General features: G+C 59.6%; 55 protein-coding genes and 1 pseudogene (1 of these 56 running past the window's edge). 19 read left to right on the top strand and 37 right to left on the bottom strand.

Features of this window, described 5'->3' with window-relative positions; translation table 11 throughout:
• Positions 1-120 precede the first annotated feature (120 nt).
• Positions 121-1,227: a calcium:proton antiporter gene (locus RDL77_RS16580; protein ID WP_374042737.1), complete on the top strand. Its 1,107-nt coding sequence runs from the start codon at positions 121-123 to the stop codon at positions 1,225-1,227.
• Here RDL77_RS16580 and RDL77_RS16585 read toward each other — a convergent pair.
• Complete coding sequence (locus tag RDL77_RS16585; protein ID WP_223611511.1) at positions 1,217-2,116, bottom strand: LysR family transcriptional regulator; 900 nt, start codon at positions 2,114-2,116, stop codon at positions 1,217-1,219. The two genes, RDL77_RS16580 and RDL77_RS16585, sit on opposite strands and share 11 nt — an antisense overlap.
• A gap of 175 nt (positions 2,117-2,291) precedes the next feature.
• Between RDL77_RS16585 and RDL77_RS16590 the strand changes: the two genes are divergently transcribed.
• Entirely contained in the window at positions 2,292-3,500 is a 1,209-nt protein-coding gene (locus tag RDL77_RS16590) for an MFS transporter (RefSeq protein WP_288193809.1), read from the top strand.
• Between the two features lie 51 nt (positions 3,501-3,551).
• On the opposite strand, the gene RDL77_RS16595 is transcribed toward RDL77_RS16590, so the two are convergent.
• From RDL77_RS16595 to RDL77_RS16625, 7 genes and pseudogenes are all read right to left on the bottom strand, one after another.
• Positions 3,552-4,304: a polysaccharide deacetylase family protein gene (locus tag RDL77_RS16595; protein WP_374042736.1), complete on the bottom strand. Its 753-nt coding sequence runs from the start codon at positions 4,302-4,304 to the stop codon at positions 3,552-3,554.
• A gap of 89 nt (positions 4,305-4,393) precedes the next feature.
• Positions 4,394-7,057 (bottom strand): pyruvate, phosphate dikinase, encoded by a 2,664-nt coding sequence (gene ppdK, locus RDL77_RS16600; protein WP_223611513.1) that lies wholly within the window; start codon positions 7,055-7,057, stop codon positions 4,394-4,396.
• A 174-nt stretch (positions 7,058-7,231) separates the two neighbouring features.
• Positions 7,232-10,697, bottom strand: a pseudogene (smc, locus tag RDL77_RS16605) (chromosome segregation protein SMC).
• A 72-nt stretch (positions 10,698-10,769) separates the two neighbouring features.
• A complete protein-coding gene (locus RDL77_RS16610) occupies positions 10,770-11,483 on the bottom strand; it encodes a DsbA family protein (RefSeq protein WP_223611515.1) in 714 nt (237 codons plus the stop codon).
• A gap of 136 nt (positions 11,484-11,619) precedes the next feature.
• Entirely contained in the window at positions 11,620-12,120 is a 501-nt protein-coding gene (locus RDL77_RS16615) for a DUF721 domain-containing protein (protein ID WP_223611516.1), read from the bottom strand.
• A gap of 33 nt (positions 12,121-12,153) precedes the next feature.
• Positions 12,154-13,128 carry an SDR family NAD(P)-dependent oxidoreductase gene (locus tag RDL77_RS16620; protein WP_223611517.1) on the bottom strand — a complete coding sequence of 325 codons (975 nt, stop codon included), beginning with the start codon at positions 13,126-13,128 and terminating at the stop codon, positions 12,154-12,156.
• 36 nt (positions 13,129-13,164) lie between these two features.
• Positions 13,165-14,475, bottom strand: coding sequence for an O-antigen ligase (locus tag RDL77_RS16625; protein WP_288193810.1), 1,311 nt, complete (start codon positions 14,473-14,475; stop codon positions 13,165-13,167).
• Between the two features lie 87 nt (positions 14,476-14,562).
• Between RDL77_RS16625 and mutY the strand changes: the two genes are divergently transcribed.
• Positions 14,563-15,642: an A/G-specific adenine glycosylase gene (gene mutY, locus RDL77_RS16630; protein ID WP_288193811.1), complete on the top strand. Its 1,080-nt coding sequence runs from the start codon at positions 14,563-14,565 to the stop codon at positions 15,640-15,642.
• A complete protein-coding gene (locus tag RDL77_RS16635) occupies positions 15,639-16,250 on the top strand; it encodes an HAD family phosphatase (protein ID WP_223611520.1) in 612 nt (203 codons plus the stop codon). Before mutY ends, RDL77_RS16635 begins: the two co-directional genes overlap by 4 nt.
• A gap of 89 nt (positions 16,251-16,339) precedes the next feature.
• On the opposite strand, the gene RDL77_RS16640 is transcribed toward RDL77_RS16635, so the two are convergent.
• Complete coding sequence (locus RDL77_RS16640) at positions 16,340-17,473, bottom strand: site-specific DNA-methyltransferase (protein ID WP_288193812.1); 1,134 nt, start codon at positions 17,471-17,473, stop codon at positions 16,340-16,342.
• A gap of 213 nt (positions 17,474-17,686) precedes the next feature.
• Here RDL77_RS16640 and RDL77_RS16645 point away from each other — a divergent pair, with 213 nt between their 5' ends.
• Entirely contained in the window at positions 17,687-18,373 is a 687-nt protein-coding gene (locus tag RDL77_RS16645; protein ID WP_223611522.1) for an HAD family phosphatase, read from the top strand.
• Between the two features lie 236 nt (positions 18,374-18,609).
• Here the strand turns inward: RDL77_RS16645 and RDL77_RS16650 are convergent, their stop codons facing one another.
• Positions 18,610-19,203 carry a hypothetical protein gene (locus tag RDL77_RS16650; protein WP_288193813.1) on the bottom strand — a complete coding sequence of 198 codons (594 nt, stop codon included), beginning with the start codon at positions 19,201-19,203 and terminating at the stop codon, positions 18,610-18,612.
• A gap of 127 nt (positions 19,204-19,330) precedes the next feature.
• On the opposite strand from RDL77_RS16650, the gene thrC reads away from it, so the two are divergent.
• From thrC to RDL77_RS16670, 4 genes are read left to right on the top strand one after another with little or no spacing between them, the layout of a single operon-like run.
• Positions 19,331-20,728: a threonine synthase gene (thrC, locus tag RDL77_RS16655; RefSeq protein WP_288193814.1), complete on the top strand. Its 1,398-nt coding sequence runs from the start codon at positions 19,331-19,333 to the stop codon at positions 20,726-20,728.
• A 10-nt stretch (positions 20,729-20,738) separates the two neighbouring features.
• A complete protein-coding gene (locus RDL77_RS16660; RefSeq protein ID WP_223611525.1) occupies positions 20,739-22,034 on the top strand; it encodes a pitrilysin family protein in 1,296 nt (431 codons plus the stop codon).
• A gap of 20 nt (positions 22,035-22,054) precedes the next feature.
• Positions 22,055-22,639 carry a GNAT family N-acetyltransferase gene (locus RDL77_RS16665; protein ID WP_223611526.1) on the top strand — a complete coding sequence of 195 codons (585 nt, stop codon included), beginning with the start codon at positions 22,055-22,057 and terminating at the stop codon, positions 22,637-22,639.
• A gap of 35 nt (positions 22,640-22,674) precedes the next feature.
• Positions 22,675-25,554, top strand: coding sequence for an EAL domain-containing protein (locus RDL77_RS16670; protein WP_223612378.1), 2,880 nt, complete (start codon positions 22,675-22,677; stop codon positions 25,552-25,554).
• A 2-nt stretch (positions 25,555-25,556) separates the two neighbouring features.
• On the opposite strand, the gene RDL77_RS16675 is transcribed toward RDL77_RS16670, so the two are convergent.
• Positions 25,557-26,159, bottom strand: a complete 603-nt coding sequence (locus tag RDL77_RS16675; protein ID WP_223611527.1) for a YqgE/AlgH family protein — start codon at positions 26,157-26,159, stop codon at positions 25,557-25,559.
• A gap of 116 nt (positions 26,160-26,275) precedes the next feature.
• On the opposite strand from RDL77_RS16675, the gene RDL77_RS16680 reads away from it, so the two are divergent.
• Positions 26,276-27,142 carry a protein-disulfide reductase DsbD domain-containing protein gene (locus RDL77_RS16680; protein ID WP_288193816.1) on the top strand — a complete coding sequence of 289 codons (867 nt, stop codon included), beginning with the start codon at positions 26,276-26,278 and terminating at the stop codon, positions 27,140-27,142.
• A gap of 76 nt (positions 27,143-27,218) precedes the next feature.
• On the top strand, positions 27,219-27,704 hold the full coding sequence (locus RDL77_RS16685) for a peroxiredoxin (RefSeq protein WP_223611529.1): 486 nt from the start codon (positions 27,219-27,221) through the stop codon (positions 27,702-27,704).
• A 55-nt stretch (positions 27,705-27,759) separates the two neighbouring features.
• On the opposite strand, the gene rnhA is transcribed toward RDL77_RS16685, so the two are convergent.
• The 11 genes from rnhA to coxB form a co-directional block, all read right to left on the bottom strand.
• Positions 27,760-28,203: a ribonuclease HI gene (rnhA, locus tag RDL77_RS16690; RefSeq protein ID WP_223611530.1), complete on the bottom strand. Its 444-nt coding sequence runs from the start codon at positions 28,201-28,203 to the stop codon at positions 27,760-27,762.
• Positions 28,200-29,180: a homoserine kinase gene (locus RDL77_RS16695; RefSeq protein WP_223611531.1), complete on the bottom strand. Its 981-nt coding sequence runs from the start codon at positions 29,178-29,180 to the stop codon at positions 28,200-28,202. The genes rnhA and RDL77_RS16695 overlap by 4 nt, the downstream gene beginning before the upstream one ends.
• A gap of 2 nt (positions 29,181-29,182) precedes the next feature.
• The gene (gene ispH / locus RDL77_RS16700; protein ID WP_223611532.1) at positions 29,183-30,190 is read right to left on the bottom strand and encodes a 4-hydroxy-3-methylbut-2-enyl diphosphate reductase; all 1,008 of its coding nucleotides are present in this window, start codon (positions 30,188-30,190) and stop codon (positions 29,183-29,185) included.
• Positions 30,191-30,241: 51 nt separating this feature from the next.
• A complete protein-coding gene (locus RDL77_RS16705) occupies positions 30,242-31,009 on the bottom strand; it encodes an SURF1 family protein (RefSeq protein ID WP_223611533.1) in 768 nt (255 codons plus the stop codon).
• Between the two features lie 7 nt (positions 31,010-31,016).
• Positions 31,017-31,412 (bottom strand): DUF983 domain-containing protein, encoded by a 396-nt coding sequence (locus RDL77_RS16710; RefSeq protein ID WP_223611534.1) that lies wholly within the window; start codon positions 31,410-31,412, stop codon positions 31,017-31,019.
• A 193-nt stretch (positions 31,413-31,605) separates the two neighbouring features.
• Positions 31,606-32,484 carry a cytochrome c oxidase subunit 3 gene (locus RDL77_RS16715; RefSeq protein WP_223611535.1) on the bottom strand — a complete coding sequence of 293 codons (879 nt, stop codon included), beginning with the start codon at positions 32,482-32,484 and terminating at the stop codon, positions 31,606-31,608.
• Positions 32,485-32,542: 58 nt separating this feature from the next.
• Positions 32,543-33,184 carry a cytochrome c oxidase assembly protein gene (locus RDL77_RS16720; RefSeq protein WP_223611536.1) on the bottom strand — a complete coding sequence of 214 codons (642 nt, stop codon included), beginning with the start codon at positions 33,182-33,184 and terminating at the stop codon, positions 32,543-32,545.
• A complete protein-coding gene (locus tag RDL77_RS16725; protein ID WP_165401776.1) occupies positions 33,184-33,339 on the bottom strand; it encodes a hypothetical protein in 156 nt (51 codons plus the stop codon). Before RDL77_RS16725 ends, RDL77_RS16720 begins: the two co-directional genes overlap by 1 nt.
• Position 33,340: 1 nt before the next feature.
• Positions 33,341-34,285, bottom strand: coding sequence for a heme o synthase (gene cyoE / locus RDL77_RS16730; RefSeq protein ID WP_223611537.1), 945 nt, complete (start codon positions 34,283-34,285; stop codon positions 33,341-33,343).
• Positions 34,286-34,361: 76 nt separating this feature from the next.
• Positions 34,362-36,014: a cytochrome c oxidase subunit I gene (gene ctaD, locus RDL77_RS16735; protein WP_223611538.1), complete on the bottom strand. Its 1,653-nt coding sequence runs from the start codon at positions 36,012-36,014 to the stop codon at positions 34,362-34,364.
• Between the two features lie 39 nt (positions 36,015-36,053).
• Positions 36,054-36,899, bottom strand: coding sequence for a cytochrome c oxidase subunit II (coxB, locus tag RDL77_RS16740; RefSeq protein ID WP_223612379.1), 846 nt, complete (start codon positions 36,897-36,899; stop codon positions 36,054-36,056).
• 384 nt (positions 36,900-37,283) lie between these two features.
• Between coxB and RDL77_RS16745 the strand changes: the two genes are divergently transcribed.
• Positions 37,284-37,802 carry an invasion associated locus B family protein gene (locus tag RDL77_RS16745; RefSeq protein ID WP_223611539.1) on the top strand — a complete coding sequence of 173 codons (519 nt, stop codon included), beginning with the start codon at positions 37,284-37,286 and terminating at the stop codon, positions 37,800-37,802.
• 80 nt (positions 37,803-37,882) lie between these two features.
• Positions 37,883-39,295 (top strand): metalloprotease TldD, encoded by a 1,413-nt coding sequence (gene tldD, locus RDL77_RS16750; protein ID WP_288193818.1) that lies wholly within the window; start codon positions 37,883-37,885, stop codon positions 39,293-39,295.
• Positions 39,296-39,311: 16 nt separating this feature from the next.
• Here the strand turns inward: tldD and RDL77_RS16755 are convergent, their stop codons facing one another.
• The 6 genes from RDL77_RS16755 to RDL77_RS16780 all read right to left on the bottom strand — a co-directional run bounded on the left by RDL77_RS16755 (position 39,312) and on the right by RDL77_RS16780 (position 45,489).
• Positions 39,312-40,541 carry a class I SAM-dependent RNA methyltransferase gene (locus RDL77_RS16755; protein ID WP_223611541.1) on the bottom strand — a complete coding sequence of 410 codons (1,230 nt, stop codon included), beginning with the start codon at positions 40,539-40,541 and terminating at the stop codon, positions 39,312-39,314.
• Positions 40,542-40,548: 7 nt separating this feature from the next.
• Entirely contained in the window at positions 40,549-41,286 is a 738-nt protein-coding gene (locus tag RDL77_RS16760) for a TlyA family RNA methyltransferase (RefSeq protein ID WP_288193819.1), read from the bottom strand.
• 6 nt (positions 41,287-41,292) lie between these two features.
• Positions 41,293-43,212: a 1-deoxy-D-xylulose-5-phosphate synthase gene (gene dxs, locus RDL77_RS16765; RefSeq protein WP_288193820.1), complete on the bottom strand. Its 1,920-nt coding sequence runs from the start codon at positions 43,210-43,212 to the stop codon at positions 41,293-41,295.
• 102 nt (positions 43,213-43,314) lie between these two features.
• Positions 43,315-44,238 (bottom strand): pirin family protein, encoded by a 924-nt coding sequence (locus RDL77_RS16770; protein ID WP_288193821.1) that lies wholly within the window; start codon positions 44,236-44,238, stop codon positions 43,315-43,317.
• 65 nt (positions 44,239-44,303) lie between these two features.
• A complete protein-coding gene (locus RDL77_RS16775) occupies positions 44,304-44,558 on the bottom strand; it encodes an exodeoxyribonuclease VII small subunit (protein WP_288193823.1) in 255 nt (84 codons plus the stop codon).
• Between the two features lie 4 nt (positions 44,559-44,562).
• Positions 44,563-45,489 (bottom strand): histone deacetylase family protein, encoded by a 927-nt coding sequence (locus RDL77_RS16780; RefSeq protein WP_288193824.1) that lies wholly within the window; start codon positions 45,487-45,489, stop codon positions 44,563-44,565.
• A gap of 249 nt (positions 45,490-45,738) precedes the next feature.
• On the opposite strand from RDL77_RS16780, the gene RDL77_RS16785 reads away from it, so the two are divergent.
• Together RDL77_RS16785 and RDL77_RS16790 are read left to right on the top strand one after the other, a co-directional pair.
• The gene (locus RDL77_RS16785; protein ID WP_288193825.1) at positions 45,739-46,689 is read left to right on the top strand and encodes a hypothetical protein; all 951 of its coding nucleotides are present in this window, start codon (positions 45,739-45,741) and stop codon (positions 46,687-46,689) included.
• Positions 46,686-47,363, top strand: a complete 678-nt coding sequence (locus RDL77_RS16790; protein WP_288193826.1) for a hypothetical protein — start codon at positions 46,686-46,688, stop codon at positions 47,361-47,363. Before RDL77_RS16785 ends, RDL77_RS16790 begins: the two co-directional genes overlap by 4 nt.
• On the opposite strand, the gene RDL77_RS16795 is transcribed toward RDL77_RS16790, so the two are convergent.
• A complete protein-coding gene (locus RDL77_RS16795; RefSeq protein ID WP_288193827.1) occupies positions 47,338-48,621 on the bottom strand; it encodes a cystathionine gamma-synthase family protein in 1,284 nt (427 codons plus the stop codon). The genes RDL77_RS16790 and RDL77_RS16795 overlap by 26 nt on opposite strands.
• 125 nt (positions 48,622-48,746) lie before the next feature.
• On the opposite strand from RDL77_RS16795, the gene RDL77_RS16800 reads away from it, so the two are divergent.
• Positions 48,747-49,205, top strand: a complete 459-nt coding sequence (locus tag RDL77_RS16800; RefSeq protein WP_229490883.1) for an Lrp/AsnC family transcriptional regulator — start codon at positions 48,747-48,749, stop codon at positions 49,203-49,205.
• Positions 49,206-49,497: 292 nt separating this feature from the next.
• Here RDL77_RS16800 and RDL77_RS16805 read toward each other — a convergent pair whose 3' ends face one another.
• Positions 49,498-49,710: a helix-turn-helix domain-containing protein gene (locus RDL77_RS16805; RefSeq protein ID WP_288193829.1), complete on the bottom strand. Its 213-nt coding sequence runs from the start codon at positions 49,708-49,710 to the stop codon at positions 49,498-49,500.
• A gap of 98 nt (positions 49,711-49,808) precedes the next feature.
• Between RDL77_RS16805 and RDL77_RS16810 the strand changes: the two genes are divergently transcribed.
• Positions 49,809-50,123, top strand: coding sequence for a hypothetical protein (locus tag RDL77_RS16810; protein ID WP_288193830.1), 315 nt, complete (start codon positions 49,809-49,811; stop codon positions 50,121-50,123).
• A 36-nt stretch (positions 50,124-50,159) separates the two neighbouring features.
• Here the strand turns inward: RDL77_RS16810 and ribB are convergent, their stop codons facing one another.
• Both ribB and aroC read right to left on the bottom strand, forming a co-directional pair.
• Positions 50,160-51,263, bottom strand: coding sequence for a 3,4-dihydroxy-2-butanone-4-phosphate synthase (gene ribB / locus RDL77_RS16815; protein ID WP_130268833.1), 1,104 nt, complete (start codon positions 51,261-51,263; stop codon positions 50,160-50,162).
• Positions 51,264-51,287: 24 nt separating this feature from the next.
• Positions 51,288-52,382, bottom strand: coding sequence for a chorismate synthase (aroC, locus tag RDL77_RS16820; RefSeq protein WP_223611554.1), 1,095 nt, complete (start codon positions 52,380-52,382; stop codon positions 51,288-51,290).
• A gap of 171 nt (positions 52,383-52,553) precedes the next feature.
• On the opposite strand from aroC, the gene RDL77_RS16825 reads away from it, so the two are divergent.
• Positions 52,554-52,808: a DUF1344 domain-containing protein gene (locus tag RDL77_RS16825; protein WP_182547647.1), complete on the top strand. Its 255-nt coding sequence runs from the start codon at positions 52,554-52,556 to the stop codon at positions 52,806-52,808.
• Between the two features lie 32 nt (positions 52,809-52,840).
• Here the strand turns inward: RDL77_RS16825 and RDL77_RS16830 are convergent, their stop codons facing one another.
• From RDL77_RS16830 to RDL77_RS16845, 4 genes are all read right to left on the bottom strand, one after another.
• Entirely contained in the window at positions 52,841-53,431 is a 591-nt protein-coding gene (locus RDL77_RS16830; RefSeq protein ID WP_288193844.1) for a histidine phosphatase family protein, read from the bottom strand.
• A 13-nt stretch (positions 53,432-53,444) separates the two neighbouring features.
• Positions 53,445-54,263: an enoyl-ACP reductase FabI gene (gene fabI, locus RDL77_RS16835; RefSeq protein WP_091880942.1), complete on the bottom strand. Its 819-nt coding sequence runs from the start codon at positions 54,261-54,263 to the stop codon at positions 53,445-53,447.
• 110 nt (positions 54,264-54,373) lie between these two features.
• Complete coding sequence (locus RDL77_RS16840) at positions 54,374-55,288, bottom strand: DnaJ C-terminal domain-containing protein (protein WP_223611555.1); 915 nt, start codon at positions 55,286-55,288, stop codon at positions 54,374-54,376.
• Between the two features lie 234 nt (positions 55,289-55,522).
• A complete protein-coding gene (locus RDL77_RS16845; protein WP_223611556.1) occupies positions 55,523-55,873 on the bottom strand; it encodes an RT0821/Lpp0805 family surface protein in 351 nt (116 codons plus the stop codon).
• A gap of 144 nt (positions 55,874-56,017) precedes the next feature.
• Here RDL77_RS16845 and pdxH point away from each other — a divergent pair, with 144 nt between their 5' ends.
• Positions 56,018-56,638, top strand: coding sequence for a pyridoxamine 5'-phosphate oxidase (pdxH, locus tag RDL77_RS16850; protein WP_288193845.1), 621 nt, complete (start codon positions 56,018-56,020; stop codon positions 56,636-56,638).
• Between the two features lie 6 nt (positions 56,639-56,644).
• Here pdxH and RDL77_RS16855 read toward each other — a convergent pair whose 3' ends face one another.
• Positions 56,645-56,789: the end of a crotonase/enoyl-CoA hydratase family protein gene (locus RDL77_RS16855; RefSeq protein ID WP_288193836.1), read on the bottom strand. It continues 608 nt past the right edge of the window; only the last 145 of its 753 coding nucleotides appear in the window; the start codon falls outside the window, past its right edge — the gene reads right to left on this strand; it ends in the stop codon at positions 56,645-56,647.

Here is a 56,789-nt window from a genome sequence, read left to right on the forward strand (position 1 = left end):
TAACAGTTGTCAAAGCGAAATCTTTGATAAAGCTTCGGAAACCGGAAAAATCGCCCATAATTTCCTGTATAAGTTCTGCAAGACGAAATGATACCTCAACCCGATGAAGGAGGGCCGATGATATCCGGATGGATCAGACTGATTGTAGCTTGGGCAACTGTGGGTGCCTTTCTTGTTTTCGGATATGGCTGGATGGCCGATCTGAGTTCGGTGATGAAAGCTTCGTTTCTGTTTGTCTGGCTGTTCGGCGTCATCATCTGGTCGGCCTTCGGCGTCGTGCATGAGGCGGAGGAACTGGCGGAACTGCTGGGCGAACCGCTCGGAACACTCATTCTCACCCTCTCCATCGTCATCATCGAAGTGGTGCTGATCAGCGCCGTGATGCTGAGTTCGGATGCACCGACGCTTGGCCGCGACACGATGTTCGCGGTGCTGATGATCGTTTTGAACGGCGTGGTCGGCCTTGGCCTGCTCATCGGCGGGCTGCGTTACGGCCAGCAGGGCTACAATCTGCAGGGCGCGGCATCCTATCTCATCGTCATCATTCCGCTGACGGTCATCCCGCTGATCCTGCCGAACTTTACGGTTTCCACCAGCAACGGCTCCCTCACCGTGGTTCAATCGGTGTTCTTCTCGATTTTCACCATTGCCCTCTATGTGATTTTCCTCGTGCTGCAGACGGGGCGACACCGCGACTTCTTCGTCTATCCCAAGGGAGATGAAGTGCCGCTGAAGGTGACGCCAGAAGCTGAAGCGCCCAAAGCGAAGCCCGCCGGGTCCATTGGCGGCCACACGCTGCTGCTGATCCTGAACATCCTGCCGATCGTGTTGCTGTCAAAGAGCCTGGCATCGCTGCTCGACCATGGCATTGCCAGCTTCGGCGCGCCAACGGCCCTCGGCGGCCTGCTCATCGCCGCCATCGTCTTCACGCCGGAAGCCATCACCGCGCTTCGCGCCGTTTCCGGCAATGAACTGCAGCGCGCGGTCAACCTGTGCCTGGGTGCGGCAACCTCGACCGTCGGCCTGACCGTGCCGGCCGTGCTTGCCATCAGCCTGTTCACCGGACAGACCGCCATTCTCGGCCTGTCATCCACCGAAATGACCCTGCTGGCGGTGACGCTGATCCTCAGCACCCTGACCTTTTCCGGCCTGCGCACGACGGTGCTCGAAGGCGCGGTGCATCTGATGATCTTCTTCGTCTATCTCGTGCTGATCTTCAGCCCCTGACCGGCGCAAGATCGAGGTGTTCGGCGACGAAATCGACGAACACCCGCAGCTTGGGCGAGAGATAGCGGCTCGACGGCCAGAGCACGCGGAACGTGCCGGAAAACGGGATGAAATCATCGAGAACGCTGACCAGCGTTCCCGCCCGCAGCTCGTCCATTATGGTGAAATCCGGCAGGCAGGCGATGCCAAGCCCCTCCTGTGCCATGTGGATCTGTGGCGCCGACGTGTTGCAGATGAGGGTCGCGGGCAGGTCGAGTTCCACATCCCTGCCATTGCGGGACAGTGGCCACGGCTGCAGCTTCCCGGTGGTCGGATAGCGATAAAACAGGCAATGATGCCGCGTCAGGTCCTCCGGCACTTCCGGTGTTCCCATGCGCGCGAAATAGTCCGGTGATCCGACAAGGCGCTTGCGGAACGAGCCGAGCACCCGGGTCATCAGCCGCGAATCATTCGGCTCGCCGGTGCGCAGGACCGCGTCGAAACCGTCCTCGATCACATCGACCAGCCGGTCGGAGCAATCGATATCCAGCTCGATGTCGGGATAGGCGCGCATGAAGGCGGACAGCACCGGCATCATCAACCGGTCCGCAATCGGCATGCTGACACGCAACCTGCCGCGCGGCGCCTCATTGGCCTGCGACAATTCCAGTTCGGCCGCCTCGATCTCGCAGAAAATGCGGCGGCACCGCTCCAGGAACAGCGAGCCTTCGGGCGTCAGCGTGATGCTGCGGGTGCTGCGGTGAAAAAGCCGGGCACCAAGCCGTTCCTCCAGCCGCGCAATGGATTTGCCGATGGCAGAGGGGGAAACGCCGAGGTGGCGGCCGGCGGCAACGAAACTGCGGTATTCGGCGGCCTGCACGAAGGCATTCCACGAGCCCAGATTGTCCATCGACACCACCTCTTCATTGCCGACAAAAATGTCGCTTGTGAAAGGAACTATAGCCTGTTTTTCCGTTTTGCGAAGATGACTAGGTTCGGTTTCCCATCGCAGGTGTGAAGCTTTGCACTGTAAAGGCATCGCCTCTCCGCCTGCCCAACCCCTTACTCATTGACCAGGCAAAGACATGACATCGATCACAACATCGCTGGACGAGGCTCCTCCCGCCTCCTCCTTCCGGCTGCCGCTCAGCGGCCTGCTTGCCCTTGCAGCAGCCGGTTTCATCACCGTCCTCACCGAAGCGCTGCCGGCGGGCCTGCTGCCCCAGATGGGCGCCAGTCTGGCGGTGCCCGAATCGCTGGTGGGCCAGCTCGTCACCATCTACGCTCTCGGCTCCCTCATCGCTGCTATCCCGCTGACCGCAGCCACACGCGGATGGCGGCGCAAGCCACTGCTGCTCAGCGCCATCGGCGGATTTGCCATCGTCAACACGATCACGGCGGTTTCCACCAGCTACACGCTCACGCTCGGCGCCCGGTTCTTTGCGGGCGTCTTTGCCGGGCTGCTCTGGGCGCTGGTTGCCGGTTATGCCGGGCGCATGGTGCCCGACCACATGAAAGGCAAGGCCATGGCAGTCGCCATGCTTGGCGCGCCCGTCGCGCTGTCTCTCGGCGTGCCAGCCGGGACATTTCTGGGCGCGTTTGTCGGCTGGCAATACACGTTCGGCATCATGAGCGGGCTGACGGTGCTGCTGGTCGGCTGGACCATCTGGAAATTGCCGGATTTTCCCGGCCAGGAAGCGGGCAGGCAATTGCCGATCTCCGGTGTCTTCGCCATTCCGGGCGTCAAGGCCGTGCTGTTTGTCACGCTGACCTATGTGGTGGCCCATAACGTGCTCTATACCTACATCGCGCCGTTTCTGGTTCCCGCCGGGCTCGCCGGAAGCATCGACAAGGTGCTGTTCGTCTTTGGCCTGTCCGCCATTCTCGGCACCTGGATGATCGGCCTGATGATCGACCGCTGGCTGCGTGAACTGACGCTGATCTGCATCGCGGCCTTTGCCGTGGCGGCCGTGCTCCTTGCCATCTGGTCCGCCAACAGCACGATGGTCTATCTCAGCTTCGCCATCTGGGGTGTGACCTATGGCGGCGTGCCAACCCTGTTCCAGACCGCATCGGCCAAAACCGCGGGCGATGCGGCGGATGTCGCGCAATCGATGATCGTTACCGTCTGGAACATCGGCATTGCCGGCGGCGGCATCATCGGCGGCTTCCTCCTGGAAACAACCGGCGTCACCTCGTTCTCATGGGTGCTTCTGCTACTGCTTGCCCTGGCCTTCATCGCCGCCGTCCGGGCACGAAGCCACGGCTTTCCGGCTGCAGTAACAGCGGCATAAATGCGATTGTGAGAAATCAAAACCGGCGGCGGTATTTCGCTGCCGGTTTGATCAGACCCCGGAGCGCACCGGCTGGGCGGAAACCGTCACGTCCTGCAGGCGCACGAAGCGAAAACCCTTTTGCTGCAGGGCCAAAACACCTTTGGCAACACCGGCACCGGCCACCCGGCCCGGCTGGTTGATATGGGCAATGATGACATCGCCATCCTTGGCAGCGGCAATACGCTTTTCCACCAGTCCGGCCATCAGCGAGGCACCCATATCGGCATTGAGCGAATAACCGGCCACCCGGTAGCCCATCTCATGGATAATGCGGATACCGTTTTCGCTGTAGCGGGCGGTCGCATCGCGATACCAGACCGGCTTGGCGACGGAGGCCTTCAGCATGGCATCGACACCGCCCTGGATTTCACTGCGGATGGCCGCTTCCGAGCCTGCGGTCTTCAACCCGAACATGGTGGGCTGGTTGTCGATGGCCGGGATATGGTTGAAACCGTGATTTTCCAGTTCGAACAAATCGGGATGCGCCTTCATGACCGCAAGCGCCTCGGCGTTGTGCCGCATCCAGCGGGCGGTGACGAAGATCGTTGCCGGGATGCGGTTTTCAACCAGCGTGTTGAGAATGCGCAGGTCCGTCTGCCCCGAACAGGCATCCAGCGTCAGCGCCACCTGCGGCGCCGCGGCGCCGCCCTTGGCAATATAAAGCTTCGGCTCGACGAATGGCGCCGGATGATCCCCGGCGGTTGCGATCCCCGCAGGCGTGACGAGAAGAAGAGCAGCGATGATGGCGGAAGCTGAGCGCACGGTGTTTACCAATCTTGAGAATTGCCCGCAGATACACGCGCAGATCACGTCCAAAATGCGGCACCGGCCCTGCCAACAGGGCCAAGGCGCTATTTTTGCTTGGCCGAGGCCTGTGCCGCCGCCAGGCGCGCGATCGGCACGCGGAACGGCGAACAGGAGACATAGTCAAGGCCGGTTTCTTCGCAGAAGTGAATGGAAGCCGGATCGCCGCCGTGTTCACCGCAGATGCCAAGCTTGATGTCCGGGCGGGTTGCCTTGCCCTTTTCCACGGCAATGCGCACCAGTTCACCGACGCCGTCCACATCGATGGAGACGAACGGGTCCTGCTGGATAATACCCTTCATCTGATAGGTCATCAGGAAGGCGGATGCATCGTCGCGCGAAATACCGAAGGTTGTCTGCGTCAGATCGTTGGTGCCGAAGGAGAAGAATTCCGCCACCTCGGCAATCGAATGCGCGCGTACCGCAGCGCGCGGCAGTTCGATCATCGTGCCGACGAGGTAGTTGATCCTGATATCCGCTTCCTTCATCACGTCGGCGGCGACCGCATCGATGCGGGCCTTGACGAAATCAAGTTCGGCACGCAGGCCAACCAGCGGCACCATGATTTCCGGCTCGACCGGAGCGCCTGTGACTTCCGCCGCCTGCACGGCGGCTTCGAAAATCGCCCGCACCTGCATTTCGGCAATTTCCGGATAGGAAATGGCGAGGCGGCAGCCGCGATGACCGAGCATCGGGTTGAATTCATGCAGGCTGTCGGTGCGCTCGCGCAGCTTCTCCGGGCTGACATTCATGACAGCAGCAACTTCCGCGATTTCCTCTTCCGTCTTCGGCAGGAATTCGTGCAGCGGCGGGTCAAGCAACCGGATCGTCACGGGAAGGCCGTTCATGATTTCGAACAGCTCCTTGAAATCGGCGCGCTGCATCGGCAACAGCTTGTCGAGCGCGGCGCGGCGGCCCTTCTCGCTGTCGGCCAGGATCATTTCGCGCATGGCGATGATGCGCTCGCCGTCAAAGAACATATGCTCGGTGCGGCAAAGACCGATGCCCTCGGCCCCGAACGAGCGCGCCATGCGTGCATCATTCGGCGTTTCGGCATTGGCGCGCACCTTCATGCGGCGCGTCGTGTCGGCCCATTCCATGATCTTGGCGAAATCGCCGGAGAACTCCGGCTGCAGCATGGGAACGGCGCCCTTGAGCACCTGGCCGATACCGCCATCAATGGTGATGATGTCGCCCTTCTTCAAAAGCACCCCGGCGGCCAGCAGGGTTTCATTGCGGTAATCGACGCGCAGGGAACCCGCACCGGAGACGCAGGGCTTGCCCATGCCGCGCGCCACCACGGCCGCGTGGCTGGTCATGCCGCCGCGGGTGGTCAGGATGGCCTCAGCGGCGTGCATGCCGTGAATGTCTTCCGGGCTAGTTTCGATGCGCACAAGGATGGCCTTGCGGCCTTCCGACTTCAGCTGTTCGGCATCTTCCGACGAGAACACGATCTCGCCCGTTGCCGCGCCCGGCGATGCCGGAAGCCCGCTGCCGATGACATTGCGCTTGGCCGAAGGATCGATCGTGGGATGCAGCAGCTGATCGAGCGAAGCCGGATCAATGCGCAGAACCGCTTCTTCCCGTGTGATCAGCCCTTCATTCGCCATTTCGACGGCGATTTTCAGGGCAGCCTTGGCGGTGCGTTTGCCGGACCGCGTCTGCAGCATCCACAGCTTGCCGTCCTCGATGGTGAATTCGAGATCCTGCATATCAGTGTAATGCTTTTCCAGACGATCCGACACGGCGCAGAATTCGGCAAAGGCCGCCGGCATCAGCTTTTCCAGCGACGGCTTGTCGGAACCTGCGGCAATGCGCGCGTCTTCCGTGATGTTCTGCGGCGTCCTGATGCCCGCAACCACGTCTTCGCCCTGGGCATTGACGAGAAACTCGCCATAGAGCTTCTTTTCACCGGTCGACGGATTGCGCGTGAAGGCAACGCCCGTTGCCGAACGCTCGCCCATATTGCCGAACACCATGGCCTGGATATTGACAGCCGTGCCCCAGCTTTCCGGAATGTTGTGCAGGCGGCGATAGGTGATGGCGCGCGTGTTCATCCAGCTGGAGAAAACAGCGCCGATCGCACCCCAAAGCTGCTTTTCCGGGTCCTGCGGGAATGGCTCTTCCAGCTCTTCCTCGATCTTGGCCTTGTAAAGGTCGATGATGCCCTTCCAGTCGTCGGCCGAGAGCGCCGTATCGATCTCGACACCGAGATTGGCCTTGGTATCCTCGAGGATTTCCTCAAAGACCGAATGGTCGAGCCCCATGACCACGTCGGAATACATCTGGATGAAACGGCGGTAGCTGTCATAGGCAAAGCGCGGATCGCCGGATTCGCGGGCGATGGCTTCCACGGTCTGATCATTGAGGCCGAGATTGAGCACGGTGTCCATCATGCCCGGCATGGAAGCGCGGGAGCCGGAACGCACGGACACCAGCAGCGGCTTGGACGGGTCGCCGAAATCGCGGCCCGTCACCGCAGCGATATGGCCAAGCGCCTTCTTGACGTCGGCTTCGAGCGCATCGGGATAACGATGGCCATTCTCATAGAACCAGCTGCAGACCTCGGAGGTGATGGTAAATCCGGGCGGGACCGGCAGCCCGAGCGCGCACATCTCGGCCAGATTGGCCCCCTTGCCGCCCAGAAGGTTGCGATCGCCGGCAGAGCCTTCCGCCTTGCCGTCACCGAATGTGTAAACCCACTTCACCATTGCAGCCTCCCATGCCGCCGTCCACGCGCCGCAAAGCGCTGAAGAAGGTCTATTCGATAGGTTCGTGAAGCACCACCAAAAAATGCTGCATTGCACCATTCAAATCGATTAGCAGAGTAAATCCGCGTTAATCTTTGAAATCCTTCGTCATTTCAAGCTTGAAGCAGTCTGGTATCAGCTCGCCTCGCGCAGCTGCTCGGCGGTCTGGAGATCGACCGACACCAGCTGGCTGACGCCCTGTTCGGCCATGGTGACGCCGAAGAGGCGGTTCATGCGCGCCATGGTGATCGGATTGTGGGTAATGACGACAAAACGCGTTTCCGTTGATGCAGCCATTTCGTCCATCAGGTTGCAGAAGCGCTCGACATTGTGGTCATCGAGCGGCGCGTCCACCTCGTCCAGCACGCAGATCGGCGCCGGGTTGGTCAGGAACACCGCAAAGATCAGCGCCATTGCGGTCAGGGCCTGCTCGCCGCCGGACAGCAATGTCATGGTCTGCGGCTTCTTGCCGGGCGGGCGGGCAAGAATTTCCAGACCGGCTTCCAGCGGGTCTTCCGATTCAATCAATTGCAGTTCCGCCGTGCCGCCGCCGAACAGATGTGTGAACAGGCGCTGGAACTGCGCATTCACCACTTCGAACGCCGCGAGCAGCCGTTCGCGCCCCTCGCGATTGAGGCTCTGGATCGCCTGGCGCAGCTTCTTGACCGCCTCGATGATGTCTTCGCGCTCGCTGACAATCGCCTCGAGCCGCGCCGACAATTCTTCCTGCTCTTCCTCGGCCCGCAGGTTGACGGCACCGAGGCGCTCGCGCTCGATCTTGAGCCGTTCCAGATTACGGTCCGTCGCATCGACATCCGGCAAGGGATCGTTGGGGCCAAGGCCTGTCAGCTTCATTGCTTCATGCGGCGCGCAATGGAGAGCTTCGGCAATGCGTGTTTCGGCGTCATGGCGGCGTTCCTGCGCAGCTGCAAGGCGCTCTTCCGACCGTGCCCGGCCTTCACGCGCCGTCGCCAGCGCCTGAATGGCATCGGTGGCAGCGCGGTCCAATTCCTGCTGACGCGCTTCCGCCACGGCCAGACGATCACCGGCCTCCTTGCGCAACGCTTCCGCTTGCGAGAGCTGCGACAGCAGCGCCCGGTTGCGCTCGGCAATTTCATCGGGCGCATCGACCAGATCGGCAAATTCTTCTTCCGCTTCCTGTCGCCGTTCGGTCAGGGATTCGATCTGGCGGTCGGCATTCAGCGCGCGGTCGTTCCAGCTCCTCCGTTCAAACCCGATGGACTCCAGGCGCCGCATGCGGTTCTCGGCCTCGCGGCGCAAGCCCTCATGCACGGCGCGTGTCTCGGCGAGCGCCGCCCGGTCGGTCATGACTTCGGCGGTCAGTTGGGTGAGGCGGATATTGACTTCTTCCAGATCCGGCGCGCGGGCCAGCCGGTCTTCGGCCTCAAGGAACTGTTCCTGTGTTTCTTCAAGCGTTTCGGCGAGGCGGGCCTTGCCCTCATCCAAGGCCGCGCGGCGGCTGGAAAGCTGGCCTGCAGCCCGTTCGGCTGATGCAAGCGCCTCGCGCGCATCGCTGACGGCGCGTTGCATGGCCCGCCAGTGATCACGGGCCATACGCTCGTTCTCGACCGATTGCCGCACAGCAGCTTCGGCCGCAGCGATAGCTGCTTCCGCCTCGCGCAGGCGCTTCGTCGCTTCGACAACTTCGATATCAAGTTCGGCGAGGCGGTTTTTCTGGGCCAGACGCTGGGCCGCCGGTGTCGGGGCATCGGCGCTTGCCGTATAGCCATCCCAGCGCCACAGCGCACCGGAACGGCTGACCAGACGCTGACCCGGCTTCAGCGATGCCTGTATGCGCGCGCCGTCCGCTTCATCGACAATGCCGATCTGGGCAAGACGGCGGGCCAGCTGGCGCGGCGCCTTGACCACACTGGCAAGGGTTTTCAGCCCGGACGGCAGTGCGGGATCATCACCGGCACCGTCCACATCACCCCAGAAAACCGGAGCGCTGCGATCCAGCGGCGCATCGAGATCTTCACCGAGCGCGGCGCCAAGCGCGACCTCAAATCCCTTTTCCACCTTTACCGCTTCAACAACGGCGGGAAACAGGTCCGACCCGCCGACATTGATCATCTTGGCCAAGGTGCGGGCTTCAGTCTCGATCCGGTTGAGATTGCTGCGGGCGTCCTGCACCGGCTGGCGCAACTGCGCTTCCGTGCGGCGCGCCGTCTCGACGGCCGCTTCCGCCGCCAGGGCGGCATCCTCGGCCTGTTCCAGCGTTGCCTCGGTTGCTTCAACCAGCGCCTGCTTCTCGATAGGATCGGCAAGAGTGCTGATCTGCGCCGTGATGGCGGAGAGATCGCGTTCCACATCGCCCATCTGGCGGGCAAGGCGGTCACGACGCTCGGTGCTTTCGCGCAAATTGCGCTCGATCTGTGCCCGTTCGGCGGTGGCTTCGGCGCGTTCAGCCGTTACCTTGGCAAGGGCCGCTTCGCTTTCCCGGAGCTTGGCATCGGCCCGCTCAAAATCGGCGCGGGTTGCCAGTTCATGTTCGCCCGCATTGGCGTTGTCCTGATTGAGCGAACGCTCTTCCGCATCGAGACGCGCCAGAATATCGGCATTGTCGCGCACCATCTGCTCTTCGCGGGCAATATCAGCGGTGAGCTGGGCCAGACGCTTTTCCAGCTCCGACTGGCGGGCACGGATACGCTGGGCCTCTTCCTCGATCTGCGAACGGGCGATGGTCAGGCGCTGCAGGGCCGCGGCAGCCTTGGTTTCCGCCTCACGCAGATCCGGCAGCTTGTGCGCGCCGATCGCCTGTTCCTTCGCCGCGTTCATCTGGACCTGGGCGAAATCGCCAACGCCTGATGTCGCGGCAGACAAAGCCGATTGCGCCTCGGCCTCCTGATTTTTGGCGACGGCCCACTTCAGATGCAGGAGGATCGCTTCGGAACGGCGGTTATCCGCCGTTCCGAAGCGATCTCTTGAAGCGATTGGCCTGACGCGATTGCCGTTTCAGGCTCTCGATCTGGGTTTCCAGCTCGCCGACGACGTCTTCCAGCCGCTCCAGATTTTGTTCCGCTGCCCGCAGGCGCAGTTCCGCTTCGTGGCGACGGGTGTGCAGGCCGGATATGCCGGCAGCTTCTTCGAGAAGTGCCCGGCGGGCCTGCGGCTTGGCCTGAATGAGCTCGCCAATGCGGCCCTGACCGACCATGGATGGCGACCGGGCACCGGTCGACTGGTCCGCAAACAGCAGCTGCACGTCCTTGGCGCGGGCATCCTTGCCGTTGATGCGGTAGACCGACCCTGCCTCGCGCTCGATGCGGCGCGACACCTGTAGTTCATCGGCATCGTTGAAGCTTGCCGGGGCACTGCGATCATGATTGTCGAGAAACAGGGTGACTTCGGCTGTGTTGCGCGACGGGCGCGTGCCGGAGCCGGAGAAAATGACGTCATCCATGCCGGATGCGCGCATGTTCTTGTAGGAGCTTTCGCCCATGACCCAGCGCAGGGCTTCCACGAGATTGGATTTGCCGCAGCCATTGGGGCCGACAACGCCGGTCAATCCGCTTTCAATGACGAATTCGGCGGGTTCGACGAAGGATTTGAAACCGAGGAGGCGGAGTTTCGTGAAGCGCATCAGAGGCCCTTCCCGCACAAAACCGCAAGGGCGGACGCGACAAGGCGTCCGCCTGAATTCAACAGGCAGCTATCAGAGTAGACCGTCGATAATCGCTGACATTTCGTCAACCGATAGGGCTCCTGCATATTTCGTGCCGTTGATGAAGAAGGTCGGCGTAGCATTGACGCCGAAATCCTTGGCTCCGCGGTCACGCGATGCATTCACATCATCCAGAAGTTTTTGGTTCGTCAAGCAAGCGTTGAACGACTCCTGTGTAAAACCGGCCAATTTGGAGATTTGCATCAAAGGTTCTACTGCATTTGCCGATGCGGCCCACTGTTCCTGCTGTTTGAACAGGACATCGACAAGCGGATAGTAGCGGTCTTCCGGGGCGCAGCGGGCGAGCATGAAGGCAGCGGCAGCGCGCGGATCGAACGGGAATTCACGCAGGATGAGCTTGGCCTTGCCCGTGTCGATGTACTTTTCCTTGATCGTCGGCAGCGTGGCAACGGTGAAGTGCGCGCAATGCGGGCAGGTCATCGACGCGTATTCGACGATGGTGACCGGGGCGTCGGCCTTGCCCAGCACGATATCCTTGAGAGGACCCTGCTCCATCAGCTTGGCCTGATCGACCTTCCCGGCGGATTCCGGGATCTTGACGTCGGCGGGCGTACCGGGCACCGGTGTCGCGGCGGGCTTGGCCGCATCTTCTGACCATGCCGGGTTGCCCGCTGTCACAGCGAGCGCCGCCGTCGATACGGCCGCGAGGGTCAGAATGTTTCGGCGTGTCAGCATGTCAGTCATAAGGATCACCTGTCTCCGGTGTTGATTATGCGTTGTTGACTCCGTAGAGCCCTAAGGCAGTCTCTTTAAGGCAGAGCTTGCCATCTGTCTTTGAATTTTTCGTGATCTGAACGGGATAAAATCAGGCAGAACTGTTTCAGCGCTTGATCTTTTCCGCGTGGATGCTTTGCCCGAGCCGTTCCAGCGCCTCGCGCAGGCTATCGTCCTCGATGGCTTCGACGACGCGACTGATCTTTCCCCTGGTTGCCGCGTCGACGGGCGGCAATGCACGCCGCTTCGGCGCGGGCAGCGTGATCGCCTTCTGCTCGATCTTGATGCGGCCGACCGCGGCAAATCCGAGAAAGGCATTGACCCGGCTGATGATTTCACCGGTCTCGTGCTGGATGCGCATGGCGGTAAACCCCTGGCAGGCAATCACCAGTGTCGCCGGCTGGAACGGATCATCCTCATGCGCACGGCGTGGCCACAACAGTTTCAACGGGCGGGACTGGTCACCAAGAGCGGGGCCAACCACTTCTTCCCAAGCCTGAACAAGCTCTATCGTGATCCCGGCGCGCTTGCGCAGGACAGGATCGAGCACGCCCGATGCGGGATCGGCCAATGGCCGGAATCCCCTTTGCTTGCGGTCATCGCTCATTGTATCGGTTGCCCCGTGTGTGGAATGGAAGCGTCAGCGGCCATTATAGCCGCGAAACCATTCGACAAACAGGGGAATACCCTCCTCCAGCGTCGTCTTCGGGCAGAAGCCGAGATCACGCGTGGCAAGGCCGATATCGGCATAGGTGCGCTCGACATCCGCCGGCGGCATTGGCTCGAACTTTTTGACGGCTTCGCGTCCCACAGCCTGCTCGATGATTTCGATAAAGCGCAGCAGGGCCACCGGATTGTTGTTGCCGAGATTGTAGACCGGTGCAGTTTCCGCAGGATTGGACAGGATGCGGTTCACCGCACCAAGCACGCCGCTGACGATATCATCGATGAAGGTGAAATCGCGCGCCATCTTGCCGTGATTGTACACTTTGATCGGCTCGCCCTTTGAAATCGCATCGGTGAACAGCCATGGCGCCATGTCAGGACGGCCATAGGGGCCATAAACCGTGAAGAACCGCAGGCCCGTCGAAGCGATCTTGTGGACGTGCGAATAGGAGTAGGCCAGCAGTTCAGCGGAGCGTTTCGTCGCCGCATAGACGGAAACCGGATTGTTGACCGGATCGCTCTCGGAAAACGGCACCTTGGTGTTGGCGCCATAAACCGATGACGAGCTTGCATAGACGACCGGTGGCTGCTTCGGCATCACGCGGGCCTGTTCAAACACAGTCACCTGTCCCTGAACATTGGCATCGACATAGGCTGCCGGATTTTCCACGGAGTAGCGCACACCCGCCTGAGCCGCCAGATGCACGATGACATCCGCGTCCATGTCGCCGGCAATCGCGGCACGCAATTCCTCGGGTCTGGCAATATTGGCGCGGGCAAAACGGATATTGGACTGGCCGTCGAGCGCCGACAGGCGGGTCTCCTTGAGGGCCACCTGATAATAATCATTGAGATTATCGATGGCGATGACCTCAAAGCCTTCCCTGGCGAGCCGCCTTGCCACGTGAAAGCCGATAAAGCCTGCCGCTCCGGTAACAATCGCTTTCATGTCAGAACTTTATCCCCAACCCATTATCATGCCGCATCATGCCGCTAGTGCGGCTTTGTCTTGTTCGGCGCGGTCCGCGATTTCCCGCACCGACAGATAGGGTGTCGGACCGGAAATCGTGCAAATGAGCAGCGTCACGTAGATGAAGACCGCATCGGTCGCGTCGTGCCCGAACATGATGCCAAACATTCCCGTGATCACATAAGCCGTCACGAGCAGCAAGGAAAGCGCCGTCGTCAAATCCCGCCCAGGTCCGGGTTCTTTCAGGCGCGCGGCGACAATGGGTGCCGACAGCAGCAGAAGCAGCGCCAGAACCCCCAGCACCCCGCCATCGACTGCCGCATTCAAAAAGCCGTTATGGACATGCGTGAACAGCATGTATTTCTCGGGAGGCAGATCCAAAGCCCTGTTGACCGACTGCATGCGGTTTTGCGGGCCCTGTCCGATAAGCGGAGACGCGAGAAACGCCTTTTCAGCGCCGCTCCACAACAGGAGCCGGGCACTCAGCGAGCTGATATTGTTGGGATCTTCGTCCAGTTGCACGATATCCGTCTGCAATGCGCTGTAGCGATCCATGATCTTCGGGATTGCCGCAACAGCCACGACCACGAGCAGGAGCGCCATCAATAACTTAACGGTTCGATTGATCGAGGGCAGCGTCTGGCCGCGCAGGTACCAGAACAGAATGGCGCAGTGAAACGGGATGACCAGCCAGGCCGACCGGGTGCCGGAAAGGAATACGCAGACCAGCCCGCAGGTGAAGCCTGCAACCGCAATCAGCCGTTCAGTTTTGCTTTGTGAGTGGACGTTGAGCAGGGCGATGCTGCCGAACAGCACGGCGAAAAGCCCGAATACCGCAGCATTGCCCGCACCGCCGGTGGCGCGGCTCTCATGCAGGAGCATCTGCACCACGCTGTAAATCAGGGCGCCGATCATTCCGATGCCGGCGCCGGTCACGAAGAATGGACCGATACGCCCGTCGAGACTCACCCTCAGCCTGGGGAGAATGGCCCAGACCGCCAGGAACGGGATCATCTTCAAGAGATATTCAGCACCCTTCGCCAGATTCGGGCTGAGAAGTACGACGAGAACCGTCACCAGGACATAGGCGGTAAAAATCCGGGCGATGATGCGGTCCTGGCGCGTCATCTGCCAGGGAAAGCGTCGCAGGACCAGGGAAATTATCGCCCAGAGGAAAGCGCAGACCAGCGTTACCGAGGTTCCGCTGACCAGCAAGCCGGGGAAAAGTGCAAACAGGAAAGTGAAGATGCGATTGTTGCGATCAATACCGACGAGACGCCCTTTTGTGGGCAGCAGCAGGGCGTTGGTCAACTGAGCTGGGAACATTTATGAATCCGAATGTTCTTGAATTTACTTTCGCAACCGTTTCATGAGAAATGTCACTTCACTTCCCTGTAAAGCAGTTTTGAATTGATGCAACCAATAACGAATGAACTGCTCGCCTGGTATGATAGCCATCATCGCATTTTACCCTGGCGCATAACGCCGGGGGATCACAAGTCCGGAATTGTAGCTAATCCCTACCGCATCTGGCTGTCGGAAATCATGCTTCAGCAGACGACGGTCGAGGCGGTAAAACCCTATTTCCTGACCTTCATACGCAAGTGGCCAACGGTCATGGACCTGGCTGCCGCCAGCCAGGATGACGTGATGCGCGCCTGGGCCGGGCTCGGCTATTATTCCCGCGCGCGCAACCTGAAAAAGTGCGCCGATATCGTGGCAGCGGACTTCGGGGGGCATTTTCCCGCCGATCTTGCCGGGCTCAAATCATTGCCGGGAATCGGCGATTATACGGCAGCGGCCATCGCATCCATTGCCTTCGGCATGCCGATTGCCGTTGTCGACGGCAATGTCGAGCGTGTCATCACGCGCCTCTATGCCCTGTCGACGCCCCTGCCCGCGGCCAAGCCCGAAATCCGGCGGCTGATGCAGTTGCTGACCCCCGACAAACGGCCGGGTGATTTTGCGCAGGCGATGATGGACCTCGGCGCAACCATCTGCACGCCCAAGCGGCCGGCCTGCGTGATCTGCCCCCTCAACGACAATTGCGAGGCACTGAAAACCACGGACCCGGAGTTTTTCCCGGTGAAGGCACCCAAAAAGGACAAACCCGTTCGCCTTGGCGCGGCGTTCATCGCCGTTTCCACCAATGGTGAAGTCTATCTGCGCGGGCGGGCTCAAACGGGATTGCTTGGCGGCATGACCGAGGTGCCGACGACGGAGTGGACCTCCCGAATCGATGGCGAAACGGGTATCGATGCGGCTCCCTTTGGTGCCGAATGGGTGCCCAGCGGCACAATAACCCATATTTTCACGCATTTTGAGCTGCGCCTGACGATCTACGCGGCCCGGAACGTGCGCAAGCCGGCCGGCACGGATGGCTGGTGGATCAGCGTGGAGAATCTGGACAATGAGGCATTGCCGACAGTGATGAAAAAAGCCATTGCTGCCGCAATACCGGATGCTTTCGAGAAAAGAAGGAAAGAGGCATGACACCCGTCAAACACATCGTTTTCGACATCGGCCAGGTTCTTATTCACTATGATCCCGATGTTGCTTTCCGCAGTGTCATCCCGGATGCCGCCGAGCGCAAATGGTTCTTCGACAATGTCTGCACCCACGCCTGGAACATCGAACAGGACCGCGGCCGCAAATGGGCCGATGCCGAAGCGCTGCTGATCGCCGATTTTCCCGACCGCGAACACCAGATCCGCGCCTTCCGGCAGAACTGGCACCAGATGATCACCCATAGCATCGATGACAGCGTCATCATCATGCGCCAGCTGATCGCCGACGGGCACGATGTGACGATGCTGACGAATTTCGCCTCCGATACGCTGCGCGAAGCCTGGCAGCGTTTCCCCTTCCTGACGGAAAGCCGCGGCGTAACCATCTCCGGCGATATCGGCCTGATCAAGCCTGACAAGGCGATCTATGACCATCACGTCGCAACATTCGGCGTGGAACCCGCCGCCACGCTTTTCATCGATGACAGCGCCAAGAATGTCGCCGGGGCGCAGGCTGCCGGATGGCAGTCGGTGCAGTTCATCGATCCGCAAACGCTGCGCGCTGACCTCAACCGCCTCGGCATCCGCGTCTGATCCGCTGCACACAACGAAACGCCCAAGGTGTACCTTGGGCGTTCCGGGATCAGAGCGGTACTGGAGGTCTCGTCCGATCGGATTGGGATTTAAACGCCGGCGGAAACCATTCCGTCGCGGACCTGCTTGCGCAAATCATCGATCGGCTTGAGCTTGCCGTCTTCCTCATAATGCCAGAACGTCCAGCCGTTGCAGGCATCAAAACCCTGCACCTTGGCGCCCATACGGTGGATCGAACCCGCGTCGCCATTGCTGGCAACGGTTCCGTCAGCGCGCACGATGGCCGCATGCCGCTGGCGAATATCGCTCAAGACGACGCCAGGCTTCAAGAGCCCTGCTTCGACGATGCTGCCGAAGGCAACACGCGGTTCGGCCCGCTTGCCGGTCATCACCTTGAGTTCGGCGCCGCCCAACTCCTCGACCGAGGCAATCCGGCTCATCGCCGCGTCGATGTATTTCTGTTCCCGTTCAACGCCGACAAAATGGCGGCCCAGACGTTTGGCGACCGCGCCTGTTGTTCCCGACCCGAAGAATGGATCGAGAATGATGTCGCCGGGTTTGGACGAAGCCATGAGAATACGGGCCAGGAGGGCTTCCGGCTTCTGTGTCGGGTGGATCTTGTCGCCATTCTCATCTTTCAGACGCTCCGCACCGGTGCAAATGGGAAACAGCCAGTCGGACCGCATCTGCAAATCGTCATTGGCAGCCTTCATCGCTTCATAGTTGAAGGTGTAGCCCTTGCCCTTCTGGTCGCGCGACGCCCAGATCATGGTTTCATGCGCGTTCTGGAAGCGGCGGCCACGGAAATTCGGCATGGGGTTGTTCTTGCGCCAGATGATGTCGTTGAGCATCCAGAATCCGAGATCCTGCATGGTGGCGCCAACGCGGAAGATATTGTGATAGGAGCCGATGACCCAGATGGTGCCATTCGGCTTCAAAACGCGGCGGCAGGCAAGCAGCCAGGCGCGGGTGAAGGCATCATAGGCCTGGAAACTGTCGAACTGGTCCCAATGATCATCAACCGCATCGACCTTTGACTGGTCCGGGCGATGCAGATCGCCGTCAAGCTGCAGATTGTAGGGCGGATCGGCAAAGATGACATCGATCGAATGATCGGGCAGACGATTGAGGGCGGCAACACAGTCGCCTTTGAGGATCGTGTCGAGCCAGGAGGATTGCGGCGCAGCCTGGGGCAGGTCATTGACGAGACGAACAACGGACATGGGATACTCGATTACTGGAGACGCGTTACTGAACTGACCTTATGGTTACCGAGCAGGGTAAACATCGCGTTAAGGCCGACAGATATCCGTGAATGAAAACAATGCGCTTTTCTTTGACGCATCGCCAATAAGAGTGTAGTCGATGCCGGCAATCCCCCAGACTTGACCCAAAGCTGCACGATGCAGCCATTTTTCACGAACAGGTATGACGTAATGGAACCCCAGCTGATTATTTTCGACTGCGATGGCGTGCTCGTCGATTCAGAGATATTGGCCGCCGAAGTCGAATCGAAACTGTTGACGGAGTCGGGCTATCCGATTGAGGCCGAGGCCATTGCCGAGCGCTTTGCCGGACTGACCTGGACCGACATCCTCATTCAAGTGGAGAAAGAATCGGGCGTCCCGATTTCCGCGTCGCTGATCGAGGAATCCGCCCGTCAGATGGACCACAAGCTGCGCCATGAACTGAATGTCATCGAGGGTATCGAACCGGTCGTCGCCGCGCTCAAATACCCCAAATGCATTGCCTCGAACTCGACCAGCGCTTCGCTGAAGATGATGCTGGAGCAAAGCTCGCTCTACGAGCTCTTCGCTCCCAACATTTTCTCGGCGCGCGAAGTGGGAACCCGGAAATCAAAGCCGGCGCCGGATGTCTATATCTACGCCGCCAAGCATTTCAACGTCGATCCTGCCCGCTGCATCGTGATCGAAGACTCCGCTCACGGCGTGCATGCGGCTGTGACCGCGGGCATGCGCGTTATCGGCTTTACCGGCGGCGCCCATACCTATCCGGGCCACGCGGACAAGCTGACCGATGCTGGCGCTGAAACCGTCATCAGCCGCCACCGCGACCTCCCCGCCGTTATCGAGGCCATGGCCGTCTGGTCCGAAGCCGTCTAGGATCAGCTGATCCGGCAAAAACTGAGGTGCGTGGTTCGACAAGCTCACCATGAGGGAAGTGGTTTGGCTGCAATGCCAATCGCAAAGGTTGCAGAATATAACTTCCCTGCAATGCTCACTCTCCCTCATGGTGAGCTTGTCGAACCACGCACCACACATTTCTGCCATTCAAACAAAACAAAAGGCACCGCCAAAGCGGTGCCTCTTTCATAAAGCCGGCTGCGCCAGCCTTGTTTTTACTTCTTCTTTTTCGTCTTGGTCTTTGCCTGGGAATCATCCGGGCCTTCGTCAAATCCGATGAAGACCTGAATGTCCTTCGCCGTCGGCGTCGGGAAGCTGACATTGGGATCGTTGAAAATGAACTGCGATGCGGCCGAGGTATCGGTCGCCGAAATCGGCTGCCGGTAGAGCTTGGAATACAGCACATTCGATCCCTGCATGACAGCAACGCGGATCGGCATGGTCAGCGTGCCGGGGCTGAATTTCGGGCCGGGAACGACCTTGCCGGAAATGGCGACATTCATCCCGAGCGTACCGCCGTTGCGCTGGCAGGAGCGCGTCTCGTCGGCGATCGATGCCTGATAGATCAGGTTTTCCGGTGCCTTTGGCGCCTTGCCGTAATTGTTGAAGATGGCTGTTCCCTCACGGATCGTCACCGGCGGGCAATAGGCGGTCAGTTCCGTTGCGGTGATACGCGCCTGCGCTTCCTGTACGGCCGGATCCTTCGATGCATCCTTGGCACCGCTGGTGGAGCATCCCGCAAGACCCACAGCGAAAATCATGCCGCAAAGTTGATAGAAGGGCAGAGATTTATGTGTTTCTGACTTCATGAACTGAACTTTCCTTGACGAACGGACCTGTTCTATACCAACGGTGAGGTAAGAATGCGACGGTGCTTTCCAGCTTTCTGCCACAGGAGTTGGCTGGCTCGCAAGCGCGGTACAAAAGGCGAATGATATGAAATATGCAAGCACTCGCGGAGAAGCGCCGGTTTTGGGCTTTTCCGATGCCCTTCTGGCTGGTCTGGCGCGCGATGGCGGCCTTTATCTGCCTCAGGAGTTTCCACAGTTTTCCCCTGAAGAGATTCGCGCCTTGCGCGGCAAAAGCTACGAAGAGGTGGCAATCCGCGTCCTCACCCCGTTCATCGCCGGCGATATCGATCAGGCGGATTTCGAGCGCATGGTGCACGAAGCCTATGCAACCTTCCGCCACAAGGCGGTCTGCCCGCTGATCCAGACCGGGCACAATGAATTCGTCCTTGAGCTTTTCCATGGCCCCACCCTTGCATTCAAGGATGTCGCCATGCAGCTGCTCGCCCGGCTGATGGACTACATCCTTGCCAAACGCGACCAGCGCGCGACCATTGTCGGCGCCACATCAGGCGATACGGGCGGCGCGGCCATCGAAGCCTTCGCCAACCGTGACCGCACGGATATCTTCATCCTGTTCCCGCACAACCGCGTCTCGCCGGTGCAGCAGCGGCAGATGACGACATCGGCGGCGTCCAACGTGCATGCCCTGGCCATCGAAGGCAATTTCGATGACTGCCAGTCGCTGGTCAAAGGCATGTTCAACGACCTGAGCTTCCGTGACTCCCTTTCGTTGTCGGGCGTCAACTCGATCAACTGGGCGCGCATCATGCCGCAGATCGTTTATTACTTCACCGCGGCGGTTGCCCTCGGCAGTCCGGACCGGCCGGTTTCCTTCACGGTCCCGACCGGCAATTTCGGCGATATTTTTGCCGGCTATGTCGCCAAGCGCATGGGGCTTCCCATCGACCGGCTGGTCATCGCAACCAACGATAACGATATTTTGACCCGGACAATCGAGACGGGAAAATATGAAACACGCGGCGTCTTCCACACCACCTCGCCGTCCATGGACATTCAGGTTTCGTCGAATTTCGAACGCCTGCTGTTCGAGGCGCATGGCCGCGATGCCGCAGCTGTTCGCCGTTTGATGGACGGCCTGAAGCAGTCCGGCAGCTTTATCATTGCCGACGCGCCGCTTGCGAAAATCCGAAGCGAATTCGATGCGGGACGCTCAAACACGGCGGATACCGCCCTTGTGATCAAGGATATTCTGGCACAATCGGGCTACCTGCTCGATCCGCATTCGGCCATCGGCCTGAAGGTCGCACGCGAAAAAGTCGGCGCCGGCGTACCCAGCATTGTTCTCGCGACGGCGCATCCGGCCAAATTTCCCGATGCGGTGGAAGCCGCAAGCGGCGTTCATCCGGCGCTTCCGCTCTGGCTCGGCGACCTCATGCAGCGAAAAGAACAGTATACGGTACTTCCCAATGACCTTAGAAATGTGGAAGAGTATGTCAGCCGACGTTCAAGAGCGGCAAGGTAAGGAGCATTGAATGGGCGTTGAAATCAGTCGCCTCTCCAACGGTCTGACGATTGCGACAGAGACAATGCCGCATGTGGAGAGTGTAGCCCTTGGCATCTGGGTCAAGGCAGGATCACGTAACGAGGCGAGCAATCAGCACGGTATTGCCCATCTTCTGGAACATATGGCCTTCAAGGGAACGGAAAATCGCTCCGCCTGGAAAATAGCCGCCGATATCGAGGATGTGGGCGGCGAGATCAACGCCGCCACCAGTGTTGAAACAACATCCTTCTATGCCCGCGTCCTGCGCGATGACATGCCGCTGGCCATCGATATTCTCGCCGACATTCTCAACAGCTCCAAATTTGACGCGGAAGAGCTGGAACGCGAGAAAAACGTGATCATGCAGGAGATCGGCGCGGCGCATGACACGCCCGACGATGTGGTCTTCGACCGCTTCACCGAAACCGCCTTCCGCAATCAGACGATCGGGCGCACCATTCTCGGCACGCCGGAGACCGTCCAGTCCTTTTCATCGGCCGATCTGCGCCGCTATATGGATGACCAGTACAGCGCCGAGCGCATGGTTGTTGTCGCTGCCGGCGGTGTCAAGCACGACGACTTCGTCCGGGAAGTGGAAAGCCGCCTTGGCTCTTTCCGGGCAAAGACGACGGCGCCGCAACCCGATGTCGCCCATTATGTCGGCGGAGACTTCCGCGAGCAGCGCGACCTGATGGATGCGCAGGTCGTTCTCGGCTTCGAGGGCCGCGCCTATCACGTGCGCGATTTCTATGCCTCGCAGCTCCTTGCCATGATTCTTGGCGGCGGCATGTCCTCGCGGCTGTTTCAGGAAGTGCGGGAAAAGCGCGGGCTGTGCTATTCGGTCTATGCCTTCCATTGGGGTTTCTCCGACACCGGCGTTTTCGGCATCCATGCCGCGACCGGACGCAGTCACCTGAAGAAGCTCGTCCCCGTCATCATCAACGAACTGCACGAAGCGGCCCGCAACATCGGGCAGGACGAATTGAACCGCGCGCGGGCGCAGTACCGTGCCAGCCTGCTGATGTCGCATGAGAGCGCGGCAAGCCGGGCCGGACAGATTGCCCGCCAGATGCTGCTCTACGGCCATGCGGTTTCCACCGAGGAACTGGTGGAGCGTCTGTCCAAGATCACCACGGAACGCCTGACCGATCTTGCCGGGCGGCTGTTCATCGACGCATCGCCGACTTTGGCTGCCGTTGGTCCAATCGCCCCCTTGATGAAGTTCCCTGATATTCGACATGGGCTGGCAACGGCAACGCCGAGCCCACGAAAAATAGCGGTCTAGAGCGTCAACGGCAAAACGCCATGATCGCCCTGCCCTTCCTGAAAAGCGCTTCGCCCTTGCTGCAGGGCGAACGGCTTTATCTGCGCCCCCCACAGGTTTCCGATTATCGGGCCTGGGCAAATTTGCGCGCACTGAGCCGGGATTTCCTTGCGCCATGGGAACCGCTGTGGGCCGATGACGATCTGGAACGCAGCGCATTCCGCCACCGGATTCGGCACTATGATGACGAGGCCGCGGCGGGAACGGCGCATCCCTTCTTTCTTTTCCACAATTCAGATTCCCGCCTTCTCGGCGGCATCACGCTTGGCAACATCCGGCGGGGTGTCGGCCAAAACGGCATGATTGGTTACTGGATGGGCGCGCCCTATGCCGGTCAGGGCTATATGAGCGAAGCGCTGCGCCTGCTGATATCCCATGCTTTTACCAAAGTCCGGTTGCACCGGCTGGAAGCCGCCTGTATTCCAAGCAATGAAAGATCGATCCGCCTTCTCGAAAAAGCCGGATTTCAAAGGGAAGGACTGCTACGCTCCTACCTGAAAATAAATGGTACGTGGCAAGACCATCTTCTCTTCTCGCTCATAGAAGACGATGTGCGCGCCAAATAACAAAGGTTGAATTCGTGGCATCATTGACCGGACACATGCTGAAAGGCCTATCGAGGATTTTTGTCCTCCTCTTTTTGATGATGTCCATGCTGTCGGCTGCCAGCGCCTTTGAAACCATCAAGATCACCAAGGAAAGCACCGCACTCGATCTGTCCAAGGCTGTGGAGATTTACCGGAACCAGGGCGAGACCTTCCAGATTTCCACGGCGCCCGGCACCGACGGCATTGTCCGCCGCATCGAGGTGCAGGCCAATGACAGCCGTTCCACCGGCGACTGGGCGGCCTTCTCGCTGGCCAATCCCACCGATGAACAGATCGACCGCCTGATCGTCGCGCCGCATTTCCGCCTGGTCGGATCGGGTTTCATCTGGCCGGATCTCGGCTCGACGCGCATCACCTCCATCACCCCCAGCGAGGGCTTTGCCCTCGACAGGCAGGCCAGCGAAGACGCCGATATTTTCCTGGTCACCCTCAATCCGGGTTCGGTCATCACCTTCGTCGCCGAACTCGCCTCACCCAACCTGCCGCAGGTCTATGTGTGGGAGCCGAATGCCTATAAGGACACGGTCAATTCCTACACGCTTTATCGCGGCATCCTGCTCGGTATTGCCGGTCTTCTCGCGCTGTTCCTGACCATTCTTTTTGTCGTCAAGGGAACATCGCTCTTTCCGGCAACAGCAGCCATGGCCTGGGCGGTTCTTGCCTATATCTGCGTGGATTTCGGCTTCTGGAACAAGCTGATCGAGATCACGCCCGGCAATGAACAGGTCTGGCGGGCGGGCACCGAAGTGGCGCTTGCGGCGACACTGGTGATCTTTCTCTTCACCTACCTCAATCTCAACCGATGGCACGACAATTTCAGCTACGGTGCGCTGACCTGGATTCTGGGTCTCGGCATTCTCTCCGGCGTGGCCATTTTCGATCCGCCCATCGCGTCCGGCATTGCGCGCTTTTCCTTTGCCCTGACGGTCATCGCCGGCATCGTCCTCATCGGCTTCTTTTCATTCCGAAGTTACGACCGGGCGATCATGCTCATACCGACCTGGCTGCTCCTGCTTGTCTGGCTGCTGGGAAGCTGGCTGACCGTCTCCGGCATCCTTGCCAATGACATCGTCCAGCCGGCGCTCGGCGGCGGCCTCGTGCTGATCGTCCTGCTCATCGGGTTCACCGTGATGCAGCACGCCTTTTCCGGCGGCGCCCTGCAGCAGGGGCTGTTTTCCGACGTGGAGCGGCAGGCACTGGCCATCATCGGTTCCGGCGACATCGTCTGGGACTGGGACGTGCCGCGCGACCGCGTCGTCACGACGCCGGACCTTACCAATTTCCTCGGCGCTTCGGCGAGTTCGCTGCATGGCGCCGTGCGCAACTGGCTGCCAACGCTGCATGCCGATGACCGCGACCGTTTCCGCACCACGCTCGACGTCATCCTGGAAAACCGCCGCGGCCGCATCTCGCAGACCTTCCGCCTGCGCGCCAATGACGGCCACTACTACTGGTACACGCTGAAAGCCCGCCCGGTGATCGGCTCCGACGGTGAGATTGTCCGCTGCGTCGGCACCCTCATCGATGTGACGGAGCAGAAAAAGGCCGAAGAACGCCTGCTGCACGACGCGGTCCATGACAATCTGACCGGCCTGCCCAACCGTGAACTGTTCCTCGACCGCCTCGGCTCCGTCATCACCATGGCACAGACCGAAAGCAAGATCCGCCCGACCGTGTTCATCATCGACATCGACCGCTTCAAGCAGGTCAATGACGGGCTCGGCATGTCGGCAGGCGATACGTTCCTTCTGACCGTCTCACGGCGTCTGCATCGCCTCTTGCGGCCGCAGGACACGTTGAGCCGTCTCTCCGCCGATCAGTTCGGCCTTATCCTGGTATCGGAAGTCGAGCCGGCGCGCATCGCCGCCTTTGCCGAAGCTGTCAAACAGGCCATCCGCGCGCCCATTGCCTTCGCCAAGCGCGAAATCGTCCTGACCGCATCGCTTGGCCTGATCACCTGGACCAGCGGCAGCACGGCCTCTCCGGAAGACCTCGTGAAGGACGCCGAGCTTGCCATGTTCCAGGCGAAACGCTTTGGCGGCGACCGGATCGAACCCTTCCGACCGGCGTTCCGTGCGGTGGGCAGCGACAAGCTGCAGCTCGAATCCGACCTGCGCCGCGCGCTCGAGCGCCACGAAATCCACATTGCCTATCAGCCGATCGTGCGGCTGGAGGACAACACCATTGCCGGTTTTGAAGCCCTGATGCGCTGGGATCACCCGCGTCGCGGCTCGATACCGCCATCCGAATTCATTCCGATTGCCGAAAGCTCGGGACTCATCGTGCAGCTTGGCCTGTTCGTCATGCAGCATGCGGCGGAAGACCTCGTCAATTGGCAGCGCACCATCGGCGCCACGCCGCTGTTTGTCTCGGTGAACATATCGAGCAGCCAGCTGATCCGTCAGGATCTCATCGACGATGTGCGCTCGGTGCTGACCCAGACACAGATCGATCCGGCCAGCCTGAAACTGGAACTGACGGAATCCCTGATGATGGAGAATCCCGAGCGGTCCGCACACGTTCTCTCCAGCATCAAGGCCATGGGCGTCGGTGTATCGCTGGATGATTTCGGAACGGGCTATTCGTCCCTCTCCTACCTCACCTCGTTCCCCTTCGACATGATCAAGATCGACCGGTCATTCCTCAAGGCCGAGCAGCCGCAGAAAGTCACGCTGCTGCGCTCGATGATCAGCATGGCTCATGACCTCGGACTGTCGGTTGTGACGGAAGGCATCGAGAATGAGAGCGACGCGCTGCAATTGCGCCAGATGGGCTGCGAATACGCCCAGAGCTTCATGTTCAGCCCGCCGCTGACGCTCGATGTCGCGACAAAGCTGCTGCGCGAGCAGTTCCAGCAGTCAAAGGCATCGTAGGATCAGGCGTGACCGGCGACGGTGGCGAGGCGTGACGGGTCAACGCCCATATGCGCCAGCAGCCGATCATATTTGCTTTCGAGGTCGGTGTCGAAAAGCAGTTCCTGCGGCGCGCGGCAGGTAAGCCAGCCATTGTTGGCGATCTCGTTTTCAAGCTGCCCCGCCGCCCAGCCGGAATAACCCAGGGTCATCAGGGCGCAGCGCGGGCCGCGGCCGCCGGATATGGCGCGCAGAATATCCACCGTGCCTGTCAGGCAAATCTCTTCCGAAACAGGCATGGTGGAATCCGTCAGATAATCGTCGGAATGCAGGACAAAGCCGCGGCGCATCTCCACCGGTCCGCCATTGCGCACGATGAAATCGCGGGTGCAGTCAGGCAGCATGATGGCCTGATGTTCATCGAGAACGCCGAGCTGCACGAGAATGTCGGAGAATTCCATCTCCTGGGGGCGATTGATGATCAGCCCCATGGCACCCTTTTCCGAGTGCGCACAGACGTAGATAACCGAACGCGCGAAGCGGCTGTCGTCCATTCCCGGCATCGCCAGAAGGAATTGACCATTCAGAAATCCGGTCTCTTTGTTCGCCGTTCTGAAAATATCCATCGAATAAAGGTATCAAGGATTGCGCAAATGACAACGGTTTTGAACGAGGAATTGTAAAAAGAGCCGGAATCCGGGCGCGTTCGCGCAGGATATAACGCGCGCCTCACATAGAAATGATGAGCAAATTCCGTGACATCCTTGATAAGGCCGAAAAGGCCTGCAATGGTCCGCGCATGAACACGAACACGCCCATTTTTCTCGCTGCAGCGTTGACTGTTGCGGCTTTTGCCTCGCCGTCACAGGCTGGAACCTCCGAGTGGACAAAGACACCCGGCGGCAGCGTCCGGCTGATTGTCGACAATCCCCAGAAGGGTGCGAGCGAAGTACACGGCGCGGTACAGATCAATCTCGATCCGGGCTGGAAAACCTATTGGCGCGAGCCCGGCGATGCCGGTGTGCCGCCGGAACTCGCGCTCTCCCAGGAGGGCAACATCAAAAGCTATTCGCTCGGGTTCCCTGCGCCACACCGGTTTGAGGACGGCACTTCGAAGTGGTCAGGGTACAAGAAATCCGTGGCATTGCCGGTTATCCTGACACTCGCCGACCCCTCCAAACCAGCCCAGTTCAAGGGCCATGCGTTTCTCGGCATCTGTGAGGCGATCTGCATTCCCGTCACCGCCGAATTCGATATTTCCATCGACAACAGCCCGTCGGACGCGCTGACGAAAACGCTTGTCAGCGATGCATTTGCCGCCCTGCCCGACAAGGCATCGGCTTCGTTCGGCGTGAAAAGTGCCGTGCGCCGGGATGATCATGTCAAGGTCACCGTTCAGCTGCCGACGGATCAGCCGCAGACCGACCTCTTCGTTGCCGGCGAGGGCGGCGTGACGTTCGGCATGGCGAAACTGAAAAGCCGCGAGGCGACAACCGCCGTGTTCTCGGTGCCGGTTCTCACCGGCAAGGACAAGAAGGCCGTGACGCTGAACTACACCCTGGTCCAGGGCGAGAAGGCGGTTTCAGGCAAGCTTGAGGCACAGGAATAGCACCGGTCTACCCTCGACTTTTGGTCATGCACGCCCTATCTGCATAGGGCTAATTTTGTTCATATGGAGCCAATTCATGACAATCAAGGTAGGCGAGCGTTTGCCGGACGCCACGTTCAAGACAAAATCCGATGACGGTGTCAGCGAAGTCAGCTCGGACACCCTGTTCAAGGGCAAGAAGGTGGTGCTTTTCGCTGTACCGGGTGCCTTCACCCCGACCTGCAGCATGAACCATCTGCCGGGCTATCTTGAAAACCGCGATGCCATTCTGGCGAAGGGTGTCGACACCATCGCCGTTGTCGCCGTCAACGATCCGCATGTGATGGGCGCCTGGGCCAAGGCCACCAATGGCGAGGGCAAGATTCAGTACCTGTCCGATGGCAATGCGACCTTCACCAAGGCTGTCGGCCTGGATATCGACCTTGCTGCCGGCACGATGGGCGTGCGCTCCAAGCGCTATTCCATGCTGGTTGAGGATGGCGTGGTCAAGGAACTCAACATCGAGGACTCGCCCGGTCAGGCTGTGACCTCAAGCGCAGCGACCCTGCTCGGCCAGCTGTAAACAGCGACAGAGCCAACCTATGCAAGGGGCCGGTCTGACCGGCCCTTTTGTTTGCTCAGGATTTGTTTTTGAACGGCGCCATGCCGGTTCGGGCAAGCTCGTCGGCACGCTCGTTCTCCGGATGTCCCGCGTGCCCCTTGACCCAGTGCCAGACAACCTTGTGGCGCTTGCGTGCCTCATCCAGCGCCTGCCAAAGCTCGGCATTCTTCACGGGCTTCTTGGCAGCGGTTTTCCAGCCGTTGCGCTTCCAGCCCTCGATCCAGCCGGAAATGCCATCACGGACATAGACCGAATCCGTATAGAGATCGACCGAACAAGGCTCCTTCAGCGCATTGAGCGCGGCAATGGCCGCCATCAGCTCCATGCGGTTGTTCGTGGTATCCGCTTCACCGCCGAAAAGCTCTTTCTCATTGCCGTTCCAGCGCAGGACCGCGCCCCAGCCGCCGGGGCCGGGATTGCCGGAACAGGCGCCATCGGTAAAAACCTGTATCGACTTCACGAGGCGGCACCCGCTGGCAGAAGGCCATATTCTTCAGCGGATTTGATCTGGCGATGGAAGCGCATGCGGCGGACATATTCCATCGGGTCCTTCTTGACGACGAAACTGCCCTCGGGAACGGTCAGCCAGTCATAGAGCCGGGTGAGCATGAAACGCAGCGCCGAGCCGCGCGCGAGGATGGGCAGGCTCTCCGCCTCCTCCGCCGACAGGGGACGCACGGAATTGTAACCGCGCAGCAGTGCCGTGCCCTTGGTCAGATTGAAGGAATGATCCTTTTCAAAGCACCAGGCATTCAGGCAGACCGCAACATCATAGGCGAGCAGATCCGTGCATGCGAAATAGAAATCGATCAGGCCGGAAAGCTTGTCGCCGAGAAAGAACACATTGTCCGGGAAAAGATCGGCATGGATGACACCGGCCGGCAGGTGCTGCGGCCAATGGGCTTCGAAGAAAGCCAGATCGGCTTCAGTCTCGCTGGCGAGGCCCGGCTCGACCCGGTCGGCATTGGCCTTTGAATTGTTCCACAATGGCCGCCAGCCGGCGACGGAGAGCGCGTTCTTGCGGCGCATGGGGAAATCTGCCCCCGCCACGTGCATGCGCGCCAGCGCCTCTCCCAGTGCGTGGCAGTGCTGCACCGTGGGCCTGCGCATCCACATGCCTTCAAGGAAGGTCACGATGGCGGCCGGGCGGCCCGCGAGTTCGCCGATGCTGGAACCGTTCTTCTGCCCGACGGGCAAGGGACAACTGATCCCCTTCCCCGCAAGGTGCTGCATCAGCCCCAGAAAGAACGGCAGATCATTGCTGTTCACACGCTTTTCATAGAGCGTCAGGATGTAGGAGCCCTTGCTCGTATGCAGCAGATAGTTGGAATTCTCGACGCCTTCGGCGATGCCCTTGTAGGACAGGAGTTCGCCGATGTCATAATCCCGAAGGAAGTGCGCAAGATCGATTTCGTTGATATCGGTATAGACAGCCATAATCAGTGACTTCCGTTGACGAATGCCATGTCGCCGCTGGTCAGTTCCACATCGCGCAAATCGCGCATGACATGGAAATTCTCGGTTTCGATGGTCGTCTCGGCAAGTTCAATCGACACGGAATAGCGCTCCGAAAAGGACTGGATGATTTCATCGACAATGATTTCAGGTGCGGACGCACCGGCGGAGAGGCCGACGGTGGCAATATCGCCGATCAGGTCCCAGTCGATATCCGCGGCCCGCTGCACCAGCAGCGATTGCGAAGCGCCGGAGCGCTCTGCAACCTCGACCAGCCGCTTCGAATTGGACGAATTCGGCGCACCGACGACGAGGAACAGATCGCAGCCTGGCGCTGCCGCCTTCACAGCGTCCTGACGGTTTGTCGTGGCATAGCAGATGGATTCGGCCGCCGGCGCGGTCAAATCCGGAAAGCGGCTCTGCAATGCGGCGATGATCCCGGCGGTGTCATCGACCGACAGCGTCGTCTGCGTGACGAAACCGAGGTTCTTCGGGTCCGCCGGCTGGTACTTCTCAGCGTCTTCGATGGTTTCGATCAATGTTACCGCGCCCTCCGGCAATTGCCCCATCGTTCCAATGACTTCAGGATGACCGGAATGGCCGACCAGAATGACGTGGCGCCCAAGCCGCTGATGGCGCATGGCCTGCTTGTGCACCTTGGAGACAAGCGGACAGGTGGCATCGAGATAAAACAGGTTCTTGTGTTCCGCGTCTTCCGGCACCGACTTCGGCACGCCGTGCGCAGAGAAAACCACGGGCTGGCTGCGATGTTCTGCCGGGATTTCGTCGAGTTCTTCGACGAAAACGGCACCGCGCGCCTGCAGGCCCTGCACCACATAGCGATTGTGCACGATCTCATGCCGGACATAGACCGGTGCGCCATATTTCTTCAGCGCCAGGACGACGATCTGGATGGCGCGATCCACCCCGGCGCAAAATCCGCGCGGTCCGCACAGGCGGATTGTCAGTGGTTTCTTGTCAGCCATGGTCATAGGTCTCGCGGAAGTCGAAGCGTTGGATGTGCCCATGGAATTGGGCGGCAATCAACGGGAAGTCAAGTCCGAAGGTTGAGTTTCTGCTTTGTCGCCCTGCCTGCGCCGCACCATGGAGATGATCACGATGGTCAGCAGTGTCGCCGCCAGACCATACCACGTGACCGCATATTGCAGATGGCTGTTGGGAAGATCGATGATGGTGACACCGCCGATGGGAAAGCCGCCGGGATTGGGCGTTTTATCAGCATCGATGAAGAACGGCACCAGCTGTTCGGGATTGATGCTGGACTGCGCCGCCATAACGGGCAGGTCTTTCCAGAAATAGATGTTCTTGACGAGATCATTATCAGGAAGAATGGAGGACGGTTTTCCAGCCAACGGATTGCGCGCAAGCCCGGTGACGGTCACCGGTCCCGCCACTTCGCCCTGTTGGCGTGTCGACGCATTCTTCTGGTCGTAGGGCACGAAGCCGCGGTTGACGAAAACCGCCCGGCCATCGTCGAGTTGCAGCGGGGTATAGATGAAGTAACCGGAATAGCCCTCATAAGTGGCAAAGAAATGCCGCTCGCGGTCATTGAGCAGACGCCCGGTGACTGTCACGGGACGGTACTCGACATCATGGTCCTGCGCCCATATCTTTTCGATCTCCGCCAGCGGCTGCGGTGCGGAATGGGTGCGCGCGGCGATGGTTGCCAGCAGCGCTTCCTTCCATTGCAGGCGTTCCACTTGCCAGGTACCGAGCCCGATCAGAATGACAAAGAGAATAGCGCTGAGGCTCAGCGTGATCCATGGAAACCGGGCAGGCCTTGCTGGCATTGCAACATCACTCATGGGCAGCGGGAATATCAAGGCGCCCTTCCGCAGCCTTGTGTTTGTATTGAAGGGCAATCAGGACACCTTTCATCCAGCGCAGAGCCGTCAGGCAAAGCACAAGCGCCAGCGGAATCCACAGGATGAAATGCACCCAAAGCGGCGGATCGAGCGTGACTTCCATCCACAGCGCCAGTCCGACGACGATGAACCCGATCAGCAACATCACCAGCACGGCCGGACCATCGCCCGAATCGATAAAGGAATAATCGAGCCCGCAGCTGGAGCATTGCCGGGCCGGTGTCAGAAAACCATCGAACAGCTTGCCCTGCCCGCAGCGGGGGCAACGCGCCTTGACGCCCGCAGTGAACGGGTCAACTGGCGGATAAAGGGCTCTGTCTTCACTCATGGGTTGGTCTCGATCGGTGTTCCATCCTGGACCAGCGCCCAGATTTCATCCATTGCGCGATTAGTGACGCCATTGCACCCCTCTGTCCAGTCGATAAGTTGAAGCACCCGCCCCTCGTTGAGATTGTGCCCAAACAATAAGGGCGGCCATGTTTCCATGACCGCCCTCTTTATTTCTGTTTGCAGCGGCTTGCTTATTCGACGGCCAGCGTCGCACCCCATGAGGCCCAGACGTAGATCGAGAAGAACAGGAACAGCCAGACCACGTCGACGAAGTGCCAGTACCAGGCGGCAGCCTCGAAGCCGAAATGCTTCTGCGGGGTGAAATCGCCGCGCATGGCGCGCAGCAGGCAGACCAGCAGGAAGATCGTTCCGATGATCACGTGGAAGCCGTGGAAACCCGTGGCCATGAAGAAGGTCGCGCCGTAGATCGAATCCTTGAACGCGAACGGTGCGTGCATGTACTCGTAGCCCTGCACGAACGAGAAGAGCATGCCGAGCAGGACAGTCAGCGTCAGGCCGGTGATCAGGCCCTTGCGGTCCTTGTGGATCAACGCATGGTGCGCCCAGGTGACCGTCGTACCGGACAGCAGCAGGATGATGGTGTTGTACAGCGGCAGGTGCAGCGGATCGAGAACTTCGATGCCCTTGGGAGGCCAGTGACCACCGGTGAATGCCGCACGGGCAACCTGCTCTGCCTCGCCCGGGAACAGGCTGGCATCGAAGAAGGCCCAGAACCAGGCAACGAAGAACATCACTTCCGACGCGATGAACATGATCATGCCATAGCGCAGGTGCAGGGAAACGACGCGGGTGTGGTGCCCTTCCTTGCTCTCCCGGATGGTATCCGACCACCAGCCGAACATGGTGTAGAGAACGATGGCCAGGCCGATGAAGAACAACCATGGCTGTGCCAGGTTATGCCCAAAGAGCGGCAATTCCCCGCCGCTGTGGTAGCGCATGTAAGCGATGCCGCCGATAGCCATGACAAAAGCACCGACAGAGCCTAGGAACGGCCATGGGCTTGGGTCGATAATGTGGTAGTCGTGGTTCTTTGTGTGCGCTTCGGCCATTTTAACCCCCGCAAGTTCTATTCATCTGTTTAGCCACTGACAAAATGTCAGCGCAAGTTCAAAGCTGTCCCGACGGCTTGTCTTTCTTCACGTCCGCACTGGCGGCAACCGGTGCCGGCATCGCGATCGGAAAGAATGTGTAGGACAGGGTAATCGTGTTGACGCCCTTCAGTTCTTCCGAATTGACGATATCCGGATCGACGAAGAAAACGACGGGCATCTGCATGTCTTCGCCCGGCTTCAGGACGGTGTCGGTGAAGCAGAAACATTCCACCTTGTTGAAATAGGCACCTGCCGCTTGCGGCGTGACATTGAAGGCTGCACGGCCGGCAGACGGCTTGTCCAGCTTGTTGATCGCTTCGTAGTGAATGAGCTTGGTCTCGCCAATGTTCATCGTCACTTCGCGCTGCACAGGCTTGAACTGCCACGCCAACCCGTCTGAGGTATTGGCGTCGAAGCGAACCGTGATCTTCTTGTCGAGGATCGTGTCGGACATCTGCTCGACCCGCTGGGTCGTGCCGCCATAACCGGTGACCTGACAGAACATGGCGTAGAGCGGCACGGCCGCAAAAGCCATGCCAACCATGCCGAAGAAGAAGGCAAGGCAGGAAATCGCGATTGTCCGGTCGGAAACCCGACGCTTTGGCGCAGGCGTGCTATCCGCCGCTGGTATCTGGTTATCTTCCACAGGAGCGCTCATCACATCTGCCGTTCGAGAATCCTGGCACCGAGCTTGGCCCATGTGCCGACATAAACGAGGATTACAAACGCGGCCAAGGCCAGGGCAAGCGCGATGGAGCGGCTGCGCTGCGCCCTTTTCTGTTTGGGTGTCAGTGTAACGCGATCATCACTCATGTCATGCACCTGCCAGGAAAAGTGCTTTGCGCACAAGGATTTCGCCGAGAAGTACGGCATAGAGACTGAAAAGATAGAAGATCGAGAAAGCGAACATCTTCTTCGCCGGCTTGATCATCGGCGCGCCAACCGGCGCACGCCAGACGGTCCAGGCGTAGAAAAGGAACATTGCTCCGGCGCCGATGGAAAACACGCCATAGACAATGCCGGCAAAGCCCATGACCCATGGCAGCACGGCAACCGGCGCCACCAGCAGCGTATAGAGGAAAATCTGGAACTTCGTCGACGCTTCGCCCATGACATTGGGCATCATCGGGATTTTGGCTTTCTCGTAATCGTCCGACATGAACAGCGACAGCGCCCAGAAATGCGGCGGCGTCCACAGGAAGATGATGAGGAAAAGCACGATGCTTTCGATGCCGACCGAATTGGTCACGGCAGCCCAGCCGATCATCGGCGGAAATGCACCCGCAGCTCCGCCGATGACGATGTTCTGCGGCGTCGAGCGCTTCAGCCACATCGTATAGACCACCGCATAGAAGAAGATGGTGAAGGCCAGCAGGAACGCCGAGAGAAGATTGACGAAAAGGCCGAGCGTGACCACCGAGAACGCGGACAGCAGCAGACCGAAGGTCAGCACCTCTTCGCGCGTGATCCGGCCGGCCGGAATGGGACGGTTGGCGGTGCGCTTCATCACGGCATCGATATCGGAATCGTACCACATGTTCAGCGCGCCCGAGGCTCCGGCACCAACGGCGATGCAGAGAATGGCGATAACACCGAGAATGGGATTGATATGACCGGGCGCGGCCATCATGCCGACAATGGCGGTGAAGACAACCAGTGACATCACGCGCGGCTTGAGCAAGGCAATATAGTCCGACGCATTGGCTTCAGACAGGCCAATCGCGGTATCTACGGTTGCGTTTTTCTCAATCAGGGCCATTCGATCAGTCTTGTTGTTTCGGTCGTTTCAACTTGAAGATGCCCGGGCCGCTGGGTTCAGCGGCCCGGTTGTATTGTTACTTGATGCGTGGAAGCTGTTCCCACTGATGGAACGGGGGCGGCGAAGACAGCTGCCATTCCAGTGTGGTCGCACCTGGACCCCAGGGGTTGGCGCCGGCTTCACGCTTCTTGGCAAAAGCCTCGAAGACACCGAAGAGGAAGATCAGCACGGCAACACCGGAGATATAGGAACCGATGGACGATACTTCATTCCAGCCGGCGAATGCATCGGGATAGTCGATGTAGCGGCGCGGCATGCCGGCAAGTCCGAGGAAATGCTGCGGGAAGAACACCAGGTTAACACCGACGAACATCACCCAGAAGTGCGTGTGCGCAATGGTGTGGTTGTACATGTAGCCGGTCATCTTCGGGAACCAGTAGTACCAGCCCGCGAAAATTCCGAACACAGCACCCAGCGACAGCACGTAATGGAAGTGCGCGATCACGTAGTAGGTGTCATGCATCGCACGGTCGAGACCGGCATTGGCCAGCTGCACGCCCGTCACACCACCAACGGTGAACAGGAAGATGAAGCCGATTGCCCAGACCATCGGCGGCTTGAACTCGATGGAACCGCCCCACATGGTTGCGATCCACGAGAAGATCTTCACGCCCGTCGGCACCGCGATGACCATCGTCGCGAAGACGAAGTAACGCTGCGTGTCGAGCGAAAGACCGACGGTGTACATATGGTGCGCCCAGACGATGAAGCCGACAACACCGATGGCAACCATGGCATAGGCCATGCCGAGATAACCAAAGATGGGCTTGCGCGAGAAGGTCGAGACGATGTGGCTGACGATGCCGAATGCCGGCAGGATCATGATGTACACTTCGGGATGACCGAAGAACCAGAAGAGATGCTGGAACAGCAGCGGATCACCGCCACCTTCCGGCGAGAAGAACGTCGTGCCGAAGTTGCGGTCGGTCAAAAGCATGGTGATGCCGCCTGCCAGAACCGGCAGAGCCAGCAGCAGCAGGAATGCGGTGATCAGCACGGACCAGGCAAACAGCGGCATCTTGTGCAGCGTCATGCCGGGGGCACGCATGTTGAAGATCGTGGTGATGAAGTTGATCGCACCCAGGATCGACGATGCACCGGCAATGTGCAGCGACAGGATGGCAAAATCCATCGCCGGGCCGGGCTGGCCGGTTGTCGAATACGGCGGATAGATGGTCCAGCCGCCACCCGTGCCGTAGCCGCCGGCAGGACCCGGAACGAACATGGACAGGAGGAGCAGAAGCAGCGCGGGCGGAAGCAGCCAGAACGAGATGTTGTTCATGCGCGGGAAGGCCATGTCAGGCGCACCGATCATGATCGGAACCATCCAGTTGGCGAAACCGCCGATCAGCGCAGGCATGACCATGAAGAAGATCATGACCAGACCATGTGCCGTCGAGAACACATTGTACATCTGCTTGCCACCATCGATGGCGGCATCACCCTGGAAGCCGTAGACCATCGATGCAAGACCGCTGAAAATCTGGATGCCGGGCTGCTGAAGCTCGGCACGCATGGCGATCGAAAGACAACCACCAATGATGCCGGCAACGATCGCGAAGATCAGATAGAGCGTGCCGATATCCTTGTGGTTGGTCGAATAAACCCAGCGCGTCCAGCCTGTCGGCTTATGGGCGCCATGGTCCTCGTGAGCTGCAGAACCTGCCATCAAAGTGCTCCCGTTCCTCAATAATTCGCGTCAACCAGCTCAGTTGCCGGCTACGTTTATGTTCTTGTCTGCGTCGATTTTAGCGGTGAGTGTCTTGTATGCGCCTGGAAGATTCTTCCCGGCAGCAGCAAACCACGCATCATACTGGCTTTGCGAAACCACATGGATCGCAATCGGCATGAACGCATGATCCTTGCCGCAAATCTGCGAGCACTGACCATAATACATGCCTTCCTTGTCTGCCTTGAACCATGTTTCATTGCTGCGGCCGGTGACGGCATCCATCTTGACGCCGAAGGCCGGCATCGAGAAGGAGTGGATCACGTCGGCACCCGTCACCAGAAGACGAACGGTTGTGTTCACAGGAACAACCATTTCATTGTCCACGGCAAGCAGACGGGGATAGGCCTTGCGGTCTTCCTTGCCTGCGGCAGCGCGATCGGCATCTTTGAGCATGACGGAGTCGAAGGAGACCGGTGCATCACCCACCTGGTATTCATATCCCCAATACCACTGGTAACCCGTCGCCTTGATCGTCATCTTGGCTTCTTCGGGCGAATACTGCGCGGTGAGAAGCTGGAAGGAAGGAATTGCCAGGAACAGAAGAATAACAACCGGACCAACGGTCCAGACCACTTCCACCGCCGTGTTGTGGCTCGTCTTGGACGGAACCGGATTGGCACTGGCGCGGTAGCGAATCATGACCCAGCCCAGAAGGACCATCACGAACAGTGTAATCGGGACGATGAACCACAATGTATAGTGCTCGAACCAGATGATCTGCTCCATAATGGCAGACCCTGCCGGCTGGAACGTCATCTGCCAAGGCTCAGGCTGTGCAGCATATGCAGTACCGGCACTTAACAGGCCCCCCAGGACACCCATCAGCGTGACAATGTTCTTCTTCACCTAGAAATCTCCCGAATGAAGCTTCAATTCCATACGTTAAGACCGGGCTTCAAAAGTGGCCCGGCGATATGCCGCGTTCAAATCACACATTAGCCTACATCGCAAGGAAGGCGAACGTGATGCCGTGCGGCATTTTTGCGCGCAGCGCGCTGCCTGTGGATGACAGCATCTTGTAAAGACGTATCTTTTTTCACTTTCCGGACGATTTTGACCAGCGACACGTGTAGGGCTCACAATCCGGCCATTTTTGCATTACACCAGAGATGACAGAGCCGCTGTATGCTGGGGAGTGTTTGAGCGGTATTCTTTTCATCCGGGCCGTGGCGGTTTAACGTCTGGATGATTCGTTTTGGAGCCTACATGTCCTCTTTCGCGCTACGTAGCATCGCCCTCGGTCTGCTTTCCCTGTCCATTGCCGGTTTTTCCGGCGGTGCCATGGCAGCGCAGCAGAGCGGCACGGTCAAATCCACTCACGGCGCATGGTCGATCCTGTGCGACACGCCGGCAGGCGCGAAATCGGAGCAATGCGCCCTGATTCAGAATGTCGTCGCGGCGGATCGCCCGGAAATGGGTCTTTCGGTCGTGGTGCTCAAAACCGCCGACAACAAGGCCAAGATCCTGCGCGTGCTTGCACCGCTCGGTGTGCTCCTGCCCAACGGGCTTGGCCTGAACGTGGATGGCAAGGATATCGGCCGCGCCTATTTCGTCCGCTGCTTCGAAGACGGCTGCTATGCGGAAGTCATCCTGGAAGATCAGCTGGTCCAGACTTTCAAGACCGGCAAGGCCGCAACCTTCATCGTCTTCCAGACGCCGGAAGAAGGCATCGGTATTCCCGTCGAACTCAATGGATTTGGCGAAGGTTTCGACGCCCTCCCCTGATTGCTCCATAAGTTTTCTGTTGTAGCGGGCCGGGCGAGGCCCTACATCCGCTTCATAACCACCTGAACGGATGAACGATCATGAAAAGCCTCATCGACAGTTTTGACGCACCGCGCGAAAAAATCCTTGAAACCGTCAAGCAAAGCCTTGATGGTGCCGATGACGGCGAGCTTTTCATCGAATACCGGGAATCGGAAGGTCTTGCCTTCGACAATGGCCGTCTGAAGAACGGTACCTTCAATCAGGATCAGGGATTTGGCCTGCGCGCCGTTGCCGGTGAAGCTGTCGGCTATGCGCATGCGGGCGAGCTTTCGCTGGGCGCGCTCAAGCGTGCCGCCGATGCGGCCTCAGCCGTGCGCACCGGCTACGCCGGCGCCTACACCGCTGCCCCGCCCGGAACCAACCGCAGCCTTTACGGCGACGAGAACCCGATTGGCTCGCCCAGCTTCGAAGCCAAAGTCAAACTGCTGCAGGAAATCGACGCCTATCTGCGCGCCAAGGACCCGAAGGTCCGGCAGGTCAGCGTTTCGCTGGCAGGATCGTGGCAGCAGGTCGAAATCCTGCGTGCCGACGGGCATTTCGTCCGCGATATCCGCCCCATGGTCCGGCTCAACGTGTCCGTTGTCGTCGGCGATGGCGACCGCCAGGAAAGCGGCAGCTATGGAGCAGGCGGGCGCAAGGGTTTTGGCGAGTTCATCACTGCCGAAAAATGGCAGCATGCGGCGGATGAAGCGCTGCGCCAGGCTCTGGTCAATCTCGAGGCCATTCCTGCCCCGGCAGGAACATTCGATATTGTCCTGTCCAATGGCTGGCCCGGTGTGATGCTGCACGAAGCGGTCGGCCACGGGCTCGAGGGCGACTTCAACCGCAAGAAGACATCGGCCTTTGCCGGCCTGCTCGGTCAGAAAGTGGCATCGAAGGGCGTTACCGTCGTCGATGACGGGACGATTTCCGAGCGTCGCGGCTCGCTGACCGTCGACGACGAAGGCATGCCGACCAACAAGACCGTTCTCATCGACGACGGCATTCTCGTCGGCTATATGCAGGACCGGCAGAACGCGCGCCTGATGGGTATGCAGCCCACCGGGAACGGACGCCGCGAATCCTATGCGCACGCGCCGATGCCGCGCATGACCAACACCTACATGCTCGACGGTGACAAGACGCCGGAAGAAATCATCGCCTCGGTCAAGAACGGCATCTATGCGGTTTCGTTCGGCGGCGGCCAGGTGGATATCACCTCCGGCAAGTTCGTGTTCGGCTGCACCGAGGCCTACATGATCGAGAACGGCAGGATCGGCGCGCCGGTCAAGGGCGCAATGCTCATCGGCAATGGCCCCGATGCCATGCAGCGCATTTCCATGATCGGCAACGATCTGCAGCTCGACACGGGCATGGGCAATTGCGGCAAGGGCGGCCAGTGGGTGCCGGTCGGCGTCGGCCAGCCACACCTGCGCATGGACCAGATGACCGTTGGTGGAACGGCGGTCTGAACCGCCGTTCTCCTGTCTATTTCTTCGAGAGCAGTGCCACGGCTTCGACATGCGACGACCAGAGAAACTGGTCGATCGGCACGACGCGGTCGATCTTGTAGCCGCCCTTGACGAGGATGCTCAGATCGCGCCCGAGCGTCACCGGATTGCAGGACACCGCAGCCACTTTCGGCACATTCGATTTTGCAATCTCGATGGCCTGGGCTTCCGCACCGGCGCGCGGCGGATCGAAGACCAGTCCGGTATAGGGCGCAAGCTCGCGTGCCAGAAACGGCCGGCGGAACAGATCACGGCGCTCGACACTGACCGGCTTCAAGCCCTGAACATGACGCGCGCCACGATCCAGCGCATCAATCGCCATCTGATCGCTTTCCACCGCGTGAACGGAGGATTTTTCGGCAATTCTGAACGCGAATGTGCCGGAACCGCAGAACAGATCGAGGGATTTCTTTGCCTTGGCGAGATGCGCGGCCACCAGCGCAGCCATGGTCTCCTCCGCGTCGACCGTCGCCTGCAGAAATCCGCCGGGCGGCAGATAGACCGGAACCTTGCCGAAATGCACCAGCGGCTTTTTCGGCTCGACGATGATTTCACCCTCGAAGCTCAACCGGGCAAAACCCTTTTTCAGAACAAGGTTCGTCAGGGCATGCCGCTTGGCGGCATCAGGCGCGCCGCATCCCGATGCAGTGATGTCGAGCCCGGAGGCAGTGGCGGTGACAGTCAGCTTGAACGGCTTCATGCCGCCACCCAGCACCGCAACGACCTCGCGCAGGTCATCCAGCCGTGAAACGATTTCCGGAACCGTGACAGCACATTCGGTGATGTCGATGAGTTCGTGGCTCTGGTGTCTGTTGAAGCCGAGCACGGCACCATGGTCACTGGTGCGGACGGCAAAAACGGCCCTACGGCGGGTCTGCGGCGCGCAGGGCACGAGCGGATCGAGCTTGAACTGCAATCCGCGCCCGCCGAGCGCGTCCTGCACCAGCGAACGCTTCCAGTCCTGATAGGCGCTGTCCTGCCAATGCTGGAGCGCGCAACCGCCGCATTCCTCAAAATGGCGGCAGGCGGGATCGATCCGCTCCGCCGATGCCTCGAGCAGGGCCATCATCGTCGCACGGCCGTTTTCCAGCGCGACATTGGCGACCTCGCCGGGCAGCGAGAACGGCACATAGACACTCCCTGCCGTCGTTGCGGCAATGCCATCGCCACCGGCGCCCATCCGCTCAATTGTTACGCGCGTGCTCATCAGCTCTTCAATCTTTTCTCTTCAAACCGGCCAGAAGATATTCGCGATTGCCATCGCCGCCCTCTATGGGCGAAGGGCACAGCCCCAGGGCTTTCCAGCCCGGCAATCCATCCAGCCAGTTCCTTAGAGCATTTGCAACGCGTTCGCCATCCATTGGATCGCGCAAAATGCCGCCCTTGCCGATCGCCTCGCGGCCGGCCTCGAACTGCGGCTTGACCAGGAGGACGCAGTGACTGCCCGGCTCTGCCAGATCCAGCGCCGGCGGCAAAGCAAGTTTCAGCGAGATGAAGCTGACGTCCGACACCACCAGCCCGATGCTTTGGCCGCCCAGATGATCGCGGGACAGCACCCGTGCATTCAGGCCTTCGAGATTGGTGACGCGCGGATCGGTGCGCAGGCTGTCATGCAGCTGGTCGTGGCCGACATCGACGGCAATGACGTGCGTTGCGCCGCGCTCCAGCAGGACCTGGGTGAAACCGCCGGTGGACGCGCCTATGTCCAGCGCACTGAGGCCATGCGCATCGATGGAAAACCGGTCAAGACCGGCGATCAGTTTCAATGCGGCGCGCGAGACGTAACCACTTGCCGGGTCGTCGACACCGATGACGGCCGTGCCGGAAAACGTTGCTCCGGGCTTGGTGACCACCGAATTGTCGACGGTGACCGTGCCACGCACAATCGCGTCTCTTGCCCGCGAACGGCTGGCAAACAGGCCCTTTTCGACAAGCAGTTGATCCAGCCGCATTGCCGCCTATGCCCGGGCCGGTGCTGCCAGATAGTCGCGGCCGAACGCCCCGAAGACAGTCTGAACGATGCCAGCCCGGTCGAGCCCCGAACGCGCATACATGGCTTCCGGCTTGGCGTGATCGAGATAGAGGTCAGGCAAGGTCAGAGTGCGGACCCGCAAGCCATGGTCGAGCAGACCATCGCGGCTGAGGAAATGCAGGACATGCGAGGCAAAGCCGCCGATTGCCCCCTCTTCCACCGTCACAAGCACCTGATGTTCGCGCGCCAGACGGCGGATCAGGTCTTCATCCAGCGGCTTGGCGAAGCGGGCATCCGCGACAGTGGTGGAAAGCCCTGCGGCATCCAGCTCATCGGCAGCCGCCAGGCATTCCTGCAGGCGCGTGCCGAAGGAGAGCAATGCGACCTTGCTGCCTTCGCGGATGATGCGGCCCCTGCCGATCTGCAGGATCTGTCCGCGCTCGGGCAGATCGATGCCGATGCCGTCGCCGCGCGGATAGCGGAACGAAATCGGGCCCTCGTCATATTCCGCCGCTGTGCGCACCATGTGGCGCAGCTCGGCCTCGTCGGAGGCTGCCATCACCACGAAGCCCGGCAGGGCTGCGAGAAAGCCCGTATCGAACGAGCCCGCATGGGTCGCGCCGTCGGCGCCGACCAGCCCAGCGCGATCAATCGGGAAACGCACGGGGAGATTCTGCAGGGAAACGTCGTGCACGACCTGGTCGTAGCCGCGCTGCAGGAAGGTGGAATAGATCGCGGCAAACGGCTTGAAACCTTCCGTCGCGAGGCCCGCGGCAAAGGTGACGGCGTGCTGCTCGGCAATGCCGACGTCGAACACCCGGTCCGGAAAGACTTCGCCGAAGAGATCGAGCCCGGTGCCACCCGGCATGGCGGCGGTTACGGCGACGATTTTGTCGTCGTGGCGGGCCTCCTCGATCAGGCTCGTTGCAAAAATCTTGGTGTAGCTCGGCGCGTTCGCCGGCGGCTTGGCCTGTGCGCCGGTGATGACGTCGAACTTGTTGACGCCATGATACTTGTCGGCGGCGGCTTCCGCCGGGGCATAGCCCTTGCCCTTCTGGGTGACCACATGAACCAGCACGGGGCCATCCATCGTATCGCGGACATTTTTCAGAACCGGCAGGAGGTGGTCGAGATTGTGCCCGTCAATCGGGCCGACATAGTAAAAGCCGAGTTCCTCGAACATCGTGCCGCCGGTCCAGAAACCGCGCACATATTCTTCCGAGAGCCGGGCTTTTTCCTGCAGGAATTTCGGCAGTTTCTTCGCCAACTGCTTGGCGGTCTCGCGAATGGAGCGGTAGGTCCGGCCAGACACCAGCCGCGCGAGATAGGCACTCATGGCTCCCGTGGGCGGCGCAATCGACATGTCATTGTCATTGAGGATCACGATCAGCCGCGCATCGAGCGCACCGGCATTGTTCATCGCCTCATAGGCCATGCCCGCCGACATGGCGCCATCGCCGATGACCGAGATCACATTGCGCTTGATGCCCGAGAGATCGCTGGCAACCGCCATGCCGAGGCCGGCGGAAATGGACGTCGAAGAATGGGCGGCGCCAAAAGGGTCGTATTGGCTCTCGCTGCGCTTGGTGAAACCGGAAAGCCCGCCCTCCTGCCGCAGCGTGCGGATACGGTCGCGGCGGCCGGTCAGTATCTTGTGCGGATAGGCCTGATGGCCGACATCCCAGATGATCCGGTCATGCGGCGTATCGAAAACGTGATGCAGCGCAACCGTCAGCTCGACAACGCCAAGACCGGCACCGAGATGACCGCCGGTGGTCGAAACGGCATCCACCAGCTCCGCCCGCAGCTCCTGTGCCAGTTGCGGCAGGTCGGTCTCCTGCAAGGCGCGCAAATCCGCGGGGATTGTGACGCGGTCGAGCAGCGGTGTTTCCAGTTTCTTTGCCAAAGCACAGGTTCCAGTTCCAAGGTCAATTCTTGCCAGAAGGCTGGCGCTTCCTAGATGAATTCCGCCGAAGCAGCAAGAAGGCCAGCCTTCCCGCTGCGCATGTCAATTTTCAGGCAGAGGGATGAATTCTTCCTCGTCGCCCGGCACGATATCGAAACGGCCCGAGCGCCATTCCTCTTTCGCCTGTTCGATCCGCTCTTTCGATGACGAGACAAAATTCCACCAGACATAGCGCTTGGATGGCATGGTCGCGCCGCCGAACAGCATGAAATGCGCACCCTGCGGTGCCGATACGACAATTTCGTCTCCGGCGCGGAAGGCCAGCAGGCGATCGGCAGGAAAACTCTCCCCCGAAATGTCCACGGACCCATCCAGGGTATAGATTGCCCGCTCTTCCGCCGCATCTGCCGGTATCTGGATATGCCCGCCCGGTTGCAGGCGGATATCGACATAGAGTGTCTCGGCATGCTGCTTTACCCGCGATCCCGCGCCATGGAATGTTCCCATGACAACGCGGGCTTCCATGCCGGCCTCGCGCAGCACCGGCAGTTCGCCCGCCGCCGTATTGGCAAAGGTCGGGTCGATTTCCTCGAGATGATCGGGCAGCGCCAGCCATGTTTGCAGGCCCGATATGGGCAGCGGCTGGGTGCGCAGCTCTTCCGGCGAGCGTTCGGAATGGACAATACCGCGGCCGGCGGTCATCAGATTGACGTCACCCGGCCGGATGACCATTTCGGTGCCGAGACTGTCGCGATGACGGACATTGCCGTCAAAGAGATAGGTTACCGTGGACAGGCCGATGTGCGGGTGCGGCCGGACATCGAGCGCATCGGTGGGACGCAGGATGGCCGGTCCCATGCGGTCAAAGAAAATGAACGGGCCGACAAGCCGCCGCTTGGCGGTGGGCAGCGCGCGACGAACCTGCAGGCCGCCGACATCGCTCGTGCGCGGGATGATCAGCGTTTCAATCGAATCAACGGCCGTGGTGTCGCCGGGTTGCGGATCATTGCCGGGAAAAAAACTCATCAACGCTGCTCCAACTCATCGGAGCCACATCATAGCGTCTCGCAGCCCGGCTGAACAGCCGCGGTCTAATCCGGGTCGAGCGGCTCGGTGCCGGCGGGCTGGCCGTCGCGGCCCAGCCGGATTTTTTCGACCTTGTCCTCCGCGGCGCGCAACAGCGTATCGCAATGTTTTTTCAGGGCTTCGCCGCGTTCATAGATGCGGATCGACTGCTCAAGCGGCACATCGCCGCGCTCGAGATCATCGACAATCTTTTCCAGTTGATCGAGCGCCTGCTCGAAGCTCATGGCGGCGATATCGGCATTGGGTTGTACATCGGCCATGGTTTCAACCTTTCATCAAACGTTTGATATGTGCGCCGGCAGACAGCGACAAGCCCTTCAGGTCGTAGCCGCCTTCCAGCAGGCTGACAAGCCGGTTCGACGCGTACTTCCCAGCTCTTTCCAGCAAAACGCCGGTGGCCCAGTCGAAATCATCCTCGTCCAGATTGATCTCGGCCAGGGGATCGCGATGATGCGCGTCGAAACCGGCCGAAATGATGATCAGATCCGGCTGGAAGCTGTCGAGCGACGGCAGGATACGCGTCTTGAACGCCTCGCGGAAATCCGCGCTCCCGGTCTGCGGGGCGAGCGGCGCATTGACGATATTGCCTGCACCCGTTTCATCCCTGGCGCCGGTGCCGGGATAGAGCGGCATCTGATGGGTCGAGCAGTAAAGCACGGACGGATCATCCCAGAAAATGTCCTGCGTGCCATTGCCGTGGTGCACATCCCAGTCAACGATGGCGATCCGCTCAGCCCCATGCGCCTTCTGGGCGTGGCGGGCGGCGATGGCGGCATTGTTGAACAGGCAAAAGCCCATGGCCCGGTTGCGCTCCGCATGGTGGCCCGGCGGGCGCGATGCGACAAAGACATTGTCCGCCTGGCCGGTAAAGACATCATCGACCGCCGCATTGGCCGCGCCGATGGCGGCAAGCGCCGCTTCCCAGCTCTTCGGGCTGACGGAGGTATCGGCATCGACCCGGGTGATTCCCGCGTCCGGAATGGCCTCACGGACCCGCTCGAGATAATGATCCGGATGAGCATAGAGGATGGTTGCCGCGTCGCCCGGCGGCGCCAGCGTCCGGTCCAGGGCATCGAACGCACTGTCCTCCAGCACCTTGTTCAGCGCCCGCAGCCGGTCCGGGCGCTCGGGATGGCCGACGGGCGTCAAATGCTCGAGATAGATCGGGTGCGTGTAAAGACGGGTGACCATATCGGCTTTCTGCAACTGTGAATGGACATCGGCACAAGGCTTGGGTTGCGCCGGGAGAATGTGCACAGACACCGCGCTTCGCACAAGAGCCAAAGCAGCGGACCTTGCATGGTTTTCCCGAACTTCGGGCGGGATCAGCGGTGCCACCGCGCCTGAAATTTTGCATATTTCAGCGAAAACCGCGACCAATGTCTAATTGACGGCCTCCCGCCCTATGTAGGAATATTATCCCTTTAAAGGATAGTATTCATGACTTTGCAGAATGAACATTCTTCCAGACACCTCCGGCTCCGCTGGCATCTTTCCGCCAACGCGCTCCAGCTCAAGGCGCTGAAACTCGCACCGCCCAACAGCCTGCGCAGCGATCAGTACCGCCAGCTCGACTATCAGCGCGCCTTGCTGGAGGCCGAACTCAGGCTGCAGGAGGAAATCGATCTCCTGCGGAAATACGATCCCGACCAGCCGCGCGAGCCAGCCGGAGTACCGGAGGGTGGACAGTGGATCAGTGTTGGTCCGAGCGCTGTTGGATTGGCCGCCGCAACGGTGATGGGCACTAGAGCTCTGGTCGAGCATGTTCTGCGAAAGCCCGACGAACCGGGCTCAAAGCCATTGAAGGAAGGCATAGACGAGTTCAATCGCCTCTTAAAGCAACCCGATCCGACAAAGACACCGATATTTCTGTTTCGACCGAAAGATTGGAAGCCCGACAATCCCGGAGAAAGAACGACGACAAGGCCGTCTGCGGAGGTAAAATTGATTACGAAGGATCAGGTCAAAGAGGACTGCCCTGAATACGGCACTGTTCAGAACCTCACCAATTTAGCCAAAAACTCCGCGGGTAAAGCCTCCAATTATTCATCACCGGTATTGTGGGGCACAGCAGTACATTCAAAGCTGAATCAGTTGGTCAAAAACAATTATGCCGGCCAATTATTCGCCGAGCAATCCTATGTAAAATATAACGAAGACGTCATGGATGATAAAAGTATTTATCATCAGGATCCTTCATATAGCAAAAGAGGTTCTATCAGAATCGATGTTCTGGGAAGAGTCCACGACAACGTCGTTTGTGTCTACGATATTAAAACCGGGCGCAGCGGTCTTAGCTTTCCCCGCGTGATCGAAATTGGTGAATCGGTCTCAAGACATTACCCAAACAACCCCAAAATCATCGTCACTGAAGTAAGGCCTGATCAATGACCACTGTCGCGCAAGTTCGGCACTTATTGAAACCGCTTTTGTCACGCCATTCCGATCTGGCACTGGTTGGCCGGTTTCTTATCATCAAGCCGGTCCATCACATAATGCGAGGCGTTTTTGTGGATCGCTGCGGGGAACCGAACGAATTTGTGCCAACAAAGGTCGTCGATATTCTCTTCCGTAGTCGAAGAATGTTCACATTGGGATGGGGCGGCAGGGTCACGAGCAGTACTTTTCGCACATGGGACATAGCCAATCCGGAAGCGATCGGCGTCATGACCCAAATGATCGAACACGAAGTTCTACCCGAATTGCGGGCGATCACATCTTTTGATGATTTTGCGGCATTTGCTTCGATAAAGCGACCGCTGGAAAACTCCCTTGAAAGAGATGTATTTACGCGCATGCTTCTAGCTGTTGCAGAAGGAAACTTCGAAGAGGCAAGGAATCTCTGGTGTAATGATCCTGCAACTTTTCCTGCTACTGCAGCTAAGTCTCCATCGTTCTATACCGCGTTACGCCAAGAAGACCGCGCCGAACTTGCTAGAATCATGCATCAATGGGAGGCTCAGATGATTGCGACCTTCAAGCTAGAGAAGGTGTGGGAGCCAACGCCCTTCCCGCTGGAACTGGAGGACGCTCCGCCGGTCAGGCCGCCGCCAGGGCTTGGGTAAGGTCGGCGATCAGATCGTCGGGGTGTTCAATGCCGATCGATAGCCGGATGGTCGAATCGAGCACGCCGATCCGCTGGCGCACATCCACGGGCACGCCGGAATGGGTCATGGTGGCGGGGTGGCTGGCGAGGGATTCGGTGCCGCCGAGGCTGACCGCCAGCTTGAGGATTTGCAGCGCATTCAGGAACTTGAAGGCTGCGGGCTGGCCACCGCGAATATCGAACGAGAAGGTGGAACCGGCACCGGTGCATTGCGTGACAAAGGTGCGGCCGAGCGGTGAGTTCGCGTCGTGATAGGGCAGATAGTGGATTTTTTCCACTTTCGGATGATCGCGCAGAAAATCCGCGACGGCGAGCGCATTGTTATCGGCCTTTTCCATGCGGATGCTCAGGGTTTCCAGCGAGCGGCCGAGCATCCAGCAGGAATGCGGGTCGAGCTGCGTGCCGATGGCACCGCGCAGCGCCTTGACCTGTTTCATCACGGCCTTCGAGCCGAGTGCCGCACCGGCGATCAGATCGGAATGGCCGCCGACATATTTGGTCAGCGAATACAGGGAGATATCAGCACCGTGCTCGATCGGGCGCTGGAAAACCGGTCCGAGCAGGGTGTTGTCGCAGGCGATCACCGGCGTGTGCCCCTGCTTTTTGCCGATGGCGTCGGCAATGCGGCGGATCATCGGCACATCGACCAGGCTGTTGGTCGGGTTGGCGGGCGTTTCGATGAGGATGATGGAGACGCGGCCTTTGCTCATCGCCTCATCGGCTGCCGCCTGCACCGAGGCTTCGTTGACGCCATCGGCAAAGCCGACGGCAGCCACGCCCATATTGAAGAATGTCCTCGCCAGCAGGGTTTCCGTGCCGCCATAGAGCGGCTGCGAATGCAGCACCGCATCGCCCGGACGCACGAAGGCCAGCAGGGTCGTCGCAATGGCCGACATGCCGGAGGAGAACAGCGCGCAGCTTTCCGTGCGCTCATAGACAGCCAAGCGGTCCTCGACGATTTCGCTGTTGGGGTGGTTGAAACGCGAATAGACGAGGCCGGCACCGACGCCGGCCGGCGGCTCCTTGCGGCCGGAGACGAAATCAAAGAAATCGCGGCCTTCCTCGGCGGATTTGAACACGAAGGTCGAGGTCAGGAACACCGGCGGCTTGACAGCGCCTTCCGACAGTTCCGGATCGTAGCCATAATTCAGCATCAATGTTTCAGGATGCAATTTGTGGTTGCCGATATGGGTTTTGGACGGATGGGGAGCGGCCATGCGAATCTCCTCGCGTGAGGGGTGGGGTGCTATCAAGCAAATTATATCAAATGCAGGGATCAATCCTTGCTTTTTACGATCAAATTGCATTGATTGACGCTAACAATTGCCATGAATGAGAGATTATGACGCAGAAAATTGCTGACGAAACCGACCGGCGCATTCTCAGGGAACTGCAGGCGGATGCGCGGATCACCAACAACGATCTGGCCGAGCGGGTCGGACTGTCCCCTTCCCCCTGCCTGCGCCGCCTGCGGCGGATGGAGGAAGCAGGCATCATCCGGGGGTACACGGCCCTCGTCGACCCTGTCATCGAGGGCTGGACCATGGCCGCCATTGCCACGATCCGGCTCAGCCGCCAGCATGAGGATGAGATCGTCATGTTCGAGGAGGCGATCCGCGGCTGGGACGAGGTGCTGGAATGCCACCTTGTCACCGGCTCGCGCGATTATGTGCTGAAAGTCATGAGTGCCGGGCTGGAACAATATGAGCGCTTCATCAAGGAGAAGATCGCCCGGCTGAAATGCGTCGCCTCCATCGAGACGAGCTTTGTCATGAACACGATCAAGGAGCGGCGGGTTTAGGGGTTTCCCGGCGCAGGCATATTGGTTTTTGGTTCGTGGTTCGTGGTTCGACAAGCTCACCATGAGGGAGGGCGAGGATTGCAGAAGCTGCATCCTGCAACGTATCAGATTGGCATTACAGCTAAACCACATCCCTCATGGTGAGCTTGTCGAACCACGCATAACGGGGAATGCAGCCCATGAATACACAAAGATCGAACCGCGAATGCAAAGTTAAATTCCGCGTCCGCTCCACTTCCCCAGCATCGTCCGTGGGGAGGCAGATCAAAAACGGGATGGCCTTGGAAACTCATTATCCCGCTTCGCCAAGCAGCTCTGCAACGTCGCAATGCATTGCCGTTGCAACCTGCTCGGCGGTTTCCAGCGTAACATTCATCCGGCCCGCTTCCATGCGGCTGACATAAGCCTGGTCTGCGCCAATGCGCATCGCCAGTTCTTCCTGCGAGATACCCAGGGCACCCCGTCTTTCCTTCACAGCCAGACCAAATCGCTTCTTGATATCCATAAGAGGCACGAAGCCGCTTGACGGCAGTTTCTTCAATGTACTTTAATACATATTTATTCGAGCTATGAAGGCTTTGACGTATTAGCGAGGCATGTGCTTTGAACGACTACAATTTCTGGCAGGATTTTTTCGATACGTACCAGTCACTGTCGGACTGGCTTAAGATTCTATGGCTGATCGTTCCGCCCACCTTTGTGTTGGTGCTGGTCGCGCTGATCATGCGGTTTCGCATCGAGAGCAGAAGAGCAGAAAGGGGGTTTGATGGAGAGCTGGTCTACTCCGTTCATCATGATGTGAACAACCGTGTTCACATCATCAGGCATAGTCCTGACGCTAAAGAAAGCCCGGCACTGCTCCTGCTCGATCAACCCGGCGATACACTCGCCACACAAAACGCAGTGCAAACGAGGTGACGGGGCGCCGCGAATATCGGCGCCCGATGCCTGGGCTCAGATGATGTCGGTTCGCGTGATCTGGATGCCAAAGCCTTCGAGACCGACATAGTGCCGCTCACGCGATGACAGCAAGCGGATCGAGGTGATGCCGAGATCTTTCAGGATCTGCGCGCCAAGGCCGATCTGGCGCCATTCTTCCTCGCGCACCTTGGCTTCCGCATGCGCCTCGCGATCCTGCAGCGTGGCGCGGTTGCGATCGTCATCCCGCCCGACACCGACGGAGCCTTCGCGCAGATAGACGATGACGCCGCGTTTTTCCTCGGCAATGCGCTTCATGATGCTGTCGAGCGTGTTGCGCGCACCAAAGACGTCGCTGAGAATGTCCTCACGCTGCAGGCGCACAGGCACGTCCTCGCCGTCGCGGATATCGCCGAAAACGATGGCAGCGTGGTGCATCGGCTCCCATGGCAGCGCGTAGGTGATCGCCTTTGCCTGCCCGGCGCAGGTATCGATCTCATATTCGCCAATGCGCTCGATCAGGGTTTCCTTGCGCTGGCGGTAGGCGATGAGATCGGCCACCGTCACCTGCTGCAGCGTGTGGGTTTCGGCAAAACTTGCCACCTGCGGACCGCGCATCACCGAACCGTCATCGTTGACGAGTTCGCAGATGACGCCGACCGGCGGCAGGCCGGCGAGCTTGCACAGGTCAACGGCCGCTTCCGTGTGGCCGGAGCGCATGAGCACGCCGCCCTCGCGCGCGATCAGCGGGAAAATGTGTCCCGGACGCACGAAATCGGCAGCGCCGGCATTGGGATTGGCGAGGTTGCGCACGGTCAGGGTGCGGTCATCGGCGGAAATGCCCGTGGTGGTGCCGTGCTTGTAGTCGACTGTCACCGTGAAGGCGGTGGAATGCGGCGCGTCGTTCTCGGCCACCATCGGCGCCAGATTGAGGCGCTTGGCGTGGTCGCGCGGCATGGGCGTGCAGACGATGCCGGAGGTGTGACGCACGATGAACGCCATCTTTTCCGGGGTGCAATGCACCGCCGCGACGATCAGGTCACCCTCGTTCTCGCGCCCGTCATCATCCATGACAACGACGATTTCACCGCGTTCGAACGCACGCAGCGCATCGACGACCCGTTTCTGATTGTAAGCCATGTATGCGCCTCTTGATTAGATGCTTTAGATGCGGCCGGTCTGGCCGCGATGTCTGAGATAATGATCGGCAATCGCGCAGGCAACCATGGCTTCGCCGATGGGGACAGCGCGGATGCCGACGCAGGGATCGTGCCGGCCCTTGGTCATCACATCCACCTGCCTGCCATCGGCATCGATGCTCTGGCGCGGGGTGAGGATGGATGAGGTGGGCTTGACGGCAAAGCGCGCGACGATGGGTGCGCCGCTGGAAATGCCGCCGAGAATGCCACCGGCATGATTGGACAGGAAAATCGGCTTGCCGTGATTGTCCATGCGCATCTGGTCGGCGTTTTCCTCACCGCTCAGCGTGGCCGCTGCGAAACCGTCGCCGATTTCGACGCCCTTCACCGCATTGATGGACATGAGATAGCTGGCGATATCCTGATCGAGCTTGCCATAGACGGGCGCACCGAGCCCCGCCGGCACATTTTCAGCGACGATTTCAACGACGGCGCCGATGGAGGAACCCGCCTTGCGGATACCGTCGAGATAGCCGGCGAAGAGGTCGACGGAGCCGGGGTCCGGCGTGAAGAACGGGTTGTTGTCCACCTCGTCCCAGTCCCAGCGATCACGGTCGATCGTGTGAATGCCCATGCCCACCAGCGCACCGCGCACGATCAGGCCGGGGACGACCTTGCGGGCAATGGCCCCGGCGGCAACGCGCGCCGCGGTTTCCCGCGCCGATGAGCGCCCGCCGCCGCGATAGTCGCGGATGCCGTATTTGACGTCATAGGTGTAATCGGCGTGGCCGGGACGATACTGGCGGGCGATATCGCCATAGTCCTTGGAGCGCTGGTCCGTGTTCTCGATCATCATCGAAATCGGCGTGCCCGTGGAGATCATGGTGACGCCGTCATCCTGCAGCATGAAGCCGGACAGGACTTTCACCTGGTCCGGCTCGCGCCGCTGGGTGGTGTATTTCGATTGGCCGGGCTTGCGTTTGTCCAGATAGGCCTGAATCTCGGCTTCGGTAAAGCTGATACCGGGCGGACAGCCGTCGACCACGCAACCAAGCGCGATTCCATGGCTTTCACCCCAGGTGGTGACACGAAAAAGATGACCGAAAGTATTATGCGACATGAGATTACCCGGCGTTATGTCAGGGGGTTTTATGAGCGTTTACGCCTGTGGTCAAACCCGCCGCTGAAATTCCTTCGTCCACCACGAAAAAAGCAATTGTTTTGCCACAAATGCGCGCTTTAAGGTGACGGACAAATCGGCCACCAGATTTTGATTAAAGAGGATATCAAAATGCGTTTCATCGTCGCGACCTTCATGTTCGTCGCTTCCCTGCTTCCGGTCGGCGCGCTCGCTGACGATGCGCAGGGCACCATCACCAAAATCGACGAAGACAATTCGACCATTACCCTCGACGATGGCAAGGTCTACAAGCTGCCGGGCGAATTCGACTTCAGCGCCATCGACAAGGGCATGAAGGTCACGATCATGTTCGATCTGGTCAACAAAGAGCGCTTCATCACCGATATCGAAGAATCGGTACAATAGCACCTGTTCGTCACAAGCTGAGGCCTGGATGGTTACATCCAGGTCAGACTGCCCTTCTCAAGGCGCAGAATTTTATCCTGGGTGATGGCGAGGTTCGCCGCATCATGGCCATCAAGGCCTTCCACCATCTGGAAAATCGTGCGCATGCAGCCGCCATGCGTCACGCATACGGTCGGCTCCTGCACTTCTGACAGCCAGTTCCCTATCCGTATCGCCAGAATGGCGTAGCTTTCGGCGGTAGGCCCCGGCGGAACAAAGTTCCATTTGTCCCGGGCCCGTGCGGCCACGAGGTCGGGAGAACGGGCTTCGATGTCTTCCAGCATATAACCTTGCCAAGCACCGAAATTCACCTCCATGAGGCGGGCATCGGTGCGGTAGGCCCAGGGATCGATCCCCATGCGGGTCCTGATGCGCTCCATCGTATCGCGCGTGCGGCGCAAGGGGCTGGCGACAAAGTCGAAACCCGCGCCCTCCCCGATCAGGGATTTGAGCATATCGCCGTTGCGTGCGGCCTGCTGCTGGCCGCGCGCATTGATATCGACGTCTTCCTGCCCCTGGATTCGCTCGGACACGTTCCAGTCCGTCTCGCCGTGACGCGAGAAATAAACAATCGAGTCCGGCAGATGCACTTTGGAGCTAGTCCTTGACGACAGAGATATCCGGCGCGTCCACAGCCTTCATGCCAACGACATGATAGCCGCTGTCGGCATGGTGAATTTCGCCCGTGACCGAACGGGACAGGTCGGAGAGGAAATACAGGCCGGCATCGCCGACTTCCTCGATGGTAACGGTACGGCGCAACGGGGCGTTGTATTCGTTCCATTTGAGGATGTAGCGGAAATCGCCGATGCCCGACGCGGCCAGCGTCTTGATCGGACCGGCAGAGATCGCATTGACGCGGATATTGTCCGGGCCGAGATCCACAGCCAGATATTTCACGCTGGCTTCCAGCGCCGCTTTGGCAACGCCCATGACGTTGTAATTCGGCATGACCTTTTCCGCGCCGTAATAGGTCAGCGTCAGGATCGAGCCGCCATCGGTCATCAGCTTTTCCGCACGCTTGGCAACGGCCGTCAGCGAGAACACCGAAATCAGCATGGTCTTGGTGAAATTCGCTTCTGATGTATCGACATAGCGGCCGGTCAGTTCGTCCTTGTCGGAGAAACCGATGGCATGCACCAGAAAGTCGATCTTGCCCCACTTCTCTTCCAGAGCGGCAAAGCACGCATCGATGGTCGAGGCATCCGAAACATCGCAATGGCCGCAGAGAAAAGCCCCGAGTTCCTGCGCCAGCGGCTCGACGCGCTTCTTCAGCGCATCACCCTGATAGGTGAAAGCAAGCTCGGCACCGGCATCATGGGCCGCCTTGGCAATGCCCCAGGCGATCGACCGATTATTGGCAACGCCCATAATAAGTCCGCGTTTACCTTGCATCAAACCAGTTTTGGCGGTCATTTACCAACCCTTCACGAAAGACATATGATTGATTTGCGGTATCGCACAGCCCGCGCCGGGCTTCAAGCATCGTGTCAGTTTCGTCAAGGATTTTCGGGAACCGTTGATTTTCAGAGACTCGAATCGCGCAGAAATGCTTCCAATGCCGCATCACCATGCTCGGGCAACATGACGCGAACATGAACAAAGAGATCGCCGTGACCATCCGGCTTTTTCGGCAAACCCTTGCCTTTCAGGCGCAAAACCCGGTCAGAACTGGTCCATGGCGCTATTTTCACCGCCACACGGCCATTCAGGGTCTCGACTTCCTGCCGGGAACCGAGTGCCGCATCGCGCAACGACACCGGCAGGTCGAGATGCAGGTCGTGGTCTTCCACCTTGAATTTCGGGTGCGGCCTGAAACGTATCGTGACCAGCGCATCGCCGGGTGTTCCGCCGGGAATGGCCTCGCCCTGCCCCTTCAGGCGAATCGTTTGACCATTTTCAACCTGCGCAGGCAGCTTGATCGCCAGCCTTTTACCGTTTGGAAAAACCGCTTCAACCTTCTCGGCACCGACAGCCTGCTCAAGCGTCACGTCGATGGTGGCCTGGAGGTCCGTGCCCTTGCGCGGGCCTGCGCGGCGCTGTCCGCCGCCGAAAGCGCCGGCGCCCTCGCCGAAGAGGCTGCTCAGAATATCTTCAGCACCAAAACCGGCCGTGCTGCGGTAGTCGAATCCGCCGGACCGCGCACCGCGTGCACCGCCAAAACCGGCAAAGGGATCGCCGCCGCCGGAAAACCCTTCGAAACCCTGCGGCGCCCGCTGCTTGCCCTCGGCGTCGATCTCGCCCCGGTCAAACTGGCCGCGACGTTCCTTGTCGCCGATGATCTCATAGGCCTGGTTGATCTCGGAGAAATTTGCCTGCGCCTTCGGGTCATCCTGGTTCTGGTCAGGATGATATTTCTTGGCGAGCTTGCGAAACGCCGACTTGATTTCTTCAGGCTTCGCCGTCTTGGCGACGCCCAGCACGGTATAAGGATCGCGCATGTGTGTGCCCTTCCTAGTGGAACGAATGTGACATTCGCATATTCCTCGTCATGTACAATGGGATGCGAATGTCACATTCGTTCCACTGGCATAAACGGGGTGCGTTGGGGATTTGCCCGTTATATGCGCATCAATAGGAATATGCGCATCAATAGGAAGAAATTCCAGACTTTCTGTCAAGAAATCTGCAATCGCTGCCCGGTTCCATCGAAAATATCATTCAGTTGCAGAGAATCAAATCGGTGCGAAGGATTTCAGCGTCCATTGTCCGCCGTCCTGCATGCAGGTCTCACCCTTGTAGAGCATGACGCCGTCAAAAGATTCGCGCGATGTCTGGAATTCACGGCAGAGCCCTGTCTCGGTCTTTTTCTCGGCGATTGCCGTGATCGTGCCCTGACTGCCGGTCTCCGGATTGGACCATGGCAGCGGCTTGTTGCCCCATTGGGTAAAGTTCAGCGCGGACACGATATTGCGGACCGTCGACTGGTCGGCGGCACCCTTGGCATCCACCTGCGGCGCCGGAGCAACCGAACCCGTCACTGTCGCCTTGTCCGGGACCGCGTTCTCGACGCTGAAGCTTTTCATGGCACAGCCGGAGAGAAGACAGAGCACAAAAACAGCGGCAAACGGCGCTGTCCGCACCGGAATTTTCGCCCCAAGGTTCTTGATATCTGGTATTGCCAATGCCAAACGCATATCTCTCTTTAACAAGGTCAACCAGCTATGACTATGGGTGAAATGAAGTTAACAACCGGTGACTTCACAGAAAAAACCGAACCCTTCGCGCTCTTCGACGAATGGCTCAAAGATGCAACCAAATCCGAGCCGAATGACCCGAATGCTGTTGCTCTTGCAACGGTGGATAGTGATGGCCTGCCGGATGTCCGCATGGTTCTTCTTAAAGGTTTTGACGAGCAAGGCTTTGTTTTTTATACAAATTTTGAAAGTCAGAAAGGTCAGGAAATACTGGGCTCAATGAAGGCCGCCATGTGTTTTCATTGGAAAACGCTGCGCCGTCAAGTGCGTGTGCGCGGTCCCGTGGAAATTGTCAGCGATGCGGAAGCCGATGCCTACTACGCCACCCGCCCGCGCGGCAGCCGTATCGGCGCCTGGGCTTCCAAGCAATCCCGGCCGCTGGAAAGCCGTTTTGCCCTGGAAAAAGCCGTCGCGGAATACACTGCCCGCTATGCCATCGGCGAGATACCCCGGCCCGCCCACTGGTCGGGCTTCCGCATTCGCCCGACATCCATTGAATTCTGGCATGACCGGCCTTTCCGCCTGCACGACCGCATGGTTTTCAGCCGCGCGACGCCGGATGGCGACTGGGGCAAAACCCGCTTGTACCCATAGGGCTCTTCAGCCCTTCTTACGCGTCAGGAAGGCCATCAGGGCGCCCCGTGCTTCTTCCGACTGGAGCCGTTCCGCAAAATGCCCGGCCTCCAGTTTGATGCGCTCGACCGTTTCGGCGCGCGGCATGCGCAGGAGATCGCGCGAGATCTGC

The sequence above is a fragment of the uncultured Phyllobacterium sp. genome (assembly GCF_902479695.1).
GTDB classification, from domain to species: domain Bacteria; phylum Pseudomonadota; class Alphaproteobacteria; order Rhizobiales; family Rhizobiaceae; genus Phyllobacterium; species Phyllobacterium calauticae.

Coding starts and splice junctions, on each gene's coding strand:
- RDL77_RS16585 (WP_223611511.1), bottom strand. CDS start 2,116: ATGGACAATCTGGGCTCGTGGAATGCCTTCGTGCAGGCCGCCGAATAC.
- RDL77_RS16590 (WP_288193809.1), top strand. CDS start 2,292: ATGACATCGATCACAACATCGCTGGACGAGGCTCCTCCCGCCTCCTCC.
- ppdK (WP_223611513.1), bottom strand. CDS start 7,057: ATGGTGAAGTGGGTTTACACATTCGGTGACGGCAAGGCGGAAGGCTCT.
- RDL77_RS16610 (WP_223611515.1), bottom strand. CDS start 11,483: ATGACTGACATGCTGACACGCCGAAACATTCTGACCCTCGCGGCCGTA.
- RDL77_RS16615 (WP_223611516.1), bottom strand. CDS start 12,120: ATGAGCGATGACCGCAAGCAAAGGGGATTCCGGCCATTGGCCGATCCC.
- RDL77_RS16620 (WP_223611517.1), bottom strand. CDS start 13,128: ATGAAAGCGATTGTTACCGGAGCGGCAGGCTTTATCGGCTTTCACGTG.
- RDL77_RS16625 (WP_288193810.1), bottom strand. CDS start 14,475: ATGTTCCCAGCTCAGTTGACCAACGCCCTGCTGCTGCCCACAAAAGGG.
- mutY (WP_288193811.1), top strand. CDS start 14,563: ATGCAACCAATAACGAATGAACTGCTCGCCTGGTATGATAGCCATCAT.
- RDL77_RS16635 (WP_223611520.1), top strand. CDS start 15,639: ATGACACCCGTCAAACACATCGTTTTCGACATCGGCCAGGTTCTTATT.
- RDL77_RS16640 (WP_288193812.1), bottom strand. CDS start 17,473: ATGTCCGTTGTTCGTCTCGTCAATGACCTGCCCCAGGCTGCGCCGCAA.
- RDL77_RS16645 (WP_223611522.1), top strand. CDS start 17,687: ATGGAACCCCAGCTGATTATTTTCGACTGCGATGGCGTGCTCGTCGAT.
- RDL77_RS16650 (WP_288193813.1), bottom strand. CDS start 19,203: ATGAAGTCAGAAACACATAAATCTCTGCCCTTCTATCAACTTTGCGGC.
- thrC (WP_288193814.1), top strand. CDS start 19,331: ATGAAATATGCAAGCACTCGCGGAGAAGCGCCGGTTTTGGGCTTTTCC.
- RDL77_RS16660 (WP_223611525.1), top strand. CDS start 20,739: ATGGGCGTTGAAATCAGTCGCCTCTCCAACGGTCTGACGATTGCGACA.
- RDL77_RS16665 (WP_223611526.1), top strand. CDS start 22,055: ATGATCGCCCTGCCCTTCCTGAAAAGCGCTTCGCCCTTGCTGCAGGGC.
- RDL77_RS16670 (WP_223612378.1), top strand. CDS start 22,675: ATGCTGAAAGGCCTATCGAGGATTTTTGTCCTCCTCTTTTTGATGATG.
- RDL77_RS16675 (WP_223611527.1), bottom strand. CDS start 26,159: ATGGATATTTTCAGAACGGCGAACAAAGAGACCGGATTTCTGAATGGT.
- RDL77_RS16680 (WP_288193816.1), top strand. CDS start 26,276: ATGAGCAAATTCCGTGACATCCTTGATAAGGCCGAAAAGGCCTGCAAT.
- RDL77_RS16685 (WP_223611529.1), top strand. CDS start 27,219: ATGACAATCAAGGTAGGCGAGCGTTTGCCGGACGCCACGTTCAAGACA.
- RDL77_RS16695 (WP_223611531.1), bottom strand. CDS start 29,180: ATGGCTGTCTATACCGATATCAACGAAATCGATCTTGCGCACTTCCTT.
- ispH (WP_223611532.1), bottom strand. CDS start 30,190: ATGACCATGGCTGACAAGAAACCACTGACAATCCGCCTGTGCGGACCG.
- RDL77_RS16705 (WP_223611533.1), bottom strand. CDS start 31,009: ATGCCAGCAAGGCCTGCCCGGTTTCCATGGATCACGCTGAGCCTCAGC.
- RDL77_RS16710 (WP_223611534.1), bottom strand. CDS start 31,412: ATGAGTGAAGACAGAGCCCTTTATCCGCCAGTTGACCCGTTCACTGCG.
- RDL77_RS16715 (WP_223611535.1), bottom strand. CDS start 32,484: ATGGCCGAAGCGCACACAAAGAACCACGACTACCACATTATCGACCCA.
- RDL77_RS16720 (WP_223611536.1), bottom strand. CDS start 33,184: ATGAGCGCTCCTGTGGAAGATAACCAGATACCAGCGGCGGATAGCACG.
- RDL77_RS16725 (WP_165401776.1), bottom strand. CDS start 33,339: ATGAGTGATGATCGCGTTACACTGACACCCAAACAGAAAAGGGCGCAG.
- cyoE (WP_223611537.1), bottom strand. CDS start 34,285: ATGGCCCTGATTGAGAAAAACGCAACCGTAGATACCGCGATTGGCCTG.
- ctaD (WP_223611538.1), bottom strand. CDS start 36,014: ATGGCAGGTTCTGCAGCTCACGAGGACCATGGCGCCCATAAGCCGACA.
- coxB (WP_223612379.1), bottom strand. CDS start 36,899: ATGGGTGTCCTGGGGGGCCTGTTAAGTGCCGGTACTGCATATGCTGCA.
- RDL77_RS16745 (WP_223611539.1), top strand. CDS start 37,284: ATGTCCTCTTTCGCGCTACGTAGCATCGCCCTCGGTCTGCTTTCCCTG.
- tldD (WP_288193818.1), top strand. CDS start 37,883: ATGAAAAGCCTCATCGACAGTTTTGACGCACCGCGCGAAAAAATCCTT.
- RDL77_RS16755 (WP_223611541.1), bottom strand. CDS start 40,541: ATGAGCACGCGCGTAACAATTGAGCGGATGGGCGCCGGTGGCGATGGC.
- RDL77_RS16760 (WP_288193819.1), bottom strand. CDS start 41,286: ATGCGGCTGGATCAACTGCTTGTCGAAAAGGGCCTGTTTGCCAGCCGT.
- RDL77_RS16770 (WP_288193821.1), bottom strand. CDS start 44,238: ATGAGTTTTTTTCCCGGCAATGATCCGCAACCCGGCGACACCACGGCC.
- RDL77_RS16775 (WP_288193823.1), bottom strand. CDS start 44,558: ATGGCCGATGTACAACCCAATGCCGATATCGCCGCCATGAGCTTCGAG.
- RDL77_RS16780 (WP_288193824.1), bottom strand. CDS start 45,489: ATGGTCACCCGTCTTTACACGCACCCGATCTATCTCGAGCATTTGACG.
- RDL77_RS16785 (WP_288193825.1), top strand. CDS start 45,739: ATGACTTTGCAGAATGAACATTCTTCCAGACACCTCCGGCTCCGCTGG.
- RDL77_RS16790 (WP_288193826.1), top strand. CDS start 46,686: ATGACCACTGTCGCGCAAGTTCGGCACTTATTGAAACCGCTTTTGTCA.
- RDL77_RS16795 (WP_288193827.1), bottom strand. CDS start 48,621: ATGGCCGCTCCCCATCCGTCCAAAACCCATATCGGCAACCACAAATTG.
- RDL77_RS16800 (WP_229490883.1), top strand. CDS start 48,747: ATGACGCAGAAAATTGCTGACGAAACCGACCGGCGCATTCTCAGGGAA.
- RDL77_RS16805 (WP_288193829.1), bottom strand. CDS start 49,710: ATGGATATCAAGAAGCGATTTGGTCTGGCTGTGAAGGAAAGACGGGGT.
- ribB (WP_130268833.1), bottom strand. CDS start 51,263: ATGGCTTACAATCAGAAACGGGTCGTCGATGCGCTGCGTGCGTTCGAA.
- aroC (WP_223611554.1), bottom strand. CDS start 52,382: ATGTCGCATAATACTTTCGGTCATCTTTTTCGTGTCACCACCTGGGGT.
- RDL77_RS16825 (WP_182547647.1), top strand. CDS start 52,554: ATGCGTTTCATCGTCGCGACCTTCATGTTCGTCGCTTCCCTGCTTCCG.
- fabI (WP_091880942.1), bottom strand. CDS start 54,263: ATGACCGCCAAAACTGGTTTGATGCAAGGTAAACGCGGACTTATTATG.
- RDL77_RS16840 (WP_223611555.1), bottom strand. CDS start 55,288: ATGCGCGATCCTTATACCGTGCTGGGCGTCGCCAAGACGGCGAAGCCT.
- RDL77_RS16845 (WP_223611556.1), bottom strand. CDS start 55,873: ATGAAAAGCTTCAGCGTCGAGAACGCGGTCCCGGACAAGGCGACAGTG.
- pdxH (WP_288193845.1), top strand. CDS start 56,018: ATGGGTGAAATGAAGTTAACAACCGGTGACTTCACAGAAAAAACCGAA.